The following is a 55,192-nucleotide window of genomic DNA, read 5'->3' on the forward strand; positions in this document are numbered from 1 at the left end:
CCGCCGTCGAGCTGGAAGACGCCGAGGGTGTCACCGCGCGCGAGCAGGTCGTATGCGCCCTGGTCGTCGAGGCCCAGGTCCTCGAGCACGAGCTTCTCGCCGCGGTTCGACTCGATGTTGTTGAGCGCGTCGTCGATGATCGTGAGGTTGCGCAGCCCCAGGAAGTCCATCTTGATGAGGCCGAGCGACTCGCACGCGGGATAGTCGAACTGCGTGACGATCTGGCCGTCCTGCTCCCGCTTCATGATCGGGATGATGTCGATGAGGGGCTCGCTCGACATGATGACGCCGGCCGCGTGCACGCCCCACTGCCGCTTGAGGTTCTCGATGCCCAGCGCAGTCTCGAAGACCAGCTTCGCCTGCGGATCCTCCGCGATCACGTTGCGGACCTCGACCGCCTCCTTGTAACGCGGATGCGAAGAATCGATGATCCCGTCCAGCGGGATGTCCTTGCCCATGATCGCGGGCGGCATGGCCTTCGTGAGCTTCTCGCCCATGCCGAAAGGAAAACCGAGGACCCGCGACGCGTCCTTGAGCGCCTGCTTGGCCTTGATGGTGCCGTACGTGACGATCTGCGCCACGCGCTCGTCGCCGTACTTGTCGGTCACGTACCGGATGACCTCGCCGCGGCGACGGTCGTCGAAGTCGACGTCGAAGTCGGGCATGGAGACGCGATCCGGGTTGAGGAACCGCTCGAACAGGAGGCCGTGCTCCAGCGGATCGAGGTCGGTGATGCCCATGGCGTACGCGACCATCGACCCGGCACCCGAGCCGCGGCCAGGGCCCACCCGGATCCCATTCTCCTTCGACCAGCCGATGAAGTCGGCGACGACCAGGAAGTAGCCCGGGAAGCCCATCTGCGCGATGACGCCGACCTCGTAGTCGGCGCGCTTGCGCACGTCGTCGGAGAAGCCGCGCGGGTAGCGCCGCACGAGGCCGCGCTCGACCTCCTTGACGAACCAGGTCTGCTCGCTCTCCCCCTCGGGCACCGGGTAGCGCGGCATGTAGTTCGCCGACTCGTTGAACTGCACATCGCACCGCTCCGCGATGAGCAGCGTGTTGTCGCACGCCTCCTCGTGATCGCGGAAGAGGTGGCGCATCTGCTGCGCGGTCTTCAGGTAGAACTCATGGCTGTCGAGCTTGAACCGCTTGGGGTCGTCCAGCGTCGAGCCGGACTGCACGCACAGCAGCGCATCATGCGCCGTCGCATCCGCCGCACGCGTGTAGTGGAGGTCGTTGCTTGCGACGAGGGGAATGTCGAGATCCTTCGACATCTTGAGCAGATCACCCATCACCCGACGCTGAATGCCCAAGCCGTGATCCATGACCTCGACGAAGTAGTTCTCGCGACCGAAGATATCCCGGAAGTCCGCCGCCGCTGTGAGGGCCTCATTGTATTGGCCGAGGCGGAGGCGCGTCTGCACCTCGCCGGACGGGCAGCCGGTGGTGGCGATGAGGCCCTTCGCGTACGTGCTGAGCAGCTCGCGGTCCATGCGCGGCTTGAAGTAGTAGCCCTCCAGCCAGGAACGCGACGACAGGCGGAAGAGATTGCGCATCCCCTCGGTGGTCTCGGAGAGCATCGTCAGATGCGTGTATGCCCCCGAGCCGGAGACATCGTCGCCGCCGCCGTTGCCCCACCGCACCCTGCTCCTGTCAGAGCGGTGAGTTCCGGGGGTGACGTACGCTTCCGTCCCGATGATCGGCTTGATCCCCGCCGCTTTGGCGGTGCGCCAGAAGTCGAATGCGCCGAACACGTTGCCGTGGTCCGTCATCGCGACAGCGGGCATGCCCTCCTCGACAGCTGCATCAATGAGCTGCTTTACGCGCGCCGCGCCGTCGAGCATCGAGTACTCCGTGTGCGCGTGTAGGTGGACGAAGGAGTCGTTCTTCATCTGGGATCTCTCGGATGTGTTCGTGTTACAGGCACGTACGTCAGACCACGTCGGCCTGGGGCAAGTCGGCAGGCCGGCTCGCGGAACGGGAACGCACCGCCACGACCCCCCCGAAAGCCACAAGCACGAACGCCCCGGCGATCCCGATCACCGCGTCGGGGCGAAAGATGCTGAACATCCATCCCGCGGCGGCGGCGGACAACGCGTAACCCGCGCACGAGGCCGTGTAGTTGAGCGAGAACGCCGCTCTCTGGGCCTCCGGGGCGACGATCGACTTGAGCTCGAGGCTTCGCACGAGGAGCAGGACGGACATGAAGAGCCCCGCGGCGACGACCCCCGCACCCATCCCCACTAGGCCCGGTGCGAAGGCGGCGGAGCACACACTGACCAGCATTCCGAGGAGCAGATAGCTGCCCTGCATCCTCAGCCCACCGGGGAGCCCCCGTCGGCCATACCACAGGGCGCCGGCAGCCCCGATGAGAGAGAACCCGCCGAGGGTCGCTCCGAGCCACAGCCGCTCGATGCCGCGGTATTCGAACAGGGCAGGGAGCCCCAGCTCGACGAGCGCCATGAGGAACATGACCAAGGCGGATGTGACGTACACGGGCCAGCCCGCACCGATCCCGACACCGCCCCTGGTCCGGGGCCGCCACGCTTCCGGGGCCCGGTCCGTCGTGATGAGCAGAACCAGCACCGCACCGGCCACGAGGATGAGACCGCTCACCATCAGGGGAGTGCCCGCGGACGCGGTCACTCCGGCGACGGCGACGAGTCCAGGAGCTGCGGTCCAGACGAGCGTGCCGTGGATCCGGGCCGCCGCAAGAGCACGGGCGGCGTCCTCTTCCGCGAACGAGTTCAACAGGTAGACCTGGATCGCCCCCGGAGCCGCCGCAGGCGCGATACCCGTGACGAATGAGAGCACGATCAGCCATGCGATCGGGAGGGCGGCACCCGACAGCGAGAGGCCGAGGGCCGTGATCCCGCCGAGGAGCAGGCAGACCGAAAGGAATGCGGTGAAGTTCCGAGGCCGCAGGAGGACCCCGAGCCACGTCGCTCCTACGAGCTCCCCCACCACGTACGACGCTGCGAGCCCCCCGCCCAGAGCGGCCCCGGAGGGGCGGCCTTGCACGAGGAACAGCAGGGCCAAGGGAGCCATGGCGACCGGGAGCCGTGCGGCGAACGCGGCCGCGGCCCATACGAGGAATGCGCGGTGCGTGTAGGCGAAGCGCGGTCTCACGTGGTCGTGGAGCGACGAGCGGAACCCGGGAACGCCGTGGCCTCAAGCTTGAGCGCCGCCTCCAGCTCTCGGGCTCGTGATCTGGTCTTCGCGATGACCAGGCACTCCATGGTGTCGGACTCCCGGCCGTCGGCCGTCACGAGCACGACGCCCTCGCCTCGGTCGCGGGACCAGGCCAAGCTGGTCCGTTCTAGGAGGCCGACGAACGGCATGACATCGATGACCGGGATGTTCCGAAGCGACGAGATGCAGACGGCGTCAGCGTATCTGGGCCCGATGAGCGCTTCCGCGATCCGGTGTAGCACGAAGCCGCCGCCCCAGCGCGCGTTGACCTCGTTGAAGAGGATGTCGCCTCCCGCGGTCAGGATGCCGTCGATGTTCAGGTAGCCCCTGTAGCCGACCGCAGCTGCGAGCTGGGCGAAGCGCAGGGCCCAACCGGATGCCAAGACGAGGGAATACGGCGGCAGGATGGCCGGGATGTCGAGCCCCTCCCACACCATCGACTTCGCAGCGGCGTCGTCGTCCAGTTCCATCCTGACGTCGCCGCTGTCGAGGAAGCCCGGACGGCCCTGGTCGTCGATGAGGAACTCGAAGTAGAAGATGTGCGTCGCGGGATGATATTCCTCTACGACGACCGTCGATTTCTCGCCCTCGGCGACCTTCGACCAGACAGAGTCTGAGAATCCGGCGACGTCCTCACCGAGCGGGATGGTCTCGCGCGCACCCGGCAAGGGAACGCTCGGCCCCCTGGTGCCGACTATGTTCCCGAAGCCCCCCGCGCTGTTGTCGCGTTTGATGATGAACGCCCCGGTCGCCGCCGTGTGCCGCGGGATCACCCGCGCCAACCCGGCCCTGTCATGGACCAGCGCCCCACGGGGGATCGGCATGCCGATCCCTGCAGCCATCTGCCGGAAGTGGGATTTCCTGTTGAACAGGTCCCCGCCGCGCTGCGCCGCGAAGCCCTCCCCGGAGAGCGAGGCGATCCCGAGCGCCTCGCTCAGCACGGCGACACCCTCCGTCATGAAGCAGGGCATGAGCGCCCAGTCGTCCTCGGTCGCCATGAGCCGATGGAGATGCGCGATCGTGTCCGGGGCCGTGAGGACGTCATCTCGGAGGATCCTCCCCGTGGTGACGTACCGTATGGAGCGCTCGTTGAAGCCGCGCATCTTCCCGACGTAGCCCATGAAGTCCGAGTCGATCACCGTGGGGGCGAGCACGATGTCCCCCGCCTCGACGAGCCAGAAATGACGTGCGGCCGTCTTCGCGATCGCCTCCATCGAGTCCAGCCCTATGCCGGTGGGATATTCGGCGCGATTGTTCAGGATGACGATCTTCGGCATGGGCGCCCCTCGGGCTGGTCGATTTTGGTGGGTGCGTACGCAATTGACCGGCGCGACCTCGAGACGACGAGCGCGTTCTGCCGATTGATTCGGCTGGTGACGTTACCGGACGGGAGCCCCGGGGTGGCCCTGCCGGAGTGGCGACTGTGCAGAACCCGCCTTCGCGCTCCGGGGGCACCCGACATGACGGGGCGACCCCGCACGAGCGACGGCTCCGGGGTGGGAGCGAACCGGGCGCCTGCAACGGCCGGGCGCTTCGGGGCATCGGCGCCGCTGCCACTGCGTGCCCGGACCCGACGCCCGCGTGCCCGGCCGCCCACTCCCGCTACCGTGGACGCATGCGCGTCGCCACCTGGAACGTCAACTCCATCCGCACCCGCGTGGGCCGCGTCGTCGACTGGCTCGTGCGCGAGGACGTCGACGTGCTGGCCATGCAGGAGATCAAGTGCAAGCCCGAGCAGTTCCCCATGGCGGCGTTCGAGGAGGCCGGCTACGAGGTCGCCGTGCACGGCCTCAGCCAGTGGAACGGCGTCGCGATCGCGAGCCGGCTGCCGCTCGAGGACGTCGTGACGACCTTCGAGGGGATGCCGCGCTTCGGCAAGCCCGACGCCTCCGGGCAGTCGCCGCTCGAGGCGCGCGCGATGGGCGCGACCGTCGCGGGCGTCCGCCTCTGGAGCCTCTACGTGCCCAACGGCCGCGCGCTCGACGATCCGCACTACTCCTACAAGCTCGAGTGGCTCCAGGCGCTCGCGGCCGACACGCGCGCCTGGCTCGCCGCGGATCCCGCCACCCCGCTCGCGCTCATGGGCGACTGGAACGTCGCGCCGCTCGACACCGACGTGTGGGATCCCGCGCTGTTCGAGGGCAAGACGCACACCTCGGAGCCCGAGCGGGCGGCATTCGCCGCGTTCCTCGACGCCGGGCTGGCGGACGTCGTGCGGCCGTCGATCCCCGAGGGCTACACCTACTGGGACTACCAGCAGCTGCGGTTCCCGCGGGACCAGGGGATGCGGATCGACTTCATCCTCGGCAACGGCCGGTTCGCCGAGCTCGTGGATGCGCCGCGGATCCACCGCGACGAGCGCAAGGGCGACGGCCCGAGCGACCACGTGCCGGTGGCGGTCGACCTCGACGTGGAGACCGAGCTCGACGACGATCGGCCGATGATCTTCTGATCCGTCGTCCGGGCGCCGCACCGTCGTGCCCGCCCGTCGCGTCGCCGCCGATTCCGGCCGGGCGGGACGCGCCCCGTAGTCTCGTGGCGTGACCCCCGACGACGACGCGACCCCGGCCCCCGGCCGCCGCGCCTCCCGCGGGCGCCGGTCCGCCGCCCCGCCCGCCCGCCGGCGGCGCCTGCCGGAGATCCCGAGGATCGCCCTGCCGACGCTCCCCCGCGGACGCGGCCGGGCGGATGCGGGCCCCGACGCCCGTCCCGCCGCGCGCTCCGCCGCGCGCCAGGCCGCGCGCGAGGACGACCCCGCCGGCCCCGACTGGGTGCCCCGCTGGATCCGCCGGATCGACCGCCGCATCCTCGTCACCACGCTCGTCTCCATGCTCGTCGCCGCGGTCGTGGGCGGCAGCATCGCCGCGATGGGGCTCGGCCTCATCTTCGTCACCGACGCGTGCGACGTGGACGCCTACGTCTGCGACGACTCCCTCTTCACGATCGGCTACGCGCTCTCCGTCGCGGGACCCCTGATGCTCACGGGGATCGCCGTGATCGTCGCGCTCGTCGGCATGATCCGCGGCCGCACCCGGCCATGGCTGGTGCTCCTCATCGGCGTGGGCGCCTCGCTCGCGGCGTACATCCTGGGCGCCGTGCTCGTGCTCGTCGCCGTGCCCGGGTCCTCCCCGGTCACCTGATCCCGCGCGGGCGCAGGCCGGCCAGCCGCCACGGCGGCGCGGGCGCGGCGGTCCGCTAGCGTGGGAGGTCCGGCGCGCCTGACGCGGATCCGGGGGAACGGCCGCGCACGCGGCATGCGAGGGGGCGGTAGTGGACAGCGGACGTGTGGCTCTGGTCATCGAGGACGACGGCGACATCCGCCAGCTGCTCGAGGTGGTCCTGCGCCAGGGCGGCTTCGAGGTGCACTCCGCCGGCACCGCGACCGACGGCGTCCGGCTGGCCGAGGAGGTCTCGCCCGACGTCATCACGCTCGACGTGGGCCTGCCCGACTTCGACGGGTTCGAGGCCGCGCGCCGCATCCGCCTCGTGAGCGACGCCTACATCGTGATGCTCACGGCCCAGGGCGAGGAGGTCGACACCCTGCTCGGGCTCGAGGCCGGGGCGGACGACTACATCGTGAAGCCGTTCCGCCCCCGCGAGCTCCGCGCCCGCATCTCCGCGATGATGCGCCGACCGCGCGGCGGGGACGCGACGGCGACGCCCGCGGCCGGGATCCCGGTGACCCCCGACGCCCCTGCCCCCGCCGCTACCCCTGCCGCCGACGCGGACGAGCCGGCGCTGTCCGCGGCCGCCGCCCCCACGACCGTCCCCGCGCCCGCCCCGGCCGCCGAGCCCGCGTCCCCGGACGACGACGTCCTGCGCCACAACGGCCTCGAGCTCGACGAGGGCACCCGCCACGTCACGGTCGACGGCGAGCCGGTCGACCTCACGCGCACCGAGTTCGACCTGCTCGCGTCGATCCTCGCGAGCGGCGGGCGCGTGCGCACGAAGGGCGACCTCGTGCGCGACATCCGCAGCGGCTCCTACGCCGTCGCCTCCTCCACCGAGCCCGAGGAGCGCGCGGTCGAGGTGCACCTCGGCAACCTGCGCCGGAAGCTGCACGACGATCCGCGCGAGGCGCGGTGGATCCAGACGGTGCGCGGCGTCGGCTACCGGCTCGCGCCGCCGCGCGCCTGAAGCGCCGCGCGCCTGAAGCGCCGCGCGCCTGAAGCGCCGGGCGGCTGAGGCGCCGGGCGCCGACGGACATCGGGGGGCTGCCGCGGGACCGGTCCGGTCCCGCAGCAGCTGCGCCGTGGATCGGGGTCCCCTCGGGTGGGATCCCGCTCCGTTCCTCCGACCGGCCTGTCGCGGGAGCCGGGCGGGCGTGCGCGTCGGCCGTCGGGGCGGCCTCGCGCACGGGTCTAGTCGGGCGGGTAGCCCGCCTCGGCGCGGATCCAGGAGCGCATCGCGTCCATGCTCCGCTCGCCCACCTCGCCGAGCTCCGGCAGCATCGCGGTGGCGCGGCCGTGGTCGGCGGACCGGATGGCCTGCTCGAGCCGCGCCGCCTCGTCGCTGAGCAGGAGCGCGCCGACCATCGCCGCCGAGCTCTTCACGCTCAGGCAGGCGTCGAGCGCGGCCGCGCGGTCGCCGGCGCGCACGGCGGCGTCGAGGCGGACCCAGCGGCTCGGCCACAGGTCGACGAAGAAGCGCAGGAAGTCGACGCAGGCGTGCTGCCCGTCCGTGAGCGCGCCGGGGCAGGTCGGCTCCGGGGGCGCGGGGATGGCGGTGGGGGCGCCGACCGGACGGGGGGTTCCGGCCGGCGCCTGCCCGCGACCGGGTGCGGGGGCACCACGGGTCGCGAGACGGTCGTCCGGACGGGGGGATCCGGACGACGGGGTCCCGCGGCGCGGCTCGGGGTGGCCGCGCGGCGGGGTCACGCCCCCTGGCGCGGGAACGCCGGGGGACGGAGCGGGGGTGTCCGTCGCGGGGACGACGGACAGGCGGGCGGGGCCGGGCTCGTCCGACAGCTCGGCCAGCAGCTGCTCCAGGACGCGGACGTCGAGGAGCGGGGGGAGCTGCGGGACCCGGGCGGCATGGGCGCTCACGCCCGGCCACCGTCGAGACGATCGGAAGGACCGGGGAGGCCGCCGTCGGGCACCGGCCGCGCATCCGTGGATCCGGCACGGCACCCGGTGCGCGCGGCTCGGGCGCCGCTCGCGGGGTGGTCGTGGGGGATCATCCGGTCCTTCGATCGCTCGTGTCGGACGGGTGGCCCCGTCGTCCTCCGAGCGTGACACCGGCGCATGCCGGATCCGATCAAGGTGGGGACAAGATCAGCTCAAGTCGGGCGCGGTGTGGCAGAGCCGACGCGCAGCGGCAGCCGCACGCGCATCGTGGTGCCCGTGCCGACCGCGCTCTGCACCTCGATGGTCCCCTCGTGCGCCTCCACGATCGACCGGGTGATGCTGAGGCCGAGCCCCACGCCCGCCACCGTGCTCGCGCGGGCGGAGCTGGTGCGGAAGAAGCGCGTGAACAGCTGCGCGGTGTCCTCCGCCGACATGCCCACGCCGTCGTCGGTCACGCAGAGGCGCAGGTGGTCGCCCTCGACGTCCACCTCGGTGACGACCGTGCCGCCCTCCGGGGTGTACTTCACCGCGTTGCTCAGCAGGTTGTCGAGCACCTGGCCGATGCGCACGGCGTCGACCTCGGCGACCAGCTCCGCGTAGTCCGGCTCGACCAGCGTGACGCCGCTCGCCATCGCGTGGGGGCGGATCACGTCGAGCGCGTTCTCGACGATCTCGCCCACGTCGACGAGGTTGCGGTTGACGGCGAGCCGGTGCTGGGCCGCCGTGAGGAGGTCGCCGATGAGGCCGAGGAGGCGCTGCGCGTTGCGCTCCACGATGGCGAGGCGGGCGGCGGTGATGCGGTCGTCGATGTCGTCCTCGACGAGGTCGTCGGCGATGAGCTCGACGTAGCCGAGGATCGAGGTCAGCGGCGTCTTCAGCTCGTGCGAGACGCTCGCGACGAAGTCCTCGCGCTCGGTGACCGCGAGCGCGAGCGCCGTGACGTCGGTGCTGACGACGACCGTGCCGAAGATCCGCCCGGAGGCGTCCACGAGCGGCGACAGCGAGGCGAGCACGGCCTTCTGCGTGCCGCCGTCGCCCACCCAGTAGACCTCGCGGCCGACCACCTCGCCGGCGCGGGCGCGCGCCACGAGCTGCCGCTCGGGCGGCACGGCGGTGGTGCGGTCCTCCTCGTAGACGTGGATGCCGAGCATGGGGTCGTCCGGGTCGGCGGGGCCGGCGAGCGCCATGAGCTCCTGCGCCGCGCGGTTCCGCAGCATGATCCGCCCGTCGACGTCGAGGACGACCACCGTGTCGTCGATCGCGTCCAGCACGCCGTCGATGATCGAGTTGCGCTCCTGCAGGTCGACGAGCGTGCCCGTCAGCTCGAGCTGCATCTCCTCCAGGCGCGCGTGCTGCCGGATCAGCTGCTGCGCGAGCAGGTTCACGGCGACGGCCACGAGCAGCATCACGACGGGGAGCACGACCAGGTGCGACCAGCCGACCGTGCCCTCCGGGAGGGTGCCCGTCCGGAAGAACGGCAGCGCGAGGACCGAGGCCGTGCCGATCGCGCCGAGCCACAGGACGTGCAGGGCGAACGCGTACGCGAGCCAGATCACGGGGAAGACGATGAGGAACGCGGTCGACGGCACCTGGTCGGCGATCGCGTCGTGGCAGAGGGCGAGCGCCGCGAAGTCGAGCATCGGCAGCACGGCGACCCAGTCGGAGTCGATGCGCTCCCAGGGCACGACGGCCGCGAGGATCGTGACGATCGCGGCGATGACGGCCCCGGCGACGAACCCCGGATCGGCCACGGAGTCGAGGTCGCCTGCGCCCGCGACGATGCCGACCACGGCGAGGCTCAGGATGAAGGGCAGCTGCGCGTGCAGCGGCTTCGAGAACGTCATGCTGCGGAGCATGGCCTGCGCGCGGGACCCGTGGCCGCGCCGCACGTCGGAGGGAGCAACCTCGCCCACGTGACCCCCCGGATGCGGTCACCCCGTCCCGCTCATCGATACTAGCCACGAGTGGAGCGTCAGCCCCTGGGTGACGTACCCCGTGGTATGGGCACGTACGATTCCCGGATGACCGACCTCCCGCACGAGCACCGCGTGGAGATCGCGTTCCTGGTCGCGTCGCCCGTGCACCGGCTCGAGGGACGCCCGTCCGACGGCCCGCGGGACGAGCCGGGCGAGCCGCCGTCGCGGGTCTCCGTGCGCGTGCGCGCCGGGCTCGGGATCGTCGGCGACCGCTACTTCGGCCAGCGCGCGCACCGCACGGCGGCGGTCACGGTGATGGCCGTCGAGTCGGTGGAGCGCGTGGCGCGCGAGCTCGGCGTCGACGCGGGACTGGATCCCGTCGACACCCGCCGCAACGTGCTGCTGCGCGGCGCGGACGTGGACCGGCTGCGCGGCATGCGCTTCAGCATCGACTCCGGCCACGGGCCCGTCGAGTTCCAGGGGCACCGCCCGGCGAACCCGTGCGCGTGGATGGACGTCATGCTCGCGCCCGGGGCCTTCCGCGCGCTCCGCGGCCGCGGCGGGGTGCGCTGCGAACCGCTCGGCGACGGGATCCTCACGGTCGGGCCGGCCGTGCTGCGCACCGAGCGCCCGCTCGCCGACGTGGACGGCGCGGACGACGCGGACGGCGGCGCGCGCCTGTTCTGACGCGCGCCGCCGGGATCCCGCGCGCCTCAGTGGACGGGCGTGCCGCCGGTGACCGCGATCGTCTCGCCGCTCGTGAAGCTCGACTCCTGGCTCGCGAGGAACACGTACGTCGCCGCGATCTCCGCGGGCTGTCCCGGGCGGCCGTAGACCGACTGGGATCCGAACTCCTCCACGTCCGACGCCGACTGGCCGACGGGCTGCAGCACGGTCCAGAACGGGCCGGGCGCGACCGAGTTGACGCGGATCCCCTTCGGCGCCAGCTGCTGCGCGAGCCCCTGCGTGAAGTTGCGGATCGCGCCCTTGGAGACCGCGTAGTCGATCTTGTCCGGGCTCGGCTGGTACGCCTGCGACGAGCTCGTCGTGATGATGCTGCCGCCCTTCGGCAGGTGCGGGATCACGGCCTTGCTCAGCCAGAACAGCGAGTAGACGTTGGTCTTCATCGTGCGGTCGAGCTGCGCGGTGTCGAGGTCGAGGATGTCGTCCTCGTTGCGCTGGTAGCCGGCCACCATCACGAGGCAGTCGAGGCCGCCGAGCGCCGCGACGGACGCCTGCACGATGTCCTGGCAGGCGGTCTCGTCGGAGATGTCGCCGGGGACGAGCGCGGCGGTGCGCCCGTCGGCCTCGATCGTGGACGCGGTGTCGCGCGCGTCCTCGAGCTCCTCGTCGAGGAAGTTGAGCGCGATGTCCGCGCCCTCGCGCGCGAACGCGATCGCGACGGCCTTGCCGATGCCGGAGTCGGCGCCCGTGATGAGCACCCTGCGGCCCTTCAGGCGGCCGAAGCCGACGTAGCTGTCCTGGCCGTGGTCGGGCGTCGGCTCGAACCTCAGCTCGTCGCCGGGGCCCGTCTGCTCCTGCTGCGGGAACGGCGGCGACGGGTACTGCGCGATCGGGTCCTGGATCTCGTACTGGTTGCCGGAGTTGCGGATCTCGGTCATGCGCTGCGCCTTCCTGGAGGGGATCGGGGGTCGCCTCCCACCCTGGCCCGGTGGGTGCGCGCCGTCCGGGGAGGCGGCCGGTGGCGACGGCGCGGCCCCTACGATCGGCGCATGACGTCGACGCCCGAGCCCGACCTCCCGCCCGTCGAGTTCGCGTTCCCGGGGCCGCTGCGCGACCGGCTCGTCGCCGCGATCGTCTCGGGCGAGAAGACCTCGACCAGCTCGCTGCTGGCCCAGTACGCGGCCGACGGCGAGGAGCTGCCCGTCGTCGGATCCCGCGGCGCGGTCATCGACTCCGCCGGGCGGCCGGTGCTCGTGATCGAGACGACGGCCGTGGAGGTCGCGCGCCTCGCGGACGTGCCGCTCGCGCACGCGGTGGACGAGGGCGAGGGCTTCACGACGGTCGCCGAGTGGCGCGCCGGCCACGAGGACTTCTGGACGTCGCCCGAGGTCGTGGCCGAGCTGCCCGACGGGTTCGCGCTCGACGACGACACCGAGATCGTGATGGAGCGCTTCCGGGTGGTGGGCACCGCGGATCGACCCGCCTAGGGTCGGGTGATGCGCCCCCTCCTCTCCGCCGCCGCCGTGACCGCCGCCCTCGTCGCCCTGTCCGGCTGCGCGTCCGCGGATCCGGGCCCGGTCTCGGCGCCGACCGGCCAGGCGCGCTCCGCCCCGGCGACCGGCGTGCTCGCCGCGGAGACGACGGCGACCGTCGCCCTCCCGCCCGTCGGGACGGGCTTCGACTACCAGCTCGGCGGCGCCTCCCCCGTGCCGACGGGCGCGGGCATCGTCGTGCGCGACAGCACGGACGAGCCCGCCGCGGGCGCGTACGGCGTCTGCTACGTCAACGGGTTCCAGACGCAGCCGGGCGAGAGCTGGCCCGACGACCTGCTGGTGCAGGGCGACGACGGGCCGCTCGTGGATCCGAAGTGGGACGACGAGTTCCTCCTCGACACCTCGACCGCCGCGAAGCGCACGGCCATCGCCGCCCGGCAGGCGACGACGGTCGACCGCTGCGCCGACGCCGGCTTCCGGGCCGTCGAGTTCGACAACCTCGACTCCTGGAACAGGTCGGAGGGCGCGCTCGACGAGGACGACGCCCTCGCGCTCGCGACCCTGCTCGTGGACCACGCGCACGGCCGGGGCCTCGCCGTCGCGCAGAAGAACACCACCGACATCGGCGCGCGCGGCCGGGACGAGGCGGGCTTCGACTTCGCCATCGCCGAGGAGTGCGACCGCTGGGAGGAGTGCGCGGACTACACGGCGGTCTACGGGCCGCACGTGCTCGACGTCGAGTACACCGACGACCTGCGCGACACGGCCGCGGGCGCGTGCGCGCGGATCCGGGCGCTGGACCCCGCTCCCCGCGCCATCGTGCGCGACCGCGACCTGGTGCCGTCGTCCGCGGACGGATACGCGTTCGCCGCCTGCTGAGCGGATCCGGGCACCGCGTGACACGATGCGGGGATGGACGACGACGACCGGCGCGCGGAGATCGCGGAGATGCGCCGCCGCGTCTTCGGGCCGGATCGCGACCCGGGCGACGCCGCGTCCTCGGCACGGCTGCGCGAGCTCGAGGGGCGGGATGCGGCGGCGGCGCCGGATCGGCAGCGGGGCGAGCCCGACCGCGCTGGTGACGTCGACCGCGCTGGTGACGTCGACCCGCGCGACGGCGGACCCGATGCCGTCCCTCCCCGGCGCGCACGACGCGTCCCCCGCGTCCGCCCGCGCCTCGCCGCGGTCTGGGCGGCCTCCCTCGTGCTGGTCGCGGTCGCCTCCGCCGGCGGCACGGCCTGGTGGCTCGGCGACGCGCGCGACACCGTCGCCGTCCTCGCCCTGGAGCCGCCGCCGGTGCCCGACAACGCGACCTACCTGTCGGTGGACACCGGATCCATCGCACCCGGATCCCTGTTCGCGGAGTTCCACGGGATCTCGGTCGCCCGGGTGCCGCGGCAGGAGACGGCGACCGGCGCCGAGGTCGCCTGCCTGGTCGCCGGGCCGCCGAAGCAGGACGGCTCGGTCGAGGGCCCCGAGGGCTGCGCGACCGGCGCCGTCCCCGCCCGCGCCGCCGTGGTCGTCACGGCCGACCAGCCGCAGGAGCTGCGCGACGCGTTCCCGCTGGGCACCACGCTGTCGTTCGAGCTGGAGGGCGATGGGGAGACGGTCCGGGTCCGCACCGTCGGCGACTGACGCTCCCTCCCCACCCGCGTCGTGACGCCGGCCTCCCGAGCGCGACGGCGGCCGACGTGCGGCGGCCCAGGCGGATCCGCTAGGTTGTCCTGAGTTCGGGGAGCGCGCCTATCGGGGTGCCTCGTCTGGTTCGATTTCCGGAGCTCTCCACCATTCGCCTCTCGCGGCGTCGCCGCGCACCACGACGCGCGCCCCTAGGCTCGACGACCGTGTCCTCCTCCTCTTCGTCCTCCTCCCGTCGCGCCCTCGTCCTCGGCGGGACCGGCGCGATCGGCGGCGCCACGGCCGAGCGGCTGGCCCGCGACGGGTGGTCGGTGGACGTGACGGGTCGCGATCCCGACCTCATGCCCGCCGAGCTCCGGGACCTCGGCGTCCGCTTCCACGCGCTCGACCGCGCCGACGCCCCCGGGATCGAGCGGCTGGTCGGCGACGGCGTCGACCTGCTCGTCGACCTCGTCGCATTCACGGCGGCCGACGTCGACGCGCTCCTCCCGGCGATGCGGGCGAGCGGATCCGTCGTCGTCGCCTCCTCCCGCGCCGTGCACGTCGATGACGCGGGCCGGCAGGTCAACGGCGACGAGCCGCCGCGCTTCCCCGTCCCGATCCCCGAGGACAACCCGACGCTCGCGCCCGCCGCCGACGGCACCGACCCGTTCACCCGCGAGGGCTACGCGCCCTCGAAGGTGGCCGTCGAGCGCGCGGCCCAGGCGAGCGGGCTGCCGATCACGGTGATCCGCCCCTCCAAGGTCCACGGCCGCTGGGCCAGGAACGCCCGCACGCGCGGCATCGTCGAGCGGATGCTGGCGGGCGCGGAGACGATCGAGCTCGCCGACCGCGGCGCGTCCGTCGACCACCTCACCGCGGCGGCGAACGCGGCGGCGCTCATCGCGCGGGTCGCCGATGTGCCGGGCGCGCGGATCCTGCACTCCGCCGACCCGGATCCCCTGACGGCCGCCGAGATCGTCGCCGTCATCGCCGACGAGCTCGGCTGGCGCGGCCGCATCGTGCCGCTCGAGCCGGGCGTCGCGGGCGGCGCGCACCCGTGGGCCGCGGCGCACCCGATCGTGCTCGACACGCGCGCGTCCCTCGCGCTCGGCTACGCGCCCGTCGGCCCGGGCGCGGAGCTGCTGCGCGCCGAGGTCGCGTGGGTCCGCGACGGCGAGCGCCCGCGCGGCTGACCCTCCCCCGGTCCCCGGGCGCGCCGCCCCGGCCGCCGTGGACAGCGCGGCCGCAGGCCCGCCCGCCCCTGCGACCATGCGCTGCATGCCCTCCGTGACCGTGCGCCCCATGACCCCGACCGAGTTCGCCCGCGTGCTCGCCGACGCCGACGAGGACTACGCGGCCCGCCAGGTCGAGGCGGGTCTCTGGGCACCCGAGGGAGCGCTCGAGCGGGCGGCGGCCGAGACGACGAAGTACCTCCCCGACGGGATCCGGACGCCGCGCACGCTGCTCCTGCGCGGCGTCGACGAGCACGGCGTCGGGGTCGGCAGCGCCTGGGTCGCCCTCGACAACCCGAACGGCGTGCCCGACACGGCGTTCCTCTTCGAGCTCCTGGTGGATCCGTCGCGCCGCGGGTCCGGCTACGGCCGCGCCCTCCTCGCCGCGGTGGAGCAGGCGACGCGCGACGCCGGGGCCCCCGCCCTCGCGCTCAACGTGTTCGGCGCGAACCACGTGGCGATCGCCCTGTACGCGTCGGCCGGGTACGACGTGACGGCGCAGCAGATGCGGAAGGCGCTCTGAGCCACGCGCGGGCCTCCCGCGCGGCGGGCGGATCCGGGATCGTCGGAGCCGGCATCATCGGAGGATGGCCGCTCCGCTGCGCATCGTCTCGCTCGTCTTCCCGCACGTGACCCAGCTCGACCTCACCGGTCCGGTGCAGGTGCTCTCCCGCCTCCCCGGCGCGGTCGTGGACCTCGCCTGGCACCGGATCGAGCCGGTCCCGACCGACAGCGGCTTCGCGCTCCTGCCGACGACCTCGTTCGCCGACGCCCCGCAGGCCGACGTGCTCCTCGTGCCGGGCGGCAGCGGCGCCTTCGACCTCATGGCGGATCCCGACGCCCTCGCCTTCATCGAGCGGCAGGCGGCCAGCGCCCGGCACGTGCTCGGCGTCTGCACCGGGGCGTTCGCGCTCGGCGCCGCCGGCCTCCTCCGCGGGCGGCGCGCCACCACGCACTGGGCCTCCCATCCGCTGCTCGAGCTGCTGGGCGCGATCCCGGTGGCCGGGCGCGTCGTCCGCGACGGCCGGCTGATCACGGGCGGCGGCGTCACGAGCGGCATCGACGCGGCGCTCGTGCTCGCCGCGGAGATCGCCGGCGACGCCGAGGCACGCGCGATCCAGCTGGCCCTCGAGTACGACCCGCAGCCGCCGTTCGACGCGGGGCACCCCTCGCGCCCCGAGGCCGATCCGGCTCAGGTCGAGGAGGCGATGGCCCACGCTCGGCGTGAGCGCGCACAGCTCGTCGCCCGCGCGGGCGAGCGGCTGGGCGACGCCCGCTGACCGCTGCGCCCGCCTGGCCGTTCCCCGCCGCATCCGCTCCCGGCCCGGTCGCGCGCGCCCGCACCTGGCAGGGTCGAGGGGCGGGGATCCACCGGTCCGCGCCGATCCCCGAGGAGCACCATGCCGCTGATCCGTTTCCTGTTCGTCGCCGTCCCCGTGATCCGGAGGTTCCTGCGCAGCCGCCAGGGCAAGGCCGCCATGGCCAAGGGCCGGGCGCAGATGGACAAGCGCGCGCAGAAGCGCGCCGCGCAGCGCACCGCCGCGACCCGCCGCCGCTAGACGGGACGCCTTGTCGGCCGCCGCTAGGTCCCGGGAGCGAGCAGCGCCGCGATCACCAGCAGCACCGGGATCGACGCGACCGTCGTGATCAGCACGGTGTCGCGCGCGAGCACCACGCCGCGCTCGTAGCGCGACGCGAAGTTGAAGATGTTCTGCGCCGTCGGCAGGCCCGCGATCACGGTCGCGGCGAAGGTCTGGTCGGCGTCGAGGTGGAAGGCGAAGCGCGCCAGCAGGAACGCGGCGAGCGGCATGACCACCGTCTTGATCGCCGAGGCGACGATGATCTCGCCGCGGCCGGACCCCGGCTCGAGCGGCTTCCGCCCCACGAGCGACATGCCGAACGCCATCAGCACGATGGGGATCGCCGCGCCGCCGATCAGCCGGAACGGCTCGTAGACCGCGTCCGGGATCTGGAGCCCGGTGATCGCGATGAGGATGCCGAGCATCGACGCGATGATCATCGGGTTGCGCAGCGGCTGCGTGAGGATCCCGACAACCGACGCGGATCCGCGGCTCGAGATGTCGAGGACCGTGAGCGTCGTCGGCGCGAGCACCAGCAGCTGGAGCAGCAGCACGGGCGCGACGAGCTGCGCGTCGCCGAGCACGTAGATCGCCACCGGCAGGCCGATGTTGTTGGCGTTGACGTAGCTCGCCGAGGCCGCGCCGATGGTGGTCTCCGCGACCGGCCGGCGGAAGAGGATCCGCGCCACCACCAGGTAGAGGACCGCCGCGACGGCCACCGCGCTCGCCGACGCGAGCAGGAACGACGAGAAGACGACGTGCAGGTCGGCCTTCGCGAGCACCGTGAACAGCAGCGCGGGCGTCGCCACGAAGAAGGCGACCCGGTTGAGGGAGTGCTGGGCGCCGGGGCCCGCGATCCCGGAGCGGCCGACGCCGTAGCCCACGGCGATGATGAAGCCGATGATGGCGAAGCCCGTCAGCACCCCGATCATCCGACTCCCCTCGCGCGCGTCCTCCCACCCTACGGGCGCGGTGCCGGCCCGGCCGACGCCCGTCGCCCCGCCCGTCGCCCCGCCCGACGCCCCGCCCGTTCAGCGCCGGGACACCGCCGCGTCATGCGATCCGCCTAGCGTCGGCCGCGTCGCGCCCGCGACCGACCCGCACCCGCCGCCGCGCCCCTGCCGCGCCGCGCCCGCTCCACCAGGAACCCATGCGCCTCCGCACCCGCCTCCGCCTGTCCGCCTCCGTCGCGCTCGCGCTGGCCCTCGGGATCGCCGCAGGCGGATCCGCCCTCCCGGCGCTCGCGGCGACCGGTACCGGCACCAGCTCCGGCTCCGGCTCCGCCGACCGCACCTACTACAGCAGCAAGACCCCCTACGCGCCGCAGGGCACCGCGGCCGACCTCGCGCCCGCGCCCGCCGGGTTCGCGCCCGTGTACACGGAGTCGGTCGCCCGCCACGGATCCCGCGCCCTGTCGAGCTTCAAGTACGACTCGCTGACCACGCAGGTGTGGGAGCAGGCGCGCTCCGAGGGTGCCCTCACGTCGCTCGGCCAGACGCTCGGCCCGGAGGTCCAGAAGCTCACGGCCGCCAACACGAAGCTCGGATACGGCAACCTCACGGGCCAGGGCGCGGACCAGCACCGCGGCATCGGCGCGCGGGTCGTCCAGCGGCTGCCGTCGCTGTTCGCGGGGATCGACGCGGGATCCGACACGGTCGCGCTCGAGAGCTCCGGCGAGGCGCGCGCCACCGCATCGGGGAAGGCGTTCGCGGAGGGCCTGAAGCGGGCGGATCCGCTCCTCGCGTCGCACCTGCCGAAGGACATCGCGAAGGATCCCGACACGCTCTACTTCCACAAGTCCGCCGCGAACGCCGACTACCAGGCCTACGAGGACGGCCCCGCCGTGACCGCCGCCGTCGACGCGATCTACGCCCAGCCCCGCAGCCACGAGGCCGCGCGCCGCCTGCTCGAGCGCATCTACACGCCCGCCTTCGTCGACCGCCTCGCGGCCGGGCAGTACCACTTCGTCGACGGCGGCGACGGGAAGACCACGGTCGACGACGAGCTCGACGCCGCGATGATGCTCTACAACCTCTACATCATCGCGCCCGACATGGCGGAGGAGGTCACGGTCGACTTCGACCGCTACTTCGCGGGTGACGACGCGGACACCGAGTGGTTCGCCTACCTGCTCGACGCGGAGGACTTCTACTCCAAGGGCCCGGCGTTCCAGGGCAGCGACATCACCTACCGGATGGCGACGCCGCTCCTCGACGACTTCCTCGACTCGATGGACGCACGGCTGGCCGGATCCTCCACGGCCGCGACCTTCCGCTTCGCGCACGCCGAGACGATCATCCCGTTCGCGGCCCTGATCGGCCTGCCCGGCTCGACCCAGCCGGTGACCCCCGAGGCCCCGTACGCGTACGCGACGAACGCCTGGCGCGGCGAGACCGTCACGCCCATGGCCGCGAACGTGCAGTGGGACGTCTACCGCGACGCGAGCGGCCGCGGCATCGTGCGCATGCTCTACGACGAGAAGGCGATCCCGTTCCGCGCGGGCTGCACGCCCATCGCCCCCGGCTCCCTCTTCTACGACGCGAGCGAGGTGCGTCGCTGCCTCACGGGCGCCCCGGCGGCGGATCCCGGCACCGCATCGCCCGGGGCGTCCGACCCCGGCGCGCTCCCCGGCTCGCCCGCCGCGATCGCCGCCGCCGACGCCTCGGCCGCGCGCGGTGACACGCTCGCCGCGACGGGCATGTCCGCCGACGAGCTCCCGTTCCTCGTGCTCCTCGCGTTCGCGCTCGGCGCGGCGGGGATCACCGCGGTCGGCGTGGTGCGGCGGCCCCGGCGGCGCTGACTCAGACGTCGATGCGGCGCCCCAGGACGCCGAGTACCTGTTGCGACCGCGCGGCGATGCGCTCTAGCAGCAACTCGACGACAGGCGTCTGGAGCTTCGACTCCAGTTCGCCGGCGACCGCGCTCAACACCGTCGGCAAGGCGGCAGCCACCTGCCGCCCCCACTCCAAGAACGCTTCCCCGTCGAGACCGGCCTCACGACCGACAGCAGCCCACTGGAATGCGCCCATGTCCCCGACGCCGTGAGAGTCGACTAGTCGCGACGCCATGTGAGTCCCATTGATGGCGGAGAGCACGTCGTCCGATCCACTCCCGGCGGGAGAGACGTAGGGGAGGTACGAAGAGGCGTCGTAGATCGGAGCCAGATCGAACATCGTCGGCCAACGCTTCAAGGAGTAGTTCTTTCCGTGAGCATCCGTGTTGAGCACCATCCACGAGAACAGCAGGTACTTCATGAACCGCTCCTTGGCTCGGGCCCGGAGCTCGTGCTCATCGATTCGATCCAGCAGTTCGAGGATCGTGCGGACGCTGGGCCCACCGCGCTCCTCGAACTTCCGGAAGGCGGGAAGAGCGAGCGCCTGCACGAGATCCTCCTGGTGGATACGCGTCACGGATCCGCGCTCGTCTGCGTGCCGGTCGAATCTGGCGACGACGAGTGAGTGCTGATCAGCGAACGACCTGATCTCCGTCGATGCCGCGCTCAACCCCAGCACCGCTGCAGAGGTCATGATGATGTGTTCGACGATCTCCGCGTCCACCAGGTTTCGAACCCGTGGCTTGAAGATGTGCGTGGATGGCTTCACGCCGGTCGGCTCGTGCCATCTGCCGTCGGACCATGCCAACGCGAATTTGCCTTGCGCACCGGCGAGCGAGAACTGACCTGGTCGCGCCGGAGCCCCGTCTCCCTCGCCTGCGTCCCTGTCCTCCCGGATCGCTCGAATGCGGTTTGCGATCTGGGCTTCCGTCAGCGCTTCCAAGGAGCCCTCCCCCCACACCGAATGCCCCTCGGGATGGAATTCGAGTGCGCCCGCCACGTCAGCCCCATGAGAGCTGAGAAGGTGGAACGGCTCCACAGACCCCGAGCCGTTCTCTCGTGACCACGATCGTCGAACCGCGTCGTCCTCGGGAAGCAGGTTGTCCAGGAAGTTCAAGACCGGCGCTCCCGTGTGCACGCGGCGCAGCGTCGGCAACGACAGCGAGATCGACGGGCCTCCGGCGGCGAACCATTCAGCGTCGTATACCAAGCGATATCGCATGGGAGCAGTCCTCTCCAGCTTCGCCGCCAGTCGCCCGTAGAGGTAGACATCCAGCACTCGCGTGCTCATGGTCGCTGCTGCCGCGTGGACGGAGTAGGGGGCCCCATCGGGTCCCGCGCGACCGCCGCGCCTTTCTGGCCGATCTTTTCGACCATCACCCTCACATCACGATTTCGACGGAGCACCTCCTCGGCAACACGTGAGCCCGATGTCGCGATGTCGGATGCGGGCTTCTGGCCGACTCTGGCCATCAACGCACTCATGAAGTCGTCGTTCACGGTCGGCGCCCGGGCCGCGGGGTTCGCTTCCGGACTCGCGCCCCTTGACACCTTCGCCGTGATTTCGAGACGAAGATCGAGCTCCCTGAGCACTCGCATCACTTTGGACAGCGCTGCGTCACCCTTAGCGGTCTCGAATCGTGTGAGCCACTGCCTCGTCACGCCTGCCCGACGAGCGAGCTCCTCTTGCGAGAGGCCGAGATCCTGCCTCTGCTGGCGCGCTACATTCCCCAGGTCCTCTGGCCATCTCGCGAGCATGGAACCTCCTCGGCAGCACCCGATCTCGTAGTACAGGCATGTTACATCACATCATGGAACGTTAGCGTGCCATTGAGGGGTGGAACACTGCCGTCCCATCGCCGGCCCTCTCGCGAGCCATCTGGCACGACCGGGCTTCGTCAGCGGACCGGCGCGACCAGCCCCTCCATCGCGTCGAGGAATGCGCCCCAGCCCTGGATCGTCATCTCGCGCTGCTCGGGCGTGAACTCGCCAGCGCGCTGCGTCATGGTCATGCGCGTCGCGCCGCCGACGACCTCCTCGAGGTCGACCGTGAGCGGCTCGCCCGCGGGCTGGTCGGGCCGGTCGGTCATCGTCATCGCGAGGCGCGACGGCCGGTCGAGCTCGACGTACTCCCCCGCCCAGTCGATGGCGTTCCCGTCGGGCAGGCGCATCACCGCGCTCCACGCGCCGCCGACGCGCACGTCCATCCGCAGGGTCTCGAGGGGCACCTCCACCGCGGCGGCGCCGAACCAGGCGGAGAAGTCGGCCGGCGTGGTCCACGCGTCGAAGACGCGCTCCCGCGAGGCGGCGAACGTGCGGGTGATGACGATGGGCTCGCTCACGACGACCTCCGGTGGCTCCTCGGACGGGGACGGGCCGCCGCCCGTGCGGACGACGGCCCTGCCGTGAGTCGACCAGCCGCGGGCGGCCGTGTCAACGGATCAGCGCTCGGAGCGGCTGTCCCGCGCGTCGCTCGACGGCACCGCGATCCGCGATGCGTCGTCGGCCGCGTCCGGCCCGGTCGCCTCCGCGGGGCGCGCGCCTCCGCGGACGCCCGCGCGCTGCTCGGCCTCGAGCCGCTCGGCCTCCTCGCCGCCCACCGCCTCGCCGCGGGCGACGAGCCCGGCGACATCCGACAGCGGGATCTGCTTGAGCACCAGCGACAGCACGAACGCGATCGCGATGAACGGCACGAGGTACCAGAACACCGGCGCCAGGGCGTCGGCGTACGCGTCGACGATCCCGTCGCGCACCGCGGGCGGCAGGGCGTCCAGCGTCTGCGGGTCGATGCTGCTGGCCGAGGCGGCCGCCGCACCCGGAGCGGCTCCCGCCCCGGCGAACACGGTGGTGAGGTTCTCGGTGAGGCGCGTCGTGAACAGCGTGCCGAACACGGCCGTGCCGAGCGCGGCGCCCACCTCGCGGAAGTAGTTGTTCGTGCTGGTCGCGGTGCCGATCTGGGCCGCGGGCACCGCGTTCTGCACCACGAGCACGACCACCTGCATGATCAGGCCGAGCCCGAGCCCGAAGATGAAGAGGAACACGCAGATCAGCCAGACCGGGGTCTGCGCCGTGAGCGAGGTCATCAGCACGAGCGCGAGCATCGTGAGGAGCGTGCCGACGATGGGGAAGATCCGGTACTTCCCGGTGCGGGTGATGAGGATGCCCGAGGTGATCGACATCCCGATGAGGCCCACCATCATCGGCAGGAGCAGGAGCCCCGAGACCGCGGCGGAGGTGCCGGTGGACATCTGCAGGAACGTCGGCACGAAGCCGATCGCCGCGAACATCCCGATGCCGAGCGCGAGGCCGATGGCGGTGGCGTTCACGAAGACGGGGTTCCGGAAGAGGCTGAGCGGGATGACGGGGTCATCCGCGCGCGACTCCGTGAACACGAACAGCGACGCCGCGACCACGAGCCCGAGGCCCCACGCCCAGGTGAGGAGCGATCCCCAGCCGTAGGCCTTGTCGCCCCCGAAGTCGGTGAAGAAGATGAGGCACGTCGTGGCGATGGAGAGCAGCACGACTCCGGCCACGTCGATCCGCTTGGTCGCCTTCTTGCTCGGCAGCGTCAGCGCGATGAACGCCACGACGAAGGCCGCGATCCCGACGGGGATGTTGATGTAGAACGCCCACTGCCAGGTGAGGTGGTCGACGAAGAAGCCGCCGAGCAGCGGGCCGCCGACGGCCGAGAGGCCGAAGATGCCGCCGAGCGGGCCGAGGTACTTGCCGCGCTGGTTGGCCGGCACGATGTCCGCGATGATCGACTGCGACAGGATCATGAGCCCGCCGCCGCCGAGGCCCTGCGCGGCGCGGAACACCACGAACGTCCAGAAGTCGCCCGCGAACGCGCAGCCCACGGAGGCGAGGGTGAAGATCGCGATGGCCGCGAGGAAGAGGTTGCGTCGGCCGAGCACGTCGCCGAACTTGCCGTAGATGGGCATGACGATGGTCGTGGCGAGCAGGTAGGCCGTGGTGATCCAGACCTGGTGGTCGACGCCGCCGAGCTCGCCGACGATGGTCGGCATGGCGGTGGAGACGATGGTCTGGTCGAGGCTCGACAGGAGCATGCCGGCGATGAGGGCAGAGAAGATGATCCAGATGCGCCGCTGCGTGAGCAGGAGGGGCGCGGGGGCGGTGGCGGTCATGGGGTCCGTTCGTGCTGGCGGGTGGTCACGGTCGTGGGGTGCGCGATCTCGCGGAGGGCGTCGAGGCGCCTCCGCAGGATGAGCTGGAGGGGGTCGGCGTTGCCCGGGACGAGGAACTCGCGCGCGCTCGCCCGGCCGAGGGCGCCCATGGTCTGGACGACGACGGCCGCGCGGAGGTCGCCGGCGGGCAGCCCCTCGCGGCGCTCGACGAGGAGCACGTCCTTCGCCTCGTCCTCCATGGCGGCCTCGAGGGCGCGCACGAGGAGGTCGGGCTCGCGGCGGAAGGCCGCGTGCATGTCCTGCATGGAGGTGCCCTCGGTGTCCAGGCGTGCCCAGCGTTCGAGGCACAGGTCCGCGAAGTCGTCGAGCAGCGAGGGCGAGAGCGCGGGATCCCGGGGGTCGCCGGCCGCGACGAACGCGTCCTCGACGTCCTGGGTCTCGACGCGGGAGGAGCGCCCGAAGAGCGCGTCCTCCTTGGAGGCGAAGTAGTTGAAGAAGGTGCGCCGGGAGACGCCGGCCTGCTCGCAGACCTCCTCGACGGTGAAGCCGGAGAGGCCCCGCTCGGCGGTGAGGCGGCGGGCGAGCGTCGTCAGACGCGCCGAGGTCTCCACCCGGCGGCGTTCCCGCAGTCCTGTTGCACACTTCGTCACGAAGTGCATGTTTGCACCTTATGGCGTTCAGTGCAAGTAGGGACTCCCCACCCGGGTCAGATGCGGAAGCCCTCCGGCCATCCGTGCGCCTCGAGGTACGCGCGGACGCGCTCGATGTCGGCGTCCGAGGGCATCTCGGAGGTGACGCCCGCGATGGCGGAGGCGACGTCGAGGCGGCTGGCGGGCAGCCCGCCCTCGGACGCGAGCCGGGCGCTCACCTCCTGCACCTCCTCGTCGCTGAGGCGGCGCCGCAGCAGCGCCAGCAGCGGGACGAAGTCCTGCTCGGGCAGCCCGGCGGGGTAGCCGGCGCGCAGCCACGAGACGATGCGGGAGACGAGGCCCGTGCGCTCGGCCGCGCGCGCATCGGCGCCGTCCGGCTCGTGCAGGTCCTCGGGAGAACCGAGCGGCCAGCCCGCGGCGGCCAGCCGGGCCGAGACGCGCACCAGATCCTCGGGCATCGCGGGGCCGAGCAGGAGCTCCTCGACGCGGTCGCGGAGCTGGTTCCGGCCGAGCTCCTCGCCCGCCGCATCCGCTTCGGCCGCGTCGTCGACGAGCTGGTCGACCACCTGCTCGAGCTCCTCGGCGGTGAGGCTGCGGCGGAGGATCCCCAGCAGCGGCACGTAGTCCTGGTCCGGCACGCCGGACGGGTAGCCCGCCCGCAGCCAGCCGACGACGCGCTGGACGATGCCGCGTTCGTGGCGGTCGGGCGCGACGACGCCCGTCGCGCCGACGTCGGGTCCGCCGCCCTCGGATGCGCTGTCGGTCATGGTCAGCCCTTCGAGGTGAAGGTCGGGATGACGTGCTCGAAGCTCACCGACTGGCCGAGGCCCGTCGCGATGATGAGCGTGAGGCCCGCGACCACGGCGAGGACGACGACCGCGTAGCAGAGGGCGCCGACCGCCTGGAGGACGACGGGCGGCGTGCGACGCGCGGAGTCGGATCCGGCGACGCGGCCGCTGGTGTCGGCGCTGGCGAGCGCGAAGGACCGCACGCCGAGGGCGAAGAGGGCGGGCAGGCCCGCGCCGAGGAGGAGGGCGACGAGGGCGACCTGGCCGACCGCGGAGAAGAAGAGGGGGAACATGGCGGGATCCTTCAGGCGTCGGCGGGCTGGGTGGCGGGGCGGGCGGCCTTCTCGTCGGACCACTCGTCGTTCACGTTGTGCGCGCCCACGTCGTCCTTGCGCGAGCGGACGTAGACGGTGATCGCGACGGCGATGAGCACGAGCGTCATGGCGATGCCGCCCGCGGCCCCGCCGATGAGGTGGCCGAGCCACCACATGACCGCGCCGACGAGGGCGGCGGCCGGGAGGGTGATGATCCACGCCACGACCATGCGCAGCGCCACGCGCCAGCGCACCTGCGCGCCGGGGCGGCCGACGCCGGAGCCGAGGATGGACCCCGTGGCCACGTGCGTGGTGGAGAGCGCGAAGCCGAGGTGGCTGGACGCGAGGATGACCGCGGCCGACGAGCTCTCGGCCGCCATGCCCTGGTGCGTGTCGATCTCCACCAGGCCCTTGCCGACCGTGCGGATGATGCGCCAGCCGCCGATGTAGGTGCCGAGCGAGATGGCGAGCGCGCAGCTGATCTTCACCCAGAACGGCACCGACTCGGTGTCGGTCCAGCCGCCCGCCGCGATGAGCGCGAGCGTGATGACGCCCATGGTCTTCTGCGCGTCGTTCGTGCCGTGCGCCAGCGAGACGAGCGAGGCGCTGCCGATCTGGCCGATGCGGAAGGTGCGGTCCATGCCGCGCCCGGCGAGGTTGCCGATGATGCGGAACACCAGCCACGTGCCGACGGCGGCGACCGCCCCTGCGAGGATCGGCGACATGAGCGCCGGCAGGATCACCTTGCCCACGACGCCGTCGAGCTTGGATCCGTCGCCCGCCCAGTTGACGCCGTTCAGGCCGAGGCCCGCGAGCGTCGAGCCGATGAGGCCGCCGAACAGCGCGTGGGAGGAGCTCGACGGGAGGCCGAGCAGCCAGGTGAGCAGGTTCCAGACGATGCCGCCGATGAGGCCCGCGAGCACGATGAGCAGCAGCGCGGATCCGCCGCCCTGCAGCAGCGCCGGGTCGGGAGCCCCGGACTTGTCCTGGATCTTGACCACCGCGTTCGTGACCGTGAGCGCGACCTCGATGCTGAGGAACGCACCGACGAGGTTGAGCACGGCGGAGAGCGTGACCGCGACCTTGGGCTTCAACGCGCCGGTCGCGATGGACGTGGCCATCGCGTTCGCCGTGTCGTGGAAGCCGTTGGTGAAGTCGAAGGCGAGCGCCGTGATGACGACGAGCACGAGGAGAATGAAGGGATCCACGGCGATGAGCTTGCGCCCTGCCAGCGCATCCCCTCTACGGGGGACGGCCGGGTTCACCCGCTGTTCACCCGGGGCTGTGGAGAAGCCCGCCCGGCCGGCGGCGCCCGAAGAACCCGAGGAGGACCCGCGATGACCGACGTCCACGCCGCCCCACGCCCCGCCGACCCGGCCGTCGCGCTGGTGCCGGTCGACGTCGAGCCCGACCGCCAGGCGCTCCGGGACTTCCTCACCTCGAACGCGTTCCCCTTCCACGTGCGGTCGGCGCCGACGACGGCGGACGTCGACGCGCGCATCGCCGACGGCGACCTCTCCGGGCCGGAGCACGCCGCCCTCTGGATCGACGTTGCGGGATCCGGCCGCGTGGGCCTCGTCGTGCTCGACGACCTCGAGGATCCGGGCGTGCTGTTCGACCTGCGCCTCGCCGAGGCGGCGCGCGGCCGGGGGCTCGGCGCGCCCGCGGTGCGCGCGCTCACGGACCACGTGTTCCGGACCTACCCGCACGTGACGCGCGTCGAGGCGCAGACGCGCGACGACAACCGGGCGATGCGCCGCGTGCTGGTGCGCGCGGGCTTCGTGAAGGAGGCGCACTACCGCGACGGCTGGCCCGTCGCCGGCGGCGAGCCGCGCGCGTCCGTGGGGTACGCGATCCTCCGCCGCGACCACGAGACGGGGACGACGACCCCGGTGCCGGACGACGACGACGCGTAGCGGCCGCCGCGCGCGCACGCATGCTGCGCGAGCGGCCGGATCCACGCGCGGAACCCGCACGCGGGACACGATCTCGCGCCGAACCCGCCGTTACGGTGGAAGGACCGCACGCACCCGCACGATCGGAGGTCGATCCATGTCCAGCGCCGCACCCACCGCAGCCGTCATCGGCGAGCCCGAGGTCGTCGAGGACGCGGGCTCCGTCGCCTCCTCCCCCGCCTGGCTCGCCCTCAAGGACGCCGCCGTCGCGCTCCAGCCGATGCAGGTCAAGGACGGGTCGATCCCCGACGCCGCGCACCACGCGGAGGCCGCCCGCCTCATCGCGGTGATCCGCGACGCCGTCCGCGCGCTCGCCCCGCTCTTCCCGCACGACGCCGCGTACCTCGCCGCGCTCGACGTGGACTTCGCGCGCTGGGTCGACACCGGCCTCGGCGTGCCCGACTTCCTCGACTCCCTCACCGCGTTCCAGCCGCAGCGCGACCGTGTGGACGGGATCAGGCACCTCGTCGTCTTCCCCATGACCACGCAGAACGGCAGCGCCAGCCGGCTCGTCGAGGCCGTCGTCATCGAGGTCGTCTGGCCGGAGTTCGTGGCGGAGCTGGAGGCGGGCGACTACGGCAACGCGCTGTTCGTCCCGATCCGGTTCGTCGACTTCACGCCCGGCTACGACACCAACTCCGCCGTGCTGTTCCCCGAGACCGTGGCGATGCGCGAGATCCCGACCTTCACGTGGGGCGCGATCTTCGCCGACCGCGAGGCCGCCCGGTTCCGCCGCGTGGTGCGCCACGCCGCCGAGGTCACGAAGCTCGAGCTGCCGGAGGACGCGCGGCGCCTGCTCGAGGACCAGCGGCTCGCGGAGGAGACCTTCGTGATGTGGGACCTCATCCACGACCGCACGCACATGCGCGGCGACCTCCCGTTCGACCCATTCATGATCAAGCAGCGGATGCCCTTCTTCCTCTACTCGATCGAGGAGCTGCGCTGCGACCTCACCGCGTTCCGCGAGGCCGTCGCGATCCAGCGCCGGCTCGCCGCCGTGGATCCCGCCGAGCGCACCTCCGCCGACGACGCCCTCCTCGAGCGCGCCGGCATGGTGCAGCACGCGGTGATCTTCGACCGGATCTTCCGCTTCGCCATCACCGGATCCCGCGTCCGCAACTACGACGGCCTCGGCGGCCAGCTGCTGTTCGCGTGGCTGCACCAGCACCACGTGCTGCACTGGACCGACACGCGCCTCACGATCGACTGGGACGACGTCGCCGACGTGGTGATCGCGCTCGCCGACCGGGTGAACGACCTCTACTGGCGCTCCATCGACCGGCCGAAGACCGCGCACTGGCTCGCCGCCTACGCGATGGTGACGGAGACGGTCACGCCGCACCCCGCGTCCACGTGGGCGAAGGGTCCGGACGCGCTGCCGCTCGACGGGCCGCCGAAGGGCCTCACCGACCTCGTGCTCGACGACGAGTTCCCGCTCAGCATGTTCTTCGAGGCGCTGGAGAAGAAGATGCGCGACGTCATCTCCTCCACCGCGGGGATCACGGGGCAGGCCGCGTGAGCGTCGACGGCCGCGTGGTGGTCGTCGCGGGCGCGTCCAGCGCGGCCGGACGCGCGGTCGCGTCCGCGCTCACGGCGGCCGGGGCGCGCGTCGTCGCGGTCGGCACCGACGCCGGACGGCTCGAGGACGTCGACGCCTCGCGCCGCGAGGTGTGCGACCTCGCCGACCACGCGGCCGTCGTCGACCTGGCGGCGCGGATCCGCGCGGACCTCGGCGGCGTCGACGGCCTGATCCACCTCGTCGGAGGCTGGCGCGGCGGCAACGGCCTCGAGGGGCAGACCGACGAGGACTGGGAGTTCCTGCACGAGCGCATCGTCACCACGCTGCGCAACACCACGCGCGCGTTCGACGCCGACCTGCAGGCGTCCGACGCCGGCCGCCTCGCGATCGTCTCCTCCACCGCCGTGCAGCGCCCCTACCCGGGAGGCGCCAACTACTCGACCGCCAAGATCGCCGCCGAGACGTGGGTGCGCGCGGTCGACCGCGGCTTCTCGAAGGCCGGATCCCCCGCCCGCACCACGATCTTCGTGGTCAAGGCGCTGGGCGGGCTCGAGCGCGCGCTCGGCCGTCGGGTCGTCGAGCTGTGGACGGCCGTGCCGCCCGAGCGCGACCTCATCGAGGGCTGACGCGGCCTCGCCCGTAGCACACGGGAGGCCGCCCCGGAGAGGGGTCGCCCCACCCCTGCCGCGGGCGCCGGAGCGCGGTATACGTTCACGGGGTGACATCGCACGCCAGAACCGCCGAGCACGACGCCTTCGGGCCGTGGATCGACACCGTCCGCACCATCGACGAGGTCCCCCGCCTCTACCGCCCGCACGACGTCGACCCGTTCGCCGCGCGTCTCGTGCTCAAGGTGCCGCGCGACATCCCGCGTCGTGACACCGACCCGTCGATGGACCTGTACGACCACCTCCTCGTCGTGGGCGACCGCGCGCTGGAGGTGCTCTCGCGCGACGGATCCGCGTACACGGCCCGGCGCATCCCGTTCGCCGACATCGTGGCCGTGCGCGACCGCGTCGACCTGCTCGATGGCCTGCTCACGGTCCACACGGCCGACGGCGATGCCCTCCGGATCCCGTTCAACGGCGCCTCGGCCGACGTGGTCGTGGAGCTGACCGAGCTGCTGATGACGCTCGCGGCCGACTCCGCCGGGGTGCCGGCCGGAGGCACGGGGCAGGCGGACCGGGCGACGCCGCGCATCGACGTCGGGCACGACGAGGCGGGCGTCGCGTCCGCGTACTGGGACCTGGCGGCCCGGGATCCCCACCTCCGCTACCTGTCGTCGCGCTCGCGCACGCCGCTCACGCCCACCGCCGACGGTCTCATGGGCGCGCTGCAGCGCCTGCGGCCGATGAGCCTCGCGGGCATGGTGGCGGCCTGCTCGGCGCGCGAGCTGCTGATCCTGACCCGCCGCGACCAGGTGCTCCGGCGCCGCACGGCGACGCTCTCCATCGACCGCCTCCGGATCCTCCGCCACGCCATCTCCAGCACCACGGCCGAGCCGCACCCGCGCTGGGTGGGCATGTCGACGGTGACGATCCGCGCGGGCGCCGCCGCCTTCGAGGTCGTCGCGGCGTCCGCGGACCAGCTCGAGTGCGACCTCGTGACCGGCGGCTGCTGAGCCGACGCGCCCGTAGGGTCGAGTCGTGACCGACGACCTGCCCCTCGACTTCACCGCGCCGCTCTGGGCGTGGGAGGCGCGGCGCGCGCTCTGGACGTTCGTGAGCCTGCCCACCGACCTCGGCCCGATGCTCCGCGAGCTCGGCGAGGCCGGGCGCCGCGGCTGGGGTTCCGTGCCCGTGCGGGTGCGCGTCGGCACCACGACCTGGCGCACCTCCGTCTTCCCCCAGGGCGACGGCACGTGGGTCCTCCCGGTGAAGCGCGCGATCCGCGACGCCCACGGCCTCGAGGTCGGCGACGACGTGCACGTCGACCTCGAGCCGCTGCCGTGAGCGGAGACCCCGAGAGCGACTAGCCCGCGGGCGGCGTGTACAGCTGGAGGTCGTTGCCCTCGCTGTCCTGGAACGGGAGGATGCGGCCCCACTCGTGGTCGCTGATCTCGCCCGTGATCTCGGCGCCGCGGGCCGTGATCCGCTCGAGCTCGTCCTCGATGGAGCCCTCGGGCGTGAACGAGATGACCGCGCCGCCGCTCGACGACCCGCTCGCCTCCTCGCGCGCGTTGAGCCCGATCATCAGGCCGTCCGCGTCGATCTCGCTCCAGTCCGCGTCCTCGCTCGTGATCGTGAGCCCGAGCGTGTCGCGGTAGAAGGCCACCGCGCGGGCCATGTCCTGGACGGGCAGCCAGACCGTCGCCACCGAATCGACCATGGGATTCCTCCTCGCATCGAGGCCGGTCGGTCGACCGGCTCTCCCTCCCGGTCTACTCCCGACGCGCGGCCGCCTCGGGCCGGCGGAGCGGATCCTCGGCCAGCAGAGATAGTTGACAGCAGTCCACCACCGACATATGGTTGTCCGTAGTCAACTACCCGGAGGATCATGTCCCAGCACCGCCCGGCCACCGCGTCACCCGCGAAGGCCCCCCGCCGCACCGTCTCGGCCGACGGATCCATGTCGAAGCGCCAGGTCCTCGAGTCCCTGTCGGGCCTCCTGCTCGGCATGTTCGTGTCGATCCTGGCCGGCACCGTCGTCTCGACCTCGCTGCCGATCATCATCAGCGACCTCAAGGGCGACCAGTCCGGCTACACGTGGGTCGTCACCGCGACGCTCCTCGCCACCACCGTGAGCACGCCGCTCTGGGGCAAGTTCGCCGACCTCTTCAACCGCAAGCTGCTCATCCAGCTCGCGCTCGGCACCTTCGTCCTGGGATCCGCGCTCGCCGGCTTCTCGCAGAACACCGAGACGCTCATCATCTTCCGCGTGCTGCAGGGCCTCGGCGCCGGTGGCCTCGCGGCGCTGAGCCAGATCATCATGGCCGACATCATCAGCCCGCGTGACCGCGGCCGCTACGCCGGCCTGTTCGGCGCCGTCATGGCCGTCGGCACCGTCGGCGGCCCGCTCCTCGGCGGCGTCGTGACGGACGCGTTCGGCTGGCGCTGGAACTTCTTCATCGCCCTGCCCATCGCGATCATCGCGATCATCCTGCTGCAGGTCACCCTCCACCTCCCGGCGCACCCGAAGCGCAAGGTGCACGTCGACTACCTCGGCGCCGTGTTCATCGCGAGCGGCGTCTCGCTCCTGCTCATCTGGGTCTCGCAGGCCGGCAAGCAGTTCGAGTGGGCCTCGACCACGTCGTACCTGATGGCGGGCGGCGCGGTCGTGCTGCTCATCGCCGCGGTCGTCACCGAGCTCAAGGTCTCCGAGCCGATCATCCCGCTCACCATGTTCCGCAACCGCACCTTCACGCTCTCGGTCGTCGCGAGCCTCGCGGTCGGCATCTCGCTGTTCGGCACCTCGGTCTTCCTCGCGCAGTACATGCAGCTGTCGCGCGGCGCCACGCCGACCCAATCGGGCCTCCTGACGATCCCGCTCATGGCGGGCCTGCTCATCTCCTCGACCGTGTTCGGCAACCTGATCAGCCGCCGCGGCAAGTGGAAGACGATCATGATCTCGGGCGCCGTGCTCATCGTCGCCGGCACCGCGCTGCTCTCCACGCTCCGCTACGACACCGACTTCGTGCTCGTCGGCATCTTCATGTTCGTGCTGGGCGCGGGCCTCGGCATGCTCATGCAGAACCTCGTCCTCGTCGTGCAGAACGCCATCGAGGTCAAGAACCTCGGCGTCGCCACCAGCGCGGTCACGTTCTTCCGCAGCCTCGGCGGCACGGTCGGCGTCTCGGTGCTCGGCTCGATCCTCGGCACGATCATCGCGTCGGAGATCACGGCCGGCATCACGAAGCTCGCGCCCGCCGACCAGGCCGCCGCCGCGCAGGCGCTCGGCTCCGGCGTCATCCCGCAGGTCTCGCAGCTCAGCCCCGCGGTCCGCACCGTGGTCGAGAGCGCCTACGGCGTGGGCATCGGCGACGTGTTCCTCTACAGCGTGCCGCTCGCGGTCGTGTCGCTCATCGCCGTGATCTTCCTGCCCAACGCGCAGCTCGGCAGCAAGAACGCCGTGCAGCTGAAGAGCGACACGGCCGCCGCGCCCGACGCACGCCTGGTGCACCGCACCGACGCCGAGGACGCGCTCATCGGCGCATCCGCCGGCGCCGTGGCCCTCACCCCGGCCGGGGAGGCGAACCCCACCGGGTCGATCCGCCTGCCCGAGACCGAGGACGCCGGGGTCGACTCCCGCCGATGAGCGACGACGACCGCTCCCCCGTGGGCGACGCCGCGGGTGACTCCCCCGGCGTCCCCGAGGGGATGCCCGAGGGGATCCCCGACGGCGTCGCCGCGGGCATCGCCGAGGTGGAGGAGCAGATGACCGCCCTCGCCGCGCGCATCCGGGCGACCACCCGGGAGGCGGCGGCCCGGATCCACCCGGAGCTCCCTCCCATCGGCTACAAGATGCTCCGCGTGATCCGCCGCTGTGGCGCGGCCCACGCGAGCGCCGTCGCCGACCAGCTCGGGGTCGACCGCAGCGTGGTCAGCCGCCAGCTCCGCCAGCTCCAGGAGCTGGGGCTCGTGGAGGTCGGCGCCGACGCGCAGGACGGCCGGGTGCGCGTGCTCGCGCTCACGCCGGCCGGGCGCGCGGGGATCGAGGCGGACGACGCCGAGGGCGGCAGCCACCTCATCCGCGGTCTCGGCGGGTGGACGCGCGACGACCTCGACGCGTTCGCCGCCTACCTCGCGCGGCTCAACGCCGTCGCCGGCCCGGACACCGCGATCGACCCGACCCGCTGCGTGCCCGACGACGACGTGGCCGTCCCGGATCCTGGCGCTCCCGTGCACGCGGCCTGAGGCCGGGCGGGACCGCTCAGAGGATCACGACGCGCCGTCGGACGGGGATGCGCTCCCCGACCGGCGGCGCGTCGTCGCGTCCGGGGCGGCATCGGGAGAATCGGCACCCAGCGGAGCCCCGCCGATCGCCGCGTGCAGGGCCTCGAACGCCGGGAGCGCGCGGGCGATGCGATGCCGCTCGTCGGCCGTGAGCCCGCGGAGGGCGCCCACGAGCACACCCTCGGCCGAGCGGTCGAAGGTGCGCAGCAGATCCCGCGCGCGATCCGTGAGGCCCACCTCCGTGCTGCGGCCGTCGCCCTTCGCGAGCCGCCGGTCGACGAGCCCGTCGCGCTCCATGGCGAGGATGAGGTTGCTGACCGTGGAGCGCGCCAGCCCGAGCGCGCGGCCGAGCAGGGTGGGCGTGGCCCAGCCGATCGCCTCGAGGCGGCGGAGCACCTCCACCTGCGCATCGGGCAGGTCGGGCAGGTCGGCCGCGCTCCGCGACGCGTTCATGAGGCGGCGGCGGAAGGGCCCCAGATCCGCGCCGAGCCGCCGCGCGACGATCCGCAGCTCGGCGTCGGTCGGGTCGGAGGGCATGCACCGAGGATACCTAGGAAGATGCGCTTGTGACAAACGCATTCCGGTGTCAGGCTGCCTGCATGACAACGATCACCACGAGCGTCGAGCACCCCGTGCCCGCTCAGGACCTCAGCCCCCTCGTCGGACACCGTCTCATCTACACGTACGCCAACGGCTGGCAGTACGAGATGTACGTGAAGAACGCCATGACCATCGACTACCGCATCCACACCGGGATGGTCGGCGGCCGCTGGGTCAAGGACCAGACGGTCGACCTCGTCGCCCTCGCCGACGGCGTCTTCAAGGTGTCATGGAACGAGCCCACCGGCACCAGCGTCGTCGTCAACATCATCCCGGCCGCGCGCGTGCTGCACGGCACGATCTTCTTCCCGCGCTGGGTGGAGGAGGACGGATCCAAGACCGTGCTCTTCCAGAACGACCACCTCGACCAGATGCGCGCGCACCGCGACGCCGGGCCCACGTACCCGATCTACGTCGTGCCGGAGTTCGCGCACATCACCCTCGACGAGTTCGTGGGCGCCGACGACGAGACCGTCGTCGACACGGCGCCCGGCGACCTCCCGGCCGGCTTCGCCGACCGGCGCAACTAGTGGGCGGGGCCGCCGCGGCCCGGGTCGCCCCGCTCGCGCTCGAGCACGGCGGGCGGATCCTCCGCGGCTGGTAGCACGGCACCGTGCGCCCCGGCGCTCCCGCCGCGCTCCTCGTGCACGGCTTCCGCGACTCGGGCACCGGCGGCCACGGCCTCTGGGTGCCCGTCGCCCGGGCGCTGGCGGCGTCCGGCACGGCGGCGCGCGCCTACGACCGGCTCGGCCACGGCGTGAGCGACGGCGACTTCGCCGACGTGCGCCTGCTCGACGAGGTCGACCAGGTGACCGCGATGATCCGCGCGCTCGCGCGGGACGCGGGCGGGCCCGTGCACGTGGTCGCGCACAGCCTCGGCGGCGTCGAGTCGGCGCTGGCCGCGGCGCGCGTCCCGGAGCTCGTCGCGAGCCTCACGCTCTGGTCGCCCGCCGGCGTCGTGGTGGACGACATCACGCGGCACGGGCGCGTGATGAGCGTGCCGCTCGCCGCGTCCCGCGAGCGCGGCGTCGTCGACGTCGCCGGCATGGGCCTCGGGCTGGGCTTCCCGGACGAGGTGCTCGCGGGCGTCGACGTCTACGGGCCGGTCGCGGGGTACCCGGGCCCGGTCGACGTGGTGCACGGCACGGCCGACCAGGTCGTGCCGGTCGCCTACGGCGCGCGCTACGGCGACCTGATGCCGGGCGCGACCTTCACGGCGGTGGAGGGCGCTGACCACGGCTGGTCGTCGGTGGAGCTGCGCCGGATGCTCATCGAGCGGCTGCTCGCGCACGTCGCGCGGGCGTCGCGCGGGCGGCTAGGCGACCGGAGCCCGGCGCCCGGCGCCCGGCGCCCGGCGGGCAGGATGGGGGCGTGCTCGCCGACCTCGCCCTCCCCGTCCCCCTCGCCGACGGGGTGATCCTCCGCCGCGCGGACGCCGCCGACCTCGCGACGCTCATGGAGCTGCTCGCCGACGACCCCGTGAGCGCCTCACGCGGCGACCGGGCGGATCCGGGTGACGCCGACCTCTACCGCGACGCGCTCGCGCGCATCCTCGCCGACCCGGCGAACGACCTCCTCGTGGCGGAGGATGCGGGCGGCGCGGTCGTCGGCACGCTGCAGCTCACGGTGATCCCCGGCATGGCCCGGCGCGGCAGCTCCCGCCTCCAGGTGGAGGCCGTGCGCGTGCGGAGCGACCTGCGCTCGGCCGGCATCGGCGGGGCCATGATGCGCTGGGTCGCCGACGCCGCCGCGCCCGCCCTCGGCACGCCCCTCGTGCAGCTCACCTCCGACGCCGCGCGCGTCGACGCCCACCGCTTCTACGAGCGGCTCGGGTACGCGCGCTCGCACGTGGGATTCAAGCTGCGGATCCCCGAGGCGTAGCGGCGCGGATCAGCCGAGCGCCTTCTCCATCGCCTCGAGCACCGCGCGCGCCGCCGTGGGCCCCGTGTTGAGGTAGAACACGTCGTCGTCCACGAAGGTCACCGCGTCGTCCTCCACCGCCTGCAGCGTCGGCCACAGCGGCAGGCCCGTGAGCGCGGTCTCGTCGCCGCCCTGGACGCCCGCGAACACGTGGTCGCCCTCGGCCAGGTCGATCTGCTCCTGGCTGATGTCGCGCGAGGTCTGGTCGGTGAAGTCCTGCGCCTTCGGGCGCGGGAGGCCCGCGTCCTCGGCCACGGATCCGGCGAAGGACGCGACGCCGAAGACCCGGATGCGGTCGGCGGACGAGCGGAGGAACGAGACGGACGGACGCTCGGCGAGGCCTGCGCCGAACGCCGCGGCGTCGGACTGGTACGCGTCGAGCCACGAGGAGGCCTGCTGGGTGCGGCCGACGGCGTCGGCGAGGAGCAGGAGGTCCTGCTTCCAGTAGAGGCCGGTGCCCTGCGTCGCGACCGTGGGCGCGATGGCGGAGAGGCTCGCGTACAGCGAGGCGGCGTCCTTGCCCGTGACGTTCATGAGGATCAGGTCGGGCTTCGCCGCCGCGACGCTCTCGACGTCGGGCGAGACGCGGTCGCCGAGCGGGGCCACGGCGGCGAGGGCGTCGGCATCCTCCGGGAACGCGCGGGTGAGGTAGTCGGGGATGACGGCCGCACCGTCCGCCGCGGTGGACGCGACGGGGACGATCCCGAGGGTGAGCAGGGAGTCGGCCTGGCCGGTGGAGATGACGGCGACGCGCTGGGGCGCCGCCGGGATGGTGGTCGTGCCCGCGAAGTGCACGACGGTGCGCGGGAAGACGCCGTCGGGCTGGCCGCTGCCCTTGCCGTCGGGCATGGTGCGCGGGGTCGTGTAGCCGGTGGCGGCGGGATCGGCGGAGGCGCCGGTGCCCGCGGCGCCAGCATCGGCGCCGCCGCCGGTGGAGGAGGCGGGCGCGACGCACGCGCTGAGCGCGACGAGCACGGTGGCGGCGAGCGCGACGCCGGCGAGGCCGCGGCGGGTGGGACGGCGGTCGGGTCGATTCTCGGGGTGGGGAGGGGATGCGATGATCACCGAGGCAGCTTAGGGTAGCCTTACCCGGCCATGCCACCCACCCGATCCGCGCCCGTCGCCGCCAGCGCGGTCGTGGCCCTCCTCGCGCTCGTCGCGCTCGTCGCGCTGAGCCTCGCGACCGGGTCCCGCGAGATCGCCCTCGACTCCGTGTGGCGCGCGATCCTCCATCCGGGCGACGGCAGCCGCGACGCGATCATCGTGTGGCAGCTGCGGGCGCCGCGCACGCTCCTCGCCGTGGCGGTCGGCGTGCTGCTCGCGGTCGCGGGCGTCGTGATGCAGGCCATGACGCGCAACCCGCTCGCGGAGCCCGGTCTCCTCGGCGTCAACGCGGGCGCCTCGCTCGCCGTGGTGCTCAGCGTCGCGTTCCTCGGCGTCGGCTCGGCCGCCGGCACCGGCTCGGCCGCCGGGTACGCGGGGCCCGCGTTCGTCGGCGCCGCCCTCGCCGCGGTGGTCGTGGTGCTCGTCGGCATGCGGGCGGGGCCGCGCGCGGATCCCACGCGCCTGCTCCTCGCCGGCACCGCGCTCACCGCGAGCCTCGCCTCCGTCACCGGCGTCGTCACCCTCTCGGATCCGCGCACCTTCGGCGACTACCGCTCCTGGGTGGTGGGATCCGTGGCCTCGCGCGACCCCGCCGACCTCGTCTGGCTCCTCCCGCTCACCGCCGTGGTGGTCGTCGGCGCGCTGCTGCTCGTGCGCCCGCTCGCGGTGCTCGCGCTCGGCGACGACACCGCGACCGCGCTCGGCAGCTCCGTCGGGCGGGTGCGGCTCGCGGGCTTCGCCCTCGTGACGCTCGCGTGCGGCGCCGCGACGGCGGTCGCCGGTCCGATCTCGTTCGTGGGGCTCGTCGTGCCGCACGCCGTGCGCCTGGTCGTCGGGCGCCGCGAGCGACCGGTGCTGCTCGGATCCGTCGCCGCCGGGCCCCTGCTCGTGCTGGGCGCCGACGTCCTCGGCCGGATCGTGGCGCGGCCCGGCGAGCTCGAGGCCGGGATCGTCACGGCGTTCGTCGGCGCGCCCGTGCTGCTCGCGCTCGTGCTCCGGCGGACGGGCGCGCGGTGAGGCCCCGCATCCCGCGGCGCGACCGCGTCGTGCTCGGGATACTCGTGCTCGCGATCCTCGGCGCCGCCGCCGTCGGCCTCGGCACGGGCGCCTACCCGCTGTCGCCGGCGCAGGCGCTCGACGCCCTGCTCGGCGGCGGCGACGCGCAGGCCCGCTTCATCGTCGCCGACCAGCGGCTGCCGCGCGTGCTGTGCGCGATCGCGGTCGGGGCGGCGCTCGGGCTGAGCGGGATGGTGTTCCAGAGCGTGTCGCGCAACCCGCTCGGCAGCCCGGACGTCATCGGGTTCAGCACGGGCGCGGCCACCGGCGGGCTCGTCGCGATCCTGGTGACGGGATCCACGGCCGCCGCCCCCTCCTCCGCCGGCTCCATCGCGCTCGGCACGGTCGTCGGCGGCTTCGCGACCGCGTTCGCCGTGCACCTGATGAGCTCCCGCACGGCCACCACGGGCGAGCGGCTCGTCCTGGTGGGCATCGCGGTGGGCGCGATGCTCGCGTCGGTCAACGACTTCCTCATCACCCGCAGCGACCTCGAGCTCGCGCAGGCCGCCGCGACCTGGCGCTTCGGCACGCTCAACGGGATCACGTGGCCCCAGGTCGCGCCCGCCGTCGCGGTGCTGGCGGTGCTCGTGCCGCTCGCCTTCCTCGGCGAGCACCCGCTGCGCATGCTCGAGATGGGCGACGACACCGCCCGCGCGCTCGGCCTCGACGTGGGCAGGTGGCGCACCATGCTGCTGGCTGCCGGGGTCGCGCTGGCCGCGGTCGGCGTCGCGGCCGTGGGCCCGGTCGGGTTCGTCGCGCTCGCCGCGCCGCACCTCGCCCGCCGCCAGATGCCCGGGAGCCGCGGCCGGATGCTCCCCGCGCTCGTGGTCGGGGCGCTGCTGCTGAGCGTCGCCGACCTCGTGGCCGGGCGCCTGCTCAGCCCGTTCCAGATCCCGGTCGGGCTCGCCACCTCCGCGCTCGGCGGCCTCTACCTGCTGTGGCTGCTCGCGTCGCCGGACACGTCCCGGCGGGCGGCCTCCGGCGGCTGATCCGCGCGCGCCGCCCCGTCCTCAGTCCTCGACGCGCACGCGGAAGTGCCGCGCGAAGACCGGGCCGAGCGCCATGAGCTGGGTGGAGTCGAGCACCGCGCCCCCGGAGGCCGTGTCCATCGCGCCGGCCCAGAGCGACCCCGCTCAGGACCCGGAGGGGAAGGATTGGGCGCGCGCTCACCGGCCTCGCCCGCGAGCCGCTCCTCAGATCGACTGCAGCGAACTGGACGGCTTTCGGATATGATAAATCATGCCTAGAGGCGCTTTGGGCATGATTTGATGAGGTAAGAGATGGTCAAGCGATCTGTTCCCCTACGCCCTCACATCCAAGATTCCCTCAAAGTGTGGGGCCAGCTCATCCGACGCGGCCGCCTCGAGCAGGGATGGACCGCGAAGGATCTCGCAGCCCGAGCAAACGTCTCGGAGCAGACGGTGCTGTCGGCAGAGGCCGGCAATCGTGGCACAGCCGTGGGCACCATGACGGACCTGGCGGACCTCGTCGGGGTCCCCATATTCGGGATCGACGATCGGGCCGAGTTGGCGATCCGCCGTCAGAGGGGTGAGGAGCTGCTCGCGCTTCTCCCCCAGCGAGTACGCCAGCCGAAGAGCGGACGCACCGACGATGACTTCTGACCAGTTGTACGTCTGGACCTGGCTAGCCGGCCACCGAGAGCCGGTGGTCGCTGGCCGCTTGGACCGAGTCGGTTCTCGCCACACCTTCACGTACGGGCTGCGGTACCGCTCTCGGCCGGACAGCATCAGCCTGTACGGCCCCGAGCTCCCCCTCCGGCCCGGGACGCAGGAACCCGCAGCAGGTCTCAGCATCGCGGGGGCGCTGCGAGACGCAAGCCCCGATCGGTGGGGTCGCGGCGTCATCGAGCGCCGGAGAGGTGCTGCGCCGAACTCGCTGACCGAGATGGAGTACATGCTGGGTTCGGGGTCGAATCGCTTCGGAGCCCTGGATTTCCAGGTCGACCGGGATGCGTACGTGCCCCGTGACGATCCGGCCTCACTCGACGAGTTGCAGGCGGCGGCCGACATCCTGGATCGAGGGGACGAGCTGCCTCCCGATCTCGATGCGGCGTTGATCCACGGAACCAGCCTGGGAGGAGCGCGACCCAAGGCCACGCTCACCGACGAGAGCGGCACCCAATGGCTCGCCAAGTTCGCGTCGTCAGACGATCGCACCTTCTCCGTGGTGAACGCGGAAGGGGCAATGCTCGAACTCGCACGCCGGGCAGGCCTGGATGTCCCGGACAGCCGGATCGTCACCTCGTTTGGCAAGGAGGTACTGCTCGTCCGGCGCTTCGATCGGGACGCCGACGGCGGGCGACGCCACGTCGTCTCCGGACTCACCATCGCCCAGACAGACGAGATGCTCGCCCACTACGTCACCTATCCGCAGATTCTCGACGTACTGCGCCTGCATGCCGAGGACGCGACCCAGCCCGGGCCGGCGCTCTTCCAGAGGATCGCGATGAACATCGCGATCAGCAACAACGACGACCATGCACGCAATCACGCTGCATTCTGGGACGGTCGTCACCTGCGCCTCACCCCGGCCTACGACCTCGCCCCCGGCCAGCGATCAGGAGACACGTTCACGCAGGCGATGGCTTACGGCCGGGGGGATCCCGGAGCGCGGGCATCCAACTTCGCCGTGCTAGTCCAGGAATCAGAGACGTACGGGCTGCGTGCTGCACAGGCGCGCGATGTCATCGATCATCTCGTCGCGAGCATCCAGGACAACTGGGACGACGCTGCTGAGGTGGCCCGCTTGAGCGCCTCGGACAAGCAGACGCTCCGCGCCAAGCAGATCCTCCCGCGAGCTGCTTTCTTCGACTACGCGCCGCGGACGATCTAGCCGCAGTCCGGGCGGCCATGTTGACAGAGCCACCCTCCTTTCGGACAGGTAGGTAGGCGCCCGCTCAGTCCTCGACGCGCACGCGGAAGTGCCGCGCGAAGACCGGGCCGAGCGCCATGAGCTGGGTGGAGTCGAGCACGGCGCCGCGGAGGCCGTCGGGGGTGTCGAGGTCCATGATCTCGGCGCCGCGGAGGTCCAGGTGCGTGAGCGACGAGTCGGCGAGGTCGAGCGTGCCGATGGTGGTGCGGGCGAACGCGATGCGCATGCCGGCGGTGCCGCGGAGGTCCAGCTCCTCGATGGCGCAGTCGGTGATGAGCAGGTCGGCGATCTTGGAGCCGCGCAGGTTCACGAAGCCGAGCCGGCAGTCGGCGATGTGCACGGAGGAGAGCGTGGCGTCGTAGAGCTCGGCGGATCCCACGCGCGAGCCCTCGAGGCGCACGTCGCGCATGCGCATCCGCGGCGCCTTCAGCACGGGCGCGTCGAGTCGCGAGGCGAGCACGTCCACGAGGCTCGCGGCGGTGAGGTCGGCCTCGTGCAGGCGGATCCGCTCGAGGGCGCACTCCTCGAACCCGATGTCGACGAGGTCGGCGTCCGACAGGTCGGCGTCGGCGAACCGGAGCCGCTCGAAGGTCGCGTGCGCGTCGAGGTCCGACGGGTCGCCGTCGGCGAGCCCGTCGAGCCGCGGGTCGCTGATCCGGGGCGGGAGGATGCGGGGGGATGCGGCCATGCGGAGCCTCCGGGAGCGGGTCGGTGCGGATGCGGGTCGGTGCGGATGCGGCCGCCTCGCCGGGCGGCGCTCCCACGGTACGGGAGACCCCCGCGCTCCGGCCGCGGCCCGAACTGGGTACGGCGCCGGTGGGCGAGCGCGCGATAGGACTGGGGGCAGGCCGCACGGACGCGGCCGGATCCAGGAGAGTCATGTCATCTGCACGTCGTCGGGCCGTCGTCGGCCTCCTCTCGTTGGCGCTCGTCGCCTCCGCCCAGGTGGGGATCGCCTCCGGCGCATCCGCCGCCGAAGCGCCCACCCCCGCCGCGTCCGCGGCCCCCGACGCATCACGCGGATCCGCCCCCGTCGCCGCGAAGGCCGCCGCCTTCACGACGTCGCCGCGTCCCACCATCACCGGCACCGCGCAGGTCGGCTCGCCGCTCACCGCGGTCACCGGCACGTGGACCCCCGCGCCCGACTCCTTCTCCTACCGCTGGTGGCGCGACGGGGTGGCGATCTCGGGCGCGACCGACGCCCGCTACGTGCCGGTCGCCGCCGACCAGGGGAAGAGGATCACCGTCACGGTCACCGCGACGAAGAGCGGCTACACGTCGCTCGCCCGCTCGAGCGGCCCGACCGCGGCCGTGACGGCCGCCCCCGCCGCCCTGCCGTTCACCGCGGCGCCCGTCCCGACCATCACGGGCACCGCGACCATCGGCAGCCCGCTGACCGCCGTCCCGGGCACCTGGAGCCCGTCGCCGCGCTTCGCCTACCAGTGGTTCGTCGGCGACAAGCCGATCACCAATGCCACGACGTCCACCTACACGCCGACCTACTCCGACCTCGGTCGCGCCCTGTCGGTGTCGGTCGCGGGGTACCGCGACGGCTACGCGACCACCGTGCGCATGAGCGCGCCGACGCCGTCCACCGTCGGCCGCGGCACGCTCACCACGGCCGTCCCCACCATCACCGGATCGGCCGTCGTCGGCACCGCGCTGCGCGCCATGCCGAACGCCTGGAGCCCCGACCCGACCTTCGAGTTCCGCTGGTTCGCCGACGACGAGGCGATCTCCAACGCCACGGGCGCCTACTACACGCCCGTCGCCGCGGACATCGGCAAGCGCATCACCGTCACGGTCACCGGCAGCGCGGTCGGCTACAACCCCGCCGCCCGGACGAGCGCCCGCACGGCCGCGGTCGTCGCCGCCACCACCCCGCCGCCCGTGCCGGCGACCGGCACGATCGTCGGCCGCGTCTACCTCGACTCCGTCGCCCCCGGCAACCTGATCTCCTCCGGCGAGGTCACCCCGTTCCGCGTCGGAGCGGCCGAGGCCACCTCATCGCCCATCGTCGACGGCGCCTTCCGCGCCGAGGGACTCCTGCCGGGTGACTACCGGCTGGCCGTGGACGTGACGGTCGGCGGGCAGCGCCTGTACCAGTACTACGGCGAGGCGGACGGCGTCACGGACGGCCGCACCTTCACCGTGCAGGCCGACGGCACCGTGCGGCTCGACGTCGTGCTCAAGCGCTACGCGACCATCAGCGGCACCGCGACCCTGGCCGACGGCAGCCCGGCGGTCGGATCCCAGGTCGAGGTCTTCCGGGTGCACGGAGGCGAGGTCTCCGGCGCGACCACGGATGCGGCCGGTCGCTTCCTCGCCGACGGGCTGACCCCCGGCCAGTACGAGGTGCACTTCACCGCCCCGTTCACGAACCCGGACGGCGTCATCGGCGAGTGGTACAGCGACACCGACGACCGCAACGCGGCCACGCGCTTCACGGTGGGCTGGGGCCAGGCCGTGACGGGCGTCGACCCGACGCTGGACGCCGGGTCCCGGCTCTCCGGGCTCGTCCGCGCACCCGACGGATCGCCCTACGCGCGCGCGAGCGTCTACGTCGTCCCCGAGGCGGCGGCCCTGCTGGGCGCCGACCCGCGGACGGTGGGCGGCGCGTCGACCGACGCGAACGGCCGGTTCCGCATCACCGGGATCCTGCCCGGCCGGTACTACGTGTTCGTCGCGGCCGACCGCTCCGAGGCTCCCTCGTACGCATCCCAGTGGCTGGGCGGCAGCGGATCGCTCGCCTCGGCGACGGTCTACACCGCGACGCGCCGCGCCGACCTCCCCTCCGTCGACGCGCGCTTCGTCGTGACCTCCTCGGTGACCGCCTCGATCTCGGGGACGCCGGCGGCCGGGTGGTCCGACTACGCCCAGGTCACCCTGTTCCAGGGCGGCACCGCGAAGAGGACCGCGTTCGTCTTCCCGGGGAGCGACGAGTTCCTCGACTCCGTGCCCGCCGGCACCTACCGCGTGCAGGTGACGTACTTCCGCGACTACGTGCCGTCGTCCCGATGGTGGGACGGCGGGACCGGCGCCGACCGCTCCGAGCTGGTCGTGCCCGCGGGGAAGGACGTGCCCCTCGCGATCCGCTCCGCCCCGGCGGTCGCCCCGACGGGCGCGTCGACGGGCGCGCCGCAGGTCCGCTAGCCGGGACCGCACGGCCGCCGACGCCGCCACGACCGCACCCGGTCGTGGCGGCGTCGCGGCGTCGGGGGCAAGTCCGCCGCGCCCCCGTTCCGCGCGACACGTCGACAGCCGACCTCCCCGCGCGGTAGGCATGCAGCGGGCACCGCAGTCGGCGGCGCCGGACCGGGGGATCCATGCACGCACCACGTCGACGCGCTCTGATCGGGCTGCTGTCGCTCTCGCTCGTCCTGTCCGCGCAGGCCGGCATCGCGGGATCCGCCACCGCGGCCGATGCGCGGACCAGCGCCAGCACCACCGCGAGCGCGACCCGCGTCACGCCCGCCTTCACCGCGTCGCCGAAGCCGACCATCGCCGGCACCCTGCGCGTCGGCTCCACGCTCACCGCGGTCACCGGCGACTGGACCCCGAAGCCCACGACCTTCGGCTACCGCTGGTGGCGCGACGGCGTGGCCATCGCGGGCGCCACCGGTTCCACGCTGAAGCTGACCGCCGCGGACGCCGGCGCGCGCATCGACCTGACCGTCACGGCGCGCCGGGGCGGGTACGCATCCCTCGCGCGATCGAGCGGGCCGACCGCCGCCATCGCGCCCGCCACCACGACGCCCACGCCGCCCGCCCCCACTCCCGAGCCCACGACCCCGACGCCGGACCCGACCCCGGCACCGACCGCGGACCCCACGCCCGACCCCACACCCCCGGTCGCCACGACCCCCTTCACCGAGGCCTCCGACCCGGTCATCACCGGCGACGTGCAGGTCGGCCGCCCGCTGCGCGCCGTCGCCGGCGTGTGGACCCCGCGCCCGACCGCCTTCGCCTACGCCTGGTACGTGGACGGCGTCGCCGTCGCGGGCGCGACGTCCATCTCCTACACGCCCGTCGACGCGGACGCCGGGAAGCGGATCACCGCGACGGTCACCGGCAGCGCCCCCGGCATCACGCCCGCCACCCGCACCAGCGCGGCGACGCCCCCGGTCGCGGCCGCGGGCGTCGACCTCCCCGAGCAGCCGTCGACCGGGAAGGTGGTCGGGAACATCTACCTCGACTCCGTGGATCCGGCCAACCTCGTGTCCTCCGGCGAGATCTACCTGGAGCCGGCGCCCCAGGAGTTCAGCGACGGCCTCGTCTCCGGCGTCGTCGGCGGCGCGTTCGCCTTCTCGGGCGTGCGCCCCGGCGAGTACCGGCTCCATGCCTTCTTCAACATCGGCGGCAAGTACCTCTACCAGTACTACGGGCAGACGAACGACGTGAAGCGGGCGCAGACCTTCGCGGTGCAGGCCGACGGCACCGTGCGCGTGGACGTCGTCCTGAAGCGGTACGCCACCATCCAGGGCACGGTCACGACGACGGGCGGGGTCCCCGCGAAGGGACTCTCCGTCGGCGGCTATCGCACGTACGACGGCCAGCTCATCGACTCCACGACGACGGACGCGCAGGGTAGGTACACCCTCTCGAGCGCGGAGCCCGGCGACTACCTGATCCAGGTCGGCACTCCCGGCGGCGACTCCCGCGGCATCATCGGCGAGTGGTACTCGGACGCGTACGACAGGGCGAGCGCGACGCCCGTCACGGTCACGCAGTGGGGCACGGCGCTCACCGGGATCGACGTGGAGCTGTCCCGCGGGGCGAGCGCGAAGGGCCAGATCTACCGATCGGACGGGGTGGGCACCCCCGCGGCGTCCGTGCGCTTCGTCCCCGTGGCCGCGGCCGTGGACGGCGTGGCCCCGACGACCGGCCTCGTCGCGTTCGTCGACCAGTACGGCCGCTTCAGCATCAACGGCATCACGCCCGGCGAGTACGTCGTGTACGTCACCGCGGCGGGCGAGACGCCGCGGCAGCTCCCGCGATGGGCGGGAGGCGACGGCAGCCTCGCCACCGCGACGCGCTACACGGCGCAGCTCGACACGCAGCTGCCGGCGATCTACGTGCAGCTCGCGCAGGATCCGACCGCGCGCTCGTCCGCGTCCCGCCTGGCGCCCGCCGCGCGCTGACCGCGCCGTCCCCGTCCGATCCCGGGGACGGCCTAGGCGTTGTCGTCCCCCGTGTCGATCGCCGTCTGCCGCGACGGATCCGCGAACGGCAGCCCCTCCGCGCCCGACACGTCGGCCATGTCCTCGCCGTGCTGGCGCGTGTGCACGCGGTGCGCGATGCGCTCGTCGTCCATGCGCTGCGAGAGGCCCGCGTAGGTGGTCTCGAGGTGCGGCACGCGGCGGATCACGTCCATCACGAGCCGGAACCGGTCGAGGTCGTTGAGCATCAGCATGTCGAACGGCGTGGTCGTCCCGCCCTGCTCCACGAACCCGCGCACGTGCATGTTCTCGTGGTTGTGCCGCTTGTACGTGAGGCGGTGGATGAGCGACGGGTAGCCGTGGAACGCGAACACCACGGGCTTGTCGCGCGTGAACAGGGCGTCGAAGGATCCGTCGTCGAGACCGTGCGGGTGCTGCGTCGAGTCCTGGAGTCGCATGAGGTCGACCACGTTGACGAAGCGCACGCGCAGCTGCGGGATCTCCCGCTTGAGGATCTGCACCGCCGCCATCGCCTCCACGGTCGGGATGTCGCCCGCGCACGCGACCACCACGTCGGGCTCGAGCCCCGCCACCTCGGTGCCCGCCCACTCCCACACGCCCACGCCGCGCGCGCCGTGCGCCCGCGCCTCCTCGAGCGAGAGCAGGCTCGCGGTCGGCTGCTTGCCGGCGATCACGACGTTGATGAGGTCCGTGCCGCGGAGGCAGTGGTCCATCGTCACGAGCAGCGAGTTCGCGTCGAACGGCAGGTAGACGCGCACGATCTCGGCGCGCTTGTTCACGACGTGGTCGAGGAAGCCGGGGTCCTGGTGCGAGAACCCGTTGTGGTCCTGCCGCCACACGTGCGACGACAGCAGGTACGTGAACGACGCGACCGGCCGCCGCCACTCCACCTTCGCGCTCGACTCGAGCCACTTCGCGTACTGGTTGAACATCGAGTCGACGACGTGGATGAACGCCTCGTAGGAGGTGAAGAGCCCGTGCCGCCCGGTGAGCAGGTACGCCTCGAGCAGCCCCTGCGTGATGTTCTCGTTGAGGATCTCGATGACCCGGCCCTCGTGCGCCAGGTGCTCGTCCACCTGCAGCACCTCGCCCTGCCAGGCCTTGGCGGTGACCTCGTACACGTCGTCGAGGCGGTTGCTGGCGGTCTCGTCGGGGCCGAAGATCCGGAAGTCGAGCGGGTTGCGGGCGATCACGTCGCGCAGCCAGCCGCCCAGCACCCGGGTCGGCTCGGCGATGACGCCGCGGCCGTCGCTCAGGTCGATCGCGTTCACCTCCAGCGGCGGCAGCCGGAGGTCGCGCCGCAGCAGGCCGCCGTTCGCGTGCGGGTTGGCGCTCATCCGCCGGTCGCCCTCGGGGCGGTTCGGCTGGAGCGCGGGCGTCAGGCGCCCGTCGCGGTCGAAGAGCTCGTGCGGGCGGTAGCTCTCGAGCCACTCCTGCAGCTGGCGGAGGTGGTCCGGGTCGTCGCGGACGCCGGCGAGCGGCACCTGGTGCGCGCGCCACGTGCCCTCGACCTGCTTGCCGTCGACCTCCTTCGGACCCGTCCAGCCCTTGGGCGTGCGGAGGATGAGCATCGGCCATGCCGGGCGCTCCTCGCTGCCGCCCGTGCGGGCCGCGAGCTGGATCCGGCTGATGTCGTCGAGGGCCTCCGCGAGCGCCAGCGCGAACCGCTCGTGCACGGCGAAGACGTCCTCGCCGTCGAAGCCGCCCGAGACGATCCGCGGGGAGTAGCCGTAACCGGTGAAGAGCGCCAGCAGCTCCTCCTCCGGGATGCGCGCGAGCACGGTGGGGTTCGCGATCTTCCAGCCGTTGAGGTTGAGGATCGGCAGCACCGCGCCGTCCGACTCCGGGTCGAGGAACTTGTTCAGGTGCCAGCTGGAGGCGAGCGTCGCGGTCTCCGCCTCGCCGTCGCCGATGACGCAGGAGACCACGAGGTCGGGGTTGTCGAGCGCCGCGCCGAACGCGTGCACGAGCGAGTAGCCGAGCTCGCCGCCCTCGTTGATGGATCCGGGCGTCTCCGGCGCCGCGTGCGACGGCACGCCTCCGGGGAACGAGAACTGGCGGAACAGGTGCCGGAGCCCGTCGCGGTCGGGCGTCGCGGCCGAGAACAGCTCCGAGTACGTGCCGTCGAGGTACGCGTTCGCGACCATGCCCGGGCCGCCGTGGCCGGGGCCGGCGATGTAGATCATGTCGAGGTCGCGCTCGATGATCGCGCGATTGAGGTGCGCGTAGACGAAGTTGAGCAGCGGGGTCGTGCCCCAGTGCCCGAGCAGGCGCGGCTTGATGTCGTCGCGCGTGAGCGGGCGCTCGAGCAGGGGGTCGTCGAGCAGGTAGATCTGGCCGACGGAGAGGTAGTTGGCGGCGCGCCACCAGCCGTCGACGACATCGAGGTAGAGGGGCGCGGAGGGGTCTCGGGGTGCGGTGTCGGAGGCCATGCATCAGCCTACGGCGGAGGGTTCGCGGGTGTCCGGGGGTCGCGCGATCCGGTCAGTCAGCGCACAGGGGCGGCGCCTCCGCGGGTGTCCCTCAGCGCGCCCACCACGGAGGCGATCTCGCCCTGCGCCTGGGACCGCGGGTCGCCGTCCGTCGGCGCGACGGGCTCGGGCGACGCGGGCGACTCCACCGAGGTGCGCTCGCCCTCCACGACGGCCGGCGTGGGGTCGGGACCGCCACCGACGTCCACGACCGACGTGCAGCCCGCGAGCAGGGCCGCGCGGGTGCCGGTCACCCCACGCAGACCGACTCGGCGGAGAGGCTGAGGCCCTCGGCGGTGCCGCGGATGCTCGCCGAGGCGACCCCGTCGGCGCGGCCGTCGCCCGCGGTCCAGTAGTCCCGGCCCATCGCGTGGCCGCCGGGCACGAATCCGGCGTCCGTCCACGACCTGGTGATCGCGTCGAACGGGACCTGCGGGTCGTCCATCACGGTGAAGACCGGGATGAGCACGCTGCCGGTGGCCTGCGTCCCCGCGGAGCCGTCCTCGCACTGCGTCGCGACCGTGGTCACGTCGGCGGGCACGCCCGCGGTGGCGGCCGCGGCCTCGAGGAAGGCGCGCACCCCCGCCTCCTGCGCGGCGACGTCGACGAGGACGGGAGGCGGCGCGGGCGACGGCGGGGCGGTCGGGGTCGCGGACGGGGGCGGATCCGGGAGGTCGTCGGGCGCGGGAGACCCGAGCGGCAGGCCGAGCCAGCCCGTGATCTCCGCCTCCGCGTCCGCGTCCGCGGAGTACGGGACGCGGACGAGGAAGACCACCCGCGGCGCCGTGCCCGCATCCGCGGCCTCGTCGGGCGTCGCGGAGAGCACGGCGGCCACGCCCGCGGGATCCTCGGTCTCGACCGAGATGATGCCGCGCACCTGCGCGGACCCCAGCGAGGCGGAGACCTCCGTGACGTCGGGCCGGGCATCGAGCCGGTCCACCAGTCCGAGGACGGCGGGGGAGGGTGCGATCGCCGAGACGTCGACGCTCGTCGTGCCGCGCCGGACCGTCACCGCGCCGTCGGCGATGGCCGGCCGGAGGAGGTCCGCCTCCGCGACGAACGTCGGGCCCTCCTGGAGCTCGACGGAGCGGACGCCGCTCCCGAGGCGCACCGACGCGACGCCGGGGATCCGCCGCCACACCTCCCCGAGGTCGACGGACGCCGGGTCCCGCGCATCGAGCGTCACGGAGGCGGTCCCGTCTCCGGCCGGGAGCGCGAGCGACAGGACGAGCTCCGCCTGCGTCACCCCGTCGCCCAGGGCGTCCCGCACGGCGGCGGCGACGGCGGGATCGGGGGTGTCCGCGGTCGCGTCGACCTGCGCTGTCCACCCTTCCACGGCGAACCCGTGACCCCTCGGGCTCAGACCGGTCGTCACGTCCGCGATCCCGTCCACCGCGGCGAGCCGCACGCGCATCGCCTCCAAGGAGGTGACGGCGGACTCGGGCGGCTGCGGCAGCCACGAGCACCCGCTCAGCGCGGTGGCGAGGATCACGACCGCCGCGAGCGCGGACGCCGCCCGTCGCCGCGTCCGCATCCCCATCCGCATCCCCATCCCCTCACGCTACGGAGCCGGCGGGACGGAGGCGTCCCTCGGAGGGATCACCGGCCTGCCCCTCGCGGATGGTGCGCGGCGTGTGGATCGCGTGCCCTGAGGAGCATCCGCGCGATCCGCGCAAGCGCGGACGAGGTCGCCTACCGTGCTCGACGATCCGGTCGGGCCGTCCGCACGGACGCCCACCCGGACGTGGCCCCGGGTCCGATCAGCGAGTTGGCGGCCTACTGCGGCTGATCCGCCTCCGCCTGCGCGGTCGCGCCGCGCCGCAGCGAGACGACGGCGTACGCCAGGTGCAGCGCCACGGTCCCCCACGCGCCGGCCACGGAGAGCCCGGGCGCGAGCGTCGCGATGAGCACGCCCCCGACGACCATGGGCACGCCCAGCCCGAGGTAGGAGCGCATCCCGTAGAGGAAGACGAAGGGGAGGTAGTGGGCGCCCACGATCACCATGACCGCCGGGAAGAAGAGCCACGGGTCCACGGCCGCGAGCACGAGGGCGACGAGCATCCCGAACGGCACCTGCATCGCGGTCTGGAAGGCGAGCCCCGCCATAGGGTGGCCCTTCGGGAGCCCGGCCGGTCCGCCGAGGAGCCGGAGGCCCAGGGTGGTGAAGGGGAAGATCAGCATGCCGCCGAGGAAGAGGACGTAGGGGGCGACGGAGGCGGATCCGGCCGTCGCGACCACGGCGGAGGCGGACCACACGAGGGCCGTCGCGACCTCCCCCACCGCTCCGTGCCGGTAGACCCGGCGGACGTCCTGCTGGGCGATGGCGATGTCCATGCGCCCACCCTGTCAGCGCGGGCGCGGGGTCGCGGGCGGCGCGGCCGCCCCACACCGGGGGGGGGGCGCGGGGCGGCGGCGCCGCGCCCGCCACGCATCGGATCCGTCACGATCGCCTGCTGCAGCACCCGCGCGGTCCGATCCGCCCCAGGATGGCGGCATGGCGGACTCCGACGACGGCAGCAGACGGCAGCGCCCGCGCCGGGCCGATGCGGCGCACCGCCGGCGCTCGCGCATCGTCGCCGCCGCGGTCGCGGGGCTGCTGGTCGCGTCGCTCTCCGCGTGCTCGACGCCGCCCTCGGGCGACGCTCCGCCGGAGGGCGGACGCTGCGTGCCCATCCTGGCGGTGGAGCCGCAGGATCCGTCGCCGGGCGACGTCATCACCGTGACCTTCCCCGGCGTGTGCGCGGTGGTCGTCCCGCCGGAGGGTCTGCGGATCAGCGCGGTCCCCGTCGACGACCGCTCCGCCACCGTGCGGGCCACCGTCCCCGCGGACGCGGAGGAGCCCCTCCGCGCGGAGATCCGGCTCCCCGACGACTTCCCCACGGGCAGTGCGAGCGTCGGCCTCGACGACTACCCCGCCCCCGCCTGCCCGGCCGACGCGAGCTGCGCGGCGCCCGTCACCGCGTTCTCGGTCGTCCCGGGCTAGTCCCCGCACGCCGACGGCGCCGCCCCCAGCGGGAGACGGCGCCGCGTGCATCGACGGACCCGGATCACGCCGTCTTCGTCGGCCCGTAGAACGCCTCGATGTCGGCGAGCTCGCGCTCGGCCGTCTCCTGGATGAGGGCCATCAGGTCCTTGTCGAGGCCAGGCGCGAACTCCTCGAGCCGCTCGGGCGCGATGGTCGACGGGACGCCGACGGGCGCCTGCTCGGTCGCGGTGAGGTCGGTGCCGTCCTTCGAGGGCGACGCGCCCTGGAAGATCCGGCCGGCCTCGCTCTTGCCGTCGAGGTCGAAGCTGTACTGCGTGCTCTGGAGCCCCAGGTCCACCAGCTTCTTGACCTCGGGGAACTGCTCCGCGTTGGTCTTCGGGATCGGCAGGAGCGTGCCCCAGTCGACGTCGAGCGTCTCGAGCGCCTTCGCGTACGCGTTCTCGTGCGCCTGGTCGCGGACGATGAGGTACGCGACGGTCGCGCGGGCGACGGGGTTGTCGGTCATCTCGTAGATGCGGCACTTCTGCAGGCGGCCGGTCGACTCGAGCATGACGTTGTAGAGCAGGTCGAGCGGCAGGTTGCCGGAGTTGTAGACGTAGCTGCCGCTCCACGGGTTGCCCGCCGAGTCGACGGGCAGCGCGCCCTGGGCGCCCACGAGGTGGTGGTGGATGTTGCCGTGGTCGAGCGCGATGCTCAGCGGCGTCGCGCCGCCCCTGCCCGGGGGGTCGAGCGGGTCGGTCAGCTTGCCGCTGTACTCGGGCGCGCCGTCGAGCAGACGGGAGATGGTCGTGCCGATGAGCTCGACGTGGCTGATCTCCTCGGTGCCGATGCCCTGGATGAGGTCGCGGTACGGCTTCGCCGCGGCGCCGCGGAAGTTCATCGCCTGGAAGAGGTACTGCATCATCGTGCGCATCTCGCCGAACTGGCCGCCGAGGCCCTCCTGCAGCGCGTTGGCGGCGGCGGGGTCGGGCTCGCCGTCGGCGATCTCGTTGATCCAGGTCTGTGCGTGGAAGTACATAGGTGCTCCTATTTCTTCATGCGGCGAAACCGCCGCGCCTCCACCGTGCTCCGGGCGCCGAGCGGCGTGTGGGATCCACGGGGGGCTTGCCAGGAGGGCGCGCACGAGGTAGGCGACGCCCGCGGACGGAGCGGCAGGATGGAGGCGTGCGGCCCGGCCGCCCCGACGTCAGGATCCGCATGACCCACCCGCTCCCCCTGCACGTCACCGACGCCGACCTCGACGACCTGCGCGACCGGATCCGCCGCACCCGCTGGGTGCCGGAGTGGCCGGTCGACGCGTGGGAGGCCGGGACGGACCCGGCGACGCTGCGTCGCCTCGCCGCCGTCTGGGCCGACGGGTTCGACTGGCGGGCGCGCGAGCGGGAGATCCTCGCGTTGCCCTGGGCGGTCGCCGACATCGACGGCACGCCGATCTCGTACCTGCGCTTCGATGCCGAGCGCGCGGGGACCGCCGGCGGCCTCCCGATCGTCCTCACGAACGGCTGGCCGAGCTCCGCGCTGGAGCTCGTGCCGCTCGCCGAGCGGCTGTCGTCGCCCTCACGCTCCGGCGGCGACCCGGCCGACGCCGTCACCGTGATCGTGCCCGCGCTCCCCGGCTTCCCGCTCTCGCCGCCACGGCCGCGCATCGACGAGCGGACCCACGAGCTCTGGCACCGGCTGATGACCGAGGAGCTGGGGTTCCCGCGGTACGCGGCGCACGGCGGCGACCTCGGCGCGGGGATCACGTCGCGGCTGGCCGAGAGCCACCCGGAGGCGGTCGCGGGGATCCACCTGATGGCGGTCGCCGCGCCGCAGGACCTCGACGAGGCGACGCTCACGGACGAGGAGCGCGCGCACCTCGCCGAGTCCCGGGCATGGGATGCGGCCGAGGGCGGGTACCAGCACCAGCAGCGGACGCGTCCGCTCACGCTCGCGCCCGCGCTGCAGGACTCGCCCGTGGGCCTGCTGTCGTGGATCCTCGAGAAGCACCGCGCGTGGAGCGACTGCGGCGGCGACGTGTCCCGCGCCTTCAGCGACGACCACCTGCTGACGCTCGCCTCCCTCTACTGGTTCACGGGATCCATCGGCACGTCGCTCCGCCCGTACTTCGAGGACGGCTCCGGACGCATCGCGCCGGTCGGGCGCGTGCAGGTGCCGACCGCCGTCGCGGTGTTCCCGCACGACCTGGCGCGCCCGCCGCGCAGCTGGGCCGAGCGCACCTACGACGTGGTCAGGTACACGACCATGCCGCGCGGCGGCCACTTCGCGCCGCACGAGGAGCCGGGGCTGCTGGCGGACGACATCGCGGCGTTCCTGCGGATGCTGCGGTAGCGGGCGTCAGGCGGCGTCGATCCGCGCGGGCGCCGCGTCCCGCTCGCGCCCGGCCGGTGCGGCGACGCCCGGCGCCGACGCACCGGGCGGCACGTCCGGCGTCGCCGGGCGCCGCCGCGTCGGCCGGAACACCCACAGCTTGAACATCACGAAGCGCAGCACGGTCGCCACGAGGTTCGCCGCCGTCAGCACGAGGATCTCCACCTCGTGGCCGGCCCGGGGCGCCACGGCGTCGAGGATCACGAGCGACCCCGAGGTGATGCCCCACGCGAACGCGAACACCACGAGCCCCTGCAGCTGCTGGCGCCCGGCCCCCGCGCGCCCGCGGAACCCGAACGTGAAGCGGCGGTTCAGCGCGGTGTTGCCGACGGTCGTGATCAGGAGCGTGAGGAAGTTCGCGCTCAGCGGGCCGACGTCCGGCCGGAGCAGGGCGTAGACGACCGCGTAGGCGATCGTCGAGAGGACCCCGACGGCGGCGAACCGCACCACCTGCCCGCGGAGGCCGACGGGCGGCGCGACGAACGGGTGCCGGCCGATGGCGTCGTAGACGGGGTCGACCGGGATCCGGCCCGAGGAGAGGCCGCGGGACACGCGGAGCAGGCCGCGCAGGTCGTCGCGCGCGGTGGAGGCGATGTCGACGGAGGAGTCCGGGTCGTCCACCCAGTCGACGGGCACCTCGTGGATCCGCAGGCCGGCGTGCTCGGCCAGCACCAGCAGCTCGGTGTCGAAGAACCACGCGTCGTCCTCGACGAGCGGGAGCAGGTGCTCGGCGG

General features: G+C 73.1%; 55 protein-coding genes (1 of these 55 cut by a window edge). 30 read left to right on the plus strand and 25 right to left on the minus strand.

Features of this window, described 5'->3' with window-relative positions; all coding sequences use genetic code 11:
* From dnaE to ITJ44_RS09905, 3 genes are all read right to left on the minus strand, one after another.
* A partial coding sequence (gene dnaE / locus ITJ44_RS09895; protein WP_194635062.1) for a DNA polymerase III subunit alpha occupies window positions 1-1,892 on the minus strand: 1,892 nt, incomplete at its 3' end.
* A gap of 40 nt (window positions 1,893-1,932) precedes the next feature.
* Window positions 1,933-3,039 carry a hypothetical protein gene (locus ITJ44_RS09900; RefSeq protein ID WP_194635064.1) on the minus strand — a complete coding sequence of 369 codons (1,107 nt, stop codon included), beginning with the start codon at window positions 3,037-3,039 and terminating at the stop codon, window positions 1,933-1,935.
* An 86-nt stretch (window positions 3,040-3,125) separates the two neighbouring features.
* Window positions 3,126-4,469 carry a peptide ligase PGM1-related protein gene (locus tag ITJ44_RS09905; RefSeq protein WP_194635066.1) on the minus strand — a complete coding sequence of 448 codons (1,344 nt, stop codon included), beginning with the start codon at window positions 4,467-4,469 and terminating at the stop codon, window positions 3,126-3,128.
* A gap of 338 nt (window positions 4,470-4,807) precedes the next feature.
* On the opposite strand from ITJ44_RS09905, the gene ITJ44_RS09910 reads away from it, so the two are divergent.
* The 3 genes from ITJ44_RS09910 (at window position 4,808) to ITJ44_RS09920 (ending at window position 7,329) form a co-directional block, all read left to right on the plus strand.
* Window positions 4,808-5,644, plus strand: coding sequence for an exodeoxyribonuclease III (locus ITJ44_RS09910; RefSeq protein WP_194635068.1), 837 nt, complete (start codon window positions 4,808-4,810; stop codon window positions 5,642-5,644).
* A gap of 88 nt (window positions 5,645-5,732) precedes the next feature.
* Window positions 5,733-6,332, plus strand: coding sequence for a hypothetical protein (locus ITJ44_RS09915; RefSeq protein ID WP_194635070.1), 600 nt, complete (start codon window positions 5,733-5,735; stop codon window positions 6,330-6,332).
* Between the two features lie 130 nt (window positions 6,333-6,462).
* A complete protein-coding gene (locus ITJ44_RS09920; protein WP_194635072.1) occupies window positions 6,463-7,329 on the plus strand; it encodes a response regulator transcription factor in 867 nt (288 codons plus the stop codon).
* Window positions 7,330-7,553: 224 nt separating this feature from the next.
* Here the strand turns inward: ITJ44_RS09920 and ITJ44_RS09925 are convergent, their stop codons facing one another.
* Together ITJ44_RS09925 and ITJ44_RS09930 are read right to left on the minus strand one after the other, a co-directional pair.
* On the minus strand, window positions 7,554-8,237 hold the full coding sequence (locus tag ITJ44_RS09925; protein ID WP_370551666.1) for an Hpt domain-containing protein: 684 nt from the start codon (window positions 8,235-8,237) through the stop codon (window positions 7,554-7,556).
* A gap of 233 nt (window positions 8,238-8,470) precedes the next feature.
* On the minus strand, window positions 8,471-10,102 hold the full coding sequence (locus tag ITJ44_RS09930; RefSeq protein ID WP_228494966.1) for a cell wall metabolism sensor histidine kinase WalK: 1,632 nt from the start codon (window positions 10,100-10,102) through the stop codon (window positions 8,471-8,473).
* A 177-nt stretch (window positions 10,103-10,279) separates the two neighbouring features.
* On the opposite strand from ITJ44_RS09930, the gene ITJ44_RS09935 reads away from it, so the two are divergent.
* Complete coding sequence (locus ITJ44_RS09935; RefSeq protein WP_194635078.1) at window positions 10,280-10,861, plus strand: MOSC domain-containing protein; 582 nt, start codon at window positions 10,280-10,282, stop codon at window positions 10,859-10,861.
* 26 nt (window positions 10,862-10,887) lie between these two features.
* On the opposite strand, the gene ITJ44_RS09940 is transcribed toward ITJ44_RS09935, so the two are convergent.
* A complete protein-coding gene (locus ITJ44_RS09940; protein ID WP_228494967.1) occupies window positions 10,888-11,796 on the minus strand; it encodes an SDR family oxidoreductase in 909 nt (302 codons plus the stop codon).
* Between the two features lie 111 nt (window positions 11,797-11,907).
* Here ITJ44_RS09940 and ITJ44_RS09945 point away from each other — a divergent pair, with 111 nt between their 5' ends.
* The 7 genes from ITJ44_RS09945 (at window position 11,908) to ITJ44_RS09975 (ending at window position 16,762) form a co-directional block, all read left to right on the plus strand.
* Entirely contained in the window at window positions 11,908-12,345 is a 438-nt protein-coding gene (locus ITJ44_RS09945) for an ASCH domain-containing protein (RefSeq protein ID WP_194635080.1), read from the plus strand.
* A 9-nt stretch (window positions 12,346-12,354) separates the two neighbouring features.
* A complete protein-coding gene (locus tag ITJ44_RS09950; protein WP_194635082.1) occupies window positions 12,355-13,230 on the plus strand; it encodes an endo alpha-1,4 polygalactosaminidase in 876 nt (291 codons plus the stop codon).
* Between the two features lie 33 nt (window positions 13,231-13,263).
* Window positions 13,264-13,986, plus strand: coding sequence for a hypothetical protein (locus tag ITJ44_RS09955; protein WP_194635083.1), 723 nt, complete (start codon window positions 13,264-13,266; stop codon window positions 13,984-13,986).
* Window positions 13,987-14,195: 209 nt separating this feature from the next.
* A complete protein-coding gene (locus ITJ44_RS09960) occupies window positions 14,196-15,164 on the plus strand; it encodes an NAD-dependent epimerase/dehydratase family protein (RefSeq protein WP_194635085.1) in 969 nt (322 codons plus the stop codon).
* 85 nt (window positions 15,165-15,249) lie between these two features.
* Window positions 15,250-15,726, plus strand: coding sequence for a GNAT family N-acetyltransferase (locus tag ITJ44_RS09965; RefSeq protein ID WP_194635087.1), 477 nt, complete (start codon window positions 15,250-15,252; stop codon window positions 15,724-15,726).
* Between the two features lie 64 nt (window positions 15,727-15,790).
* Window positions 15,791-16,483, plus strand: coding sequence for a DJ-1/PfpI family protein (locus tag ITJ44_RS09970; protein ID WP_194635089.1), 693 nt, complete (start codon window positions 15,791-15,793; stop codon window positions 16,481-16,483).
* 120 nt (window positions 16,484-16,603) lie between these two features.
* The gene (locus tag ITJ44_RS09975; RefSeq protein ID WP_194635091.1) at window positions 16,604-16,762 is read left to right on the plus strand and encodes a hypothetical protein; all 159 of its coding nucleotides are present in this window, start codon (window positions 16,604-16,606) and stop codon (window positions 16,760-16,762) included.
* Window positions 16,763-16,785: 23 nt separating this feature from the next.
* On the opposite strand, the gene ITJ44_RS09980 is transcribed toward ITJ44_RS09975, so the two are convergent.
* The gene (locus ITJ44_RS09980; protein ID WP_194635093.1) at window positions 16,786-17,715 is read right to left on the minus strand and encodes an AEC family transporter; all 930 of its coding nucleotides are present in this window, start codon (window positions 17,713-17,715) and stop codon (window positions 16,786-16,788) included.
* 218 nt (window positions 17,716-17,933) lie between these two features.
* On the opposite strand from ITJ44_RS09980, the gene ITJ44_RS09985 reads away from it, so the two are divergent.
* Window positions 17,934-19,583, plus strand: coding sequence for a histidine-type phosphatase (locus tag ITJ44_RS09985; RefSeq protein WP_194635095.1), 1,650 nt, complete (start codon window positions 17,934-17,936; stop codon window positions 19,581-19,583).
* Window position 19,584: 1 nt separating this feature from the next.
* Here the strand turns inward: ITJ44_RS09985 and ITJ44_RS09990 are convergent, their stop codons facing one another.
* From ITJ44_RS09990 to ITJ44_RS10025, 8 genes are all read right to left on the minus strand, one after another.
* On the minus strand, window positions 19,585-20,907 hold the full coding sequence (locus ITJ44_RS09990; protein WP_194635097.1) for a HipA domain-containing protein: 1,323 nt from the start codon (window positions 20,905-20,907) through the stop codon (window positions 19,585-19,587).
* Window positions 20,904-21,374: a helix-turn-helix domain-containing protein gene (locus tag ITJ44_RS09995; protein WP_194635099.1), complete on the minus strand. Its 471-nt coding sequence runs from the start codon at window positions 21,372-21,374 to the stop codon at window positions 20,904-20,906. The genes ITJ44_RS09990 and ITJ44_RS09995 overlap by 4 nt, the downstream gene beginning before the upstream one ends.
* 140 nt (window positions 21,375-21,514) lie before the next feature.
* The gene (locus ITJ44_RS10000; RefSeq protein WP_194635101.1) at window positions 21,515-21,958 is read right to left on the minus strand and encodes an SRPBCC domain-containing protein; all 444 of its coding nucleotides are present in this window, start codon (window positions 21,956-21,958) and stop codon (window positions 21,515-21,517) included.
* Window positions 21,959-22,057: 99 nt separating this feature from the next.
* Window positions 22,058-23,761 carry an MDR family MFS transporter gene (locus tag ITJ44_RS10005; protein ID WP_194635103.1) on the minus strand — a complete coding sequence of 568 codons (1,704 nt, stop codon included), beginning with the start codon at window positions 23,759-23,761 and terminating at the stop codon, window positions 22,058-22,060.
* Window positions 23,758-24,420, minus strand: coding sequence for a TetR/AcrR family transcriptional regulator (locus ITJ44_RS10010; protein ID WP_194635105.1), 663 nt, complete (start codon window positions 24,418-24,420; stop codon window positions 23,758-23,760). Before ITJ44_RS10010 ends, ITJ44_RS10005 begins: the two co-directional genes overlap by 4 nt.
* Before the next feature lie 47 nt (window positions 24,421-24,467).
* The gene (locus tag ITJ44_RS10015; RefSeq protein ID WP_194635107.1) at window positions 24,468-25,178 is read right to left on the minus strand and encodes a DUF3349 domain-containing protein; all 711 of its coding nucleotides are present in this window, start codon (window positions 25,176-25,178) and stop codon (window positions 24,468-24,470) included.
* Window positions 25,179-25,180: 2 nt separating this feature from the next.
* Window positions 25,181-25,492: a hypothetical protein gene (locus ITJ44_RS10020; RefSeq protein WP_194635109.1), complete on the minus strand. Its 312-nt coding sequence runs from the start codon at window positions 25,490-25,492 to the stop codon at window positions 25,181-25,183.
* Between the two features lie 11 nt (window positions 25,493-25,503).
* Window positions 25,504-26,721, minus strand: a complete 1,218-nt coding sequence (locus ITJ44_RS10025) for an inorganic phosphate transporter (protein ID WP_194635111.1) — start codon at window positions 26,719-26,721, stop codon at window positions 25,504-25,506.
* Window positions 26,722-26,850: 129 nt separating this feature from the next.
* On the opposite strand from ITJ44_RS10025, the gene ITJ44_RS10030 reads away from it, so the two are divergent.
* The 5 genes from ITJ44_RS10030 to ITJ44_RS10050 all read left to right on the plus strand — a co-directional run bounded on the left by ITJ44_RS10030 (window position 26,851) and on the right by ITJ44_RS10050 (window position 30,939).
* On the plus strand, window positions 26,851-27,429 hold the full coding sequence (locus tag ITJ44_RS10030) for a GNAT family N-acetyltransferase (RefSeq protein WP_194635113.1): 579 nt from the start codon (window positions 26,851-26,853) through the stop codon (window positions 27,427-27,429).
* Between the two features lie 136 nt (window positions 27,430-27,565).
* A complete protein-coding gene (locus ITJ44_RS10035) occupies window positions 27,566-28,987 on the plus strand; it encodes a DUF6421 family protein (protein WP_194635115.1) in 1,422 nt (473 codons plus the stop codon).
* Window positions 28,984-29,613 (plus strand): SDR family oxidoreductase, encoded by a 630-nt coding sequence (locus ITJ44_RS10040; RefSeq protein ID WP_194635117.1) that lies wholly within the window; start codon window positions 28,984-28,986, stop codon window positions 29,611-29,613. Before ITJ44_RS10035 ends, ITJ44_RS10040 begins: the two co-directional genes overlap by 4 nt.
* A gap of 92 nt (window positions 29,614-29,705) precedes the next feature.
* The gene (locus tag ITJ44_RS10045; protein ID WP_194635119.1) at window positions 29,706-30,608 is read left to right on the plus strand and encodes a hypothetical protein; all 903 of its coding nucleotides are present in this window, start codon (window positions 29,706-29,708) and stop codon (window positions 30,606-30,608) included.
* A gap of 25 nt (window positions 30,609-30,633) precedes the next feature.
* On the plus strand, window positions 30,634-30,939 hold the full coding sequence (locus ITJ44_RS10050) for a DUF1905 domain-containing protein (protein WP_370551667.1): 306 nt from the start codon (window positions 30,634-30,636) through the stop codon (window positions 30,937-30,939).
* 19 nt (window positions 30,940-30,958) lie between these two features.
* On the opposite strand, the gene ITJ44_RS10055 is transcribed toward ITJ44_RS10050, so the two are convergent.
* On the minus strand, window positions 30,959-31,315 hold the full coding sequence (locus tag ITJ44_RS10055) for a VOC family protein (protein ID WP_194635121.1): 357 nt from the start codon (window positions 31,313-31,315) through the stop codon (window positions 30,959-30,961).
* 168 nt (window positions 31,316-31,483) lie between these two features.
* Here ITJ44_RS10055 and ITJ44_RS10060 point away from each other — a divergent pair, with 168 nt between their 5' ends.
* Together ITJ44_RS10060 and ITJ44_RS10065 are read left to right on the plus strand one after the other, a co-directional pair.
* Entirely contained in the window at window positions 31,484-33,241 is a 1,758-nt protein-coding gene (locus ITJ44_RS10060) for a DHA2 family efflux MFS transporter permease subunit (protein WP_228494968.1), read from the plus strand.
* Window positions 33,238-33,840, plus strand: a complete 603-nt coding sequence (locus ITJ44_RS10065) for a MarR family winged helix-turn-helix transcriptional regulator (protein WP_228494969.1) — start codon at window positions 33,238-33,240, stop codon at window positions 33,838-33,840. The genes ITJ44_RS10060 and ITJ44_RS10065 overlap by 4 nt, the downstream gene beginning before the upstream one ends.
* A 24-nt stretch (window positions 33,841-33,864) precedes the next feature.
* On the opposite strand, the gene ITJ44_RS10070 is transcribed toward ITJ44_RS10065, so the two are convergent.
* Window positions 33,865-34,416: a MarR family winged helix-turn-helix transcriptional regulator gene (locus ITJ44_RS10070; RefSeq protein ID WP_194635123.1), complete on the minus strand. Its 552-nt coding sequence runs from the start codon at window positions 34,414-34,416 to the stop codon at window positions 33,865-33,867.
* Between the two features lie 62 nt (window positions 34,417-34,478).
* Here ITJ44_RS10070 and ITJ44_RS10075 point away from each other — a divergent pair, with 62 nt between their 5' ends.
* The 3 genes from ITJ44_RS10075 (at window position 34,479) to ITJ44_RS10085 (ending at window position 36,360) form a co-directional block, all read left to right on the plus strand.
* Window positions 34,479-35,009 carry a phenolic acid decarboxylase gene (locus tag ITJ44_RS10075; protein ID WP_194635125.1) on the plus strand — a complete coding sequence of 177 codons (531 nt, stop codon included), beginning with the start codon at window positions 34,479-34,481 and terminating at the stop codon, window positions 35,007-35,009.
* Window positions 35,010-35,092: 83 nt separating this feature from the next.
* Complete coding sequence (locus tag ITJ44_RS10080) at window positions 35,093-35,896, plus strand: alpha/beta hydrolase (RefSeq protein WP_370551668.1); 804 nt, start codon at window positions 35,093-35,095, stop codon at window positions 35,894-35,896.
* Window positions 35,851-36,360 carry a GNAT family N-acetyltransferase gene (locus ITJ44_RS10085; protein WP_194635127.1) on the plus strand — a complete coding sequence of 170 codons (510 nt, stop codon included), beginning with the start codon at window positions 35,851-35,853 and terminating at the stop codon, window positions 36,358-36,360. Before ITJ44_RS10080 ends, ITJ44_RS10085 begins: the two co-directional genes overlap by 46 nt.
* Window positions 36,361-36,369: 9 nt before the next feature.
* Here ITJ44_RS10085 and ITJ44_RS10090 read toward each other — a convergent pair whose 3' ends face one another.
* Entirely contained in the window at window positions 36,370-37,464 is a 1,095-nt protein-coding gene (locus ITJ44_RS10090) for an ABC transporter substrate-binding protein (protein ID WP_194635129.1), read from the minus strand.
* A 30-nt stretch (window positions 37,465-37,494) separates the two neighbouring features.
* On the opposite strand from ITJ44_RS10090, the gene ITJ44_RS10095 reads away from it, so the two are divergent.
* The 4 genes from ITJ44_RS10095 to ITJ44_RS10115 all read left to right on the plus strand — a co-directional run bounded on the left by ITJ44_RS10095 (window position 37,495) and on the right by ITJ44_RS10115 (window position 41,412).
* Window positions 37,495-38,520 carry an iron ABC transporter permease gene (locus ITJ44_RS10095; protein ID WP_194635131.1) on the plus strand — a complete coding sequence of 342 codons (1,026 nt, stop codon included), beginning with the start codon at window positions 37,495-37,497 and terminating at the stop codon, window positions 38,518-38,520.
* A complete protein-coding gene (locus tag ITJ44_RS10100) occupies window positions 38,517-39,548 on the plus strand; it encodes an iron chelate uptake ABC transporter family permease subunit (RefSeq protein WP_194635133.1) in 1,032 nt (343 codons plus the stop codon). Before ITJ44_RS10095 ends, ITJ44_RS10100 begins: the two co-directional genes overlap by 4 nt.
* 342 nt (window positions 39,549-39,890) lie before the next feature.
* Complete coding sequence (locus tag ITJ44_RS10110) at window positions 39,891-40,181, plus strand: helix-turn-helix transcriptional regulator (RefSeq protein WP_370551669.1); 291 nt, start codon at window positions 39,891-39,893, stop codon at window positions 40,179-40,181.
* 283 nt (window positions 40,182-40,464) lie between these two features.
* The gene (locus tag ITJ44_RS10115; RefSeq protein ID WP_370551670.1) at window positions 40,465-41,412 is read left to right on the plus strand and encodes a type II toxin-antitoxin system HipA family toxin; all 948 of its coding nucleotides are present in this window, start codon (window positions 40,465-40,467) and stop codon (window positions 41,410-41,412) included.
* Between the two features lie 64 nt (window positions 41,413-41,476).
* On the opposite strand, the gene ITJ44_RS10120 is transcribed toward ITJ44_RS10115, so the two are convergent.
* Window positions 41,477-42,139, minus strand: coding sequence for a pentapeptide repeat-containing protein (locus tag ITJ44_RS10120; protein WP_194635139.1), 663 nt, complete (start codon window positions 42,137-42,139; stop codon window positions 41,477-41,479).
* Between the two features lie 191 nt (window positions 42,140-42,330).
* Between ITJ44_RS10120 and ITJ44_RS10125 the strand changes: the two genes are divergently transcribed.
* Both ITJ44_RS10125 and ITJ44_RS10130 read left to right on the plus strand, forming a co-directional pair.
* Entirely contained in the window at window positions 42,331-44,604 is a 2,274-nt protein-coding gene (locus ITJ44_RS10125) for a carboxypeptidase regulatory-like domain-containing protein (protein ID WP_194635141.1), read from the plus strand.
* Between the two features lie 173 nt (window positions 44,605-44,777).
* Complete coding sequence (locus tag ITJ44_RS10130; protein ID WP_194635142.1) at window positions 44,778-46,592, plus strand: carboxypeptidase regulatory-like domain-containing protein; 1,815 nt, start codon at window positions 44,778-44,780, stop codon at window positions 46,590-46,592.
* 32 nt (window positions 46,593-46,624) lie between these two features.
* Here the strand turns inward: ITJ44_RS10130 and ITJ44_RS10135 are convergent, their stop codons facing one another.
* The 4 genes from ITJ44_RS10135 to ITJ44_RS10150 form a co-directional block, all read right to left on the minus strand.
* Window positions 46,625-49,063, minus strand: coding sequence for a phosphoketolase (locus tag ITJ44_RS10135; RefSeq protein ID WP_194635144.1), 2,439 nt, complete (start codon window positions 49,061-49,063; stop codon window positions 46,625-46,627).
* A 56-nt stretch (window positions 49,064-49,119) separates the two neighbouring features.
* Window positions 49,120-49,356 (minus strand): hypothetical protein, encoded by a 237-nt coding sequence (locus ITJ44_RS10140; protein WP_194635146.1) that lies wholly within the window; start codon window positions 49,354-49,356, stop codon window positions 49,120-49,122.
* Window positions 49,353-50,654, minus strand: a complete 1,302-nt coding sequence (locus ITJ44_RS10145) for a hypothetical protein (protein WP_194635148.1) — start codon at window positions 50,652-50,654, stop codon at window positions 49,353-49,355. The genes ITJ44_RS10140 and ITJ44_RS10145 overlap by 4 nt, the downstream gene beginning before the upstream one ends.
* 224 nt (window positions 50,655-50,878) lie before the next feature.
* On the minus strand, window positions 50,879-51,436 hold the full coding sequence (locus tag ITJ44_RS10150; RefSeq protein ID WP_194635150.1) for a hypothetical protein: 558 nt from the start codon (window positions 51,434-51,436) through the stop codon (window positions 50,879-50,881).
* 160 nt (window positions 51,437-51,596) lie between these two features.
* Between ITJ44_RS10150 and ITJ44_RS10155 the strand changes: the two genes are divergently transcribed.
* On the plus strand, window positions 51,597-52,085 hold the full coding sequence (locus tag ITJ44_RS10155) for a hypothetical protein (RefSeq protein ID WP_194635152.1): 489 nt from the start codon (window positions 51,597-51,599) through the stop codon (window positions 52,083-52,085).
* Window positions 52,086-52,149: 64 nt separating this feature from the next.
* On the opposite strand, the gene ITJ44_RS10160 is transcribed toward ITJ44_RS10155, so the two are convergent.
* A complete protein-coding gene (locus tag ITJ44_RS10160; RefSeq protein ID WP_194635154.1) occupies window positions 52,150-53,106 on the minus strand; it encodes a manganese catalase family protein in 957 nt (318 codons plus the stop codon).
* 179 nt (window positions 53,107-53,285) lie between these two features.
* Between ITJ44_RS10160 and ITJ44_RS10165 the strand changes: the two genes are divergently transcribed.
* Window positions 53,286-54,419: an epoxide hydrolase family protein gene (locus ITJ44_RS10165; RefSeq protein ID WP_194635156.1), complete on the plus strand. Its 1,134-nt coding sequence runs from the start codon at window positions 53,286-53,288 to the stop codon at window positions 54,417-54,419.
* Window positions 54,420-54,425: 6 nt separating this feature from the next.
* Here ITJ44_RS10165 and ITJ44_RS10170 read toward each other — a convergent pair whose 3' ends face one another.
* Window positions 54,426-55,192, minus strand: partial view of a bifunctional glycosyltransferase family 2/GtrA family protein gene (locus ITJ44_RS10170; protein WP_194635158.1) — the 3' portion only. 538 nt of this gene lie beyond the right edge of the window; only the last 767 of its 1,305 coding nucleotides appear in the window; the start codon falls outside the window, past its right edge; it ends in the stop codon at window positions 54,426-54,428.

This window comes from Clavibacter sp. VKM Ac-2873 (assembly GCF_015351075.1).
Classification (GTDB): Bacteria; Actinomycetota; Actinomycetes; order Actinomycetales; family Microbacteriaceae; genus Clavibacter.

What these genes read in the sequence shown, in the direction of transcription:
- ITJ44_RS09905 (WP_194635066.1), bottom strand. Translation starts at nt 4,469, where the DNA reads ATGCCGAAGATCGTCATCCTGAACAATCGCGCCGAATATCCCACCGGC.
- ITJ44_RS09910 (WP_194635068.1), top strand. Translation starts at nt 4,808, where the DNA reads ATGCGCGTCGCCACCTGGAACGTCAACTCCATCCGCACCCGCGTGGGC.
- ITJ44_RS09930 (WP_228494966.1), bottom strand. Translation starts at nt 10,102, where the DNA reads ATGACGTTCTCGAAGCCGCTGCACGCGCAGCTGCCCTTCATCCTGAGC.
- ITJ44_RS09935 (WP_194635078.1), top strand. Translation starts at nt 10,280, where the DNA reads ATGACCGACCTCCCGCACGAGCACCGCGTGGAGATCGCGTTCCTGGTC.
- ITJ44_RS09940 (WP_228494967.1), bottom strand. Translation starts at nt 11,796, where the DNA reads ATGACCGAGATCCGCAACTCCGGCAACCAGTACGAGATCCAGGACCCG.
- ITJ44_RS09945 (WP_194635080.1), top strand. Translation starts at nt 11,908, where the DNA reads ATGACGTCGACGCCCGAGCCCGACCTCCCGCCCGTCGAGTTCGCGTTC.
- ITJ44_RS09950 (WP_194635082.1), top strand. Translation starts at nt 12,355, where the DNA reads ATGCGCCCCCTCCTCTCCGCCGCCGCCGTGACCGCCGCCCTCGTCGCC.
- ITJ44_RS09955 (WP_194635083.1), top strand. Translation starts at nt 13,264, where the DNA reads ATGGACGACGACGACCGGCGCGCGGAGATCGCGGAGATGCGCCGCCGC.
- ITJ44_RS09965 (WP_194635087.1), top strand. Translation starts at nt 15,250, where the DNA reads ATGCCCTCCGTGACCGTGCGCCCCATGACCCCGACCGAGTTCGCCCGC.
- ITJ44_RS09970 (WP_194635089.1), top strand. Translation starts at nt 15,791, where the DNA reads ATGGCCGCTCCGCTGCGCATCGTCTCGCTCGTCTTCCCGCACGTGACC.
- ITJ44_RS09975 (WP_194635091.1), top strand. Translation starts at nt 16,604, where the DNA reads ATGCCGCTGATCCGTTTCCTGTTCGTCGCCGTCCCCGTGATCCGGAGG.
- ITJ44_RS09980 (WP_194635093.1), bottom strand. Translation starts at nt 17,715, where the DNA reads ATGATCGGGGTGCTGACGGGCTTCGCCATCATCGGCTTCATCATCGCC.
- ITJ44_RS09985 (WP_194635095.1), top strand. Translation starts at nt 17,934, where the DNA reads ATGCGCCTCCGCACCCGCCTCCGCCTGTCCGCCTCCGTCGCGCTCGCG.
- ITJ44_RS09990 (WP_194635097.1), bottom strand. Translation starts at nt 20,907, where the DNA reads ATGAGCACGCGAGTGCTGGATGTCTACCTCTACGGGCGACTGGCGGCG.
- ITJ44_RS09995 (WP_194635099.1), bottom strand. Translation starts at nt 21,374, where the DNA reads ATGCTCGCGAGATGGCCAGAGGACCTGGGGAATGTAGCGCGCCAGCAG.
- ITJ44_RS10005 (WP_194635103.1), bottom strand. Translation starts at nt 23,761, where the DNA reads ATGACCGCCACCGCCCCCGCGCCCCTCCTGCTCACGCAGCGGCGCATC.
- ITJ44_RS10010 (WP_194635105.1), bottom strand. Translation starts at nt 24,420, where the DNA reads ATGCACTTCGTGACGAAGTGTGCAACAGGACTGCGGGAACGCCGCCGG.
- ITJ44_RS10015 (WP_194635107.1), bottom strand. Translation starts at nt 25,178, where the DNA reads ATGACCGACAGCGCATCCGAGGGCGGCGGACCCGACGTCGGCGCGACG.
- ITJ44_RS10020 (WP_194635109.1), bottom strand. Translation starts at nt 25,492, where the DNA reads ATGTTCCCCCTCTTCTTCTCCGCGGTCGGCCAGGTCGCCCTCGTCGCC.
- ITJ44_RS10030 (WP_194635113.1), top strand. Translation starts at nt 26,851, where the DNA reads ATGACCGACGTCCACGCCGCCCCACGCCCCGCCGACCCGGCCGTCGCG.
- ITJ44_RS10035 (WP_194635115.1), top strand. Translation starts at nt 27,566, where the DNA reads ATGTCCAGCGCCGCACCCACCGCAGCCGTCATCGGCGAGCCCGAGGTC.
- ITJ44_RS10055 (WP_194635121.1), bottom strand. Translation starts at nt 31,315, where the DNA reads ATGGTCGATTCGGTGGCGACGGTCTGGCTGCCCGTCCAGGACATGGCC.
- ITJ44_RS10060 (WP_228494968.1), top strand. Translation starts at nt 31,484, where the DNA reads ATGTCCCAGCACCGCCCGGCCACCGCGTCACCCGCGAAGGCCCCCCGC.
- ITJ44_RS10065 (WP_228494969.1), top strand. Translation starts at nt 33,238, where the DNA reads ATGAGCGACGACGACCGCTCCCCCGTGGGCGACGCCGCGGGTGACTCC.
- ITJ44_RS10070 (WP_194635123.1), bottom strand. Translation starts at nt 34,416, where the DNA reads ATGCCCTCCGACCCGACCGACGCCGAGCTGCGGATCGTCGCGCGGCGG.
- ITJ44_RS10075 (WP_194635125.1), top strand. Translation starts at nt 34,479, where the DNA reads ATGACAACGATCACCACGAGCGTCGAGCACCCCGTGCCCGCTCAGGAC.
- ITJ44_RS10095 (WP_194635131.1), top strand. Translation starts at nt 37,495, where the DNA reads ATGCCACCCACCCGATCCGCGCCCGTCGCCGCCAGCGCGGTCGTGGCC.
- ITJ44_RS10115 (WP_370551670.1), top strand. Translation starts at nt 40,465, where the DNA reads ATGGAGTACATGCTGGGTTCGGGGTCGAATCGCTTCGGAGCCCTGGAT.
- ITJ44_RS10120 (WP_194635139.1), bottom strand. Translation starts at nt 42,139, where the DNA reads ATGGCCGCATCCCCCCGCATCCTCCCGCCCCGGATCAGCGACCCGCGG.
- ITJ44_RS10125 (WP_194635141.1), top strand. Translation starts at nt 42,331, where the DNA reads ATGTCATCTGCACGTCGTCGGGCCGTCGTCGGCCTCCTCTCGTTGGCG.
- ITJ44_RS10130 (WP_194635142.1), top strand. Translation starts at nt 44,778, where the DNA reads ATGCACGCACCACGTCGACGCGCTCTGATCGGGCTGCTGTCGCTCTCG.
- ITJ44_RS10135 (WP_194635144.1), bottom strand. Translation starts at nt 49,063, where the DNA reads ATGGCCTCCGACACCGCACCCCGAGACCCCTCCGCGCCCCTCTACCTC.
- ITJ44_RS10145 (WP_194635148.1), bottom strand. Translation starts at nt 50,654, where the DNA reads ATGGGGATGCGGATGGGGATGCGGACGCGGCGACGGGCGGCGTCCGCG.
- ITJ44_RS10150 (WP_194635150.1), bottom strand. Translation starts at nt 51,436, where the DNA reads ATGGACATCGCCATCGCCCAGCAGGACGTCCGCCGGGTCTACCGGCAC.
- ITJ44_RS10155 (WP_194635152.1), top strand. Translation starts at nt 51,597, where the DNA reads ATGGCGGACTCCGACGACGGCAGCAGACGGCAGCGCCCGCGCCGGGCC.
- ITJ44_RS10160 (WP_194635154.1), bottom strand. Translation starts at nt 53,106, where the DNA reads ATGTACTTCCACGCACAGACCTGGATCAACGAGATCGCCGACGGCGAG.
- ITJ44_RS10165 (WP_194635156.1), top strand. Translation starts at nt 53,286, where the DNA reads ATGACCCACCCGCTCCCCCTGCACGTCACCGACGCCGACCTCGACGAC.